This is a genomic window from Pseudomonas sp. PDM13, from assembly GCF_025685765.1.
Lineage (GTDB): Bacteria > Pseudomonadota > Gammaproteobacteria > Pseudomonadales > Pseudomonadaceae > Metapseudomonas > Metapseudomonas solani.
The window spans coordinates 1-57195 of record NZ_JAOTQU010000011.1 but is presented as its reverse complement, the minus strand read 5'-3'; the positions used below and the strand labels follow the sequence as shown (position 1 = coordinate 57195).

Here is a 57195-nt window from a genome sequence, read left to right as displayed (position 1 = left end):
GCTTCATCCCCGAGCTGGACTGGTACCTGTTCGTCGACAAGGCCGAGGACGGCGCCCTGTCGCACATCCGCAACACGCTCTACCTCAACCTGTTCATCTGCCTGGCGGTCACCGCCGTGGTGCTCACCCTGCTCAACCTGCTGGTGCGCCGCTACCAGATGCGCATCGCCGCACTGGCCACCACCGACGTGCTGACCGAGCTGCCCAACCGCCGCGGCTTCGACATCCTCGCCGGCCAGGCGCTGCAGGAGGCCCGCCGCGAACAGCGCCCGCTGACGGCGCTGCTGCTGGACCTCGACCACTTCAAGGTGCTCAACGACACCTATGGCCACCTGGCCGGCGACCATGTGCTGCATGGCTTCGCGCAGAACCTCAAGGCCGGCCTGCGCCAGTCGGACATCATCTGCCGCTGGGGTGGCGAGGAGTTCATCCTGCTGCTCAAGGACAGCGGCAGCGCCACGGCCTTCCTCCTGGCGGAGAAGATCCGCGAGCAGGTGCAGGCGCAGCACTACCCGTTCGAAGGCAAGGAATTGCAGGTGACGGTGAGCATCGGCCTGGCCGAGATGCACCCGGACGACACCCTGCACAGCCTGATCGCCCGCGCCGACCGGGCCCTCTATCGGGCCAAGCAGTCAGGGCGCAACCGTGTGTGCAGCGAGCCGGGTAACGGCGATTGAGGAAAGCGAGCGGTTAAGCGGACGCCGAGCGCAGCGGCTCAGGCCATCACGTCGATGGTGTTGCCGAGGTTCGGCGGGTTGCTGGAAACCGGCGAAGGCACCGCTTCCAGCAGCGCCAGGGCGCTTTGCGACTGGATGTCCATCGACTGCTTGAGCACGGCGATCTGCACCTTCATGGCGAGTTGGGCGGCGCTGGCGTCGGAGATGGAGGCGGCGGAAACTTCCACGCGTTTCGAATCCCTGGGGAGGTGTGTTCGGGATAGATTCTGAGGTCTATCGCCGCCCCTGAAAAGCACCGTCAGTCGCCTGGAACCCGCGCCGTTGCGCTTGCGGCAGCCCTCCAGCCTCCCCAAAGCACAGAGCCGTAGGATGGGTAGAGCCCGGCGAAATCCATCATGGGCCGCGTCGACCCGCATGGGTTTCGCTCCGCTCTACACCATCCTACGAAAGTCCGTGCGCACCACGTGGCGATGCGCTGGGCGAAGAAAGTTGGAGCAGGGTTCCGCTTCGCTCACCAACAGGGCCGCTCCGTTGCCCATGGGCGAATGAATTCGCCCCTACAACACCTGCCCCATCAGAAATCACGCTTGTAGAACAGGTCCAGGGAGCTGGCGAGGCCGCTGGCGGCTTCGAGGTAGAGGCGTTTGGTGAGTTCGTAGCGCAGGGCGACGACGCTGGTGGGTTCGAGCACGCCGAGGCCGTAGCGGATGCTGAGGCGGTCGGTGAGCACGCCGGTGGCGCCGTCGTCGCCGATCTGGAAGTCCTTGAGGCCGAGCTTCTGCGCCAGTTCGCTGGTCAGCGGCGCACTGCCGGACAGGCCCAGCGCCAACGCGGCCTGGCCCAGGGCGTTGCCGTCGCTGCCGCGCTCCAGCGGGCGACCCAGCACCAGGTAGGACAGCGCCTGTTCCTGGCTCATGGCCGGGGTGGAGAAGACCTGGGTGGTGGGTTCGTCGGCACGGCCGTTGAGGCGGATGCCGGCGGTGACGTCGCCGATCTTGCGGATCGCCTCCACGTCCAGGTAGGGCTGGTCCAGCGGCCCGGCGAAGAGCAGGCGCGCACGGCGCAGGTCGAGGCGCTGCCCATAGGCGCGGTAGCGGCCGTTCTTCAGGTTGAGTTCGCCGCGCCCGGCCAGGTTGTCACCCACCTTGAGGTGACCGGCCAGGTCGGCGGTGAGGCCGAAGCCGCTGAAGGACAGGCGCTCCTGGCCCACCTCGACGTCGATGTCCATGGCCAACTGCAGCGGCGCCTGCTCCTCCTCCCGCTCGCCCACCAGGTGCGCGTCCGGCGACACCTTGACCGCCTGGGGCGGCAGCTCGCGGATCTTGATCTGGCCACGGGGTACCAGCACCTTGCCGGTGAGCGCCAGGCGCTGGTCGGCCATGCGCACCCGCAGGTCGGGGTCCACTTCCAGGTTGGCGTAGGGCTCCACCACCACCGGCAGCGAACTGCCGCGGACCGCCAGGTCCATCTCCAGGCCCTGGCTCCAGGCCAGGGTGCCGGAGAGGTTGCCGTTGCCTTTCTCGCCGCTGCGCCAGGCACCGCTCAGCTCCAGGCTCTCGCCGGCGATGCGGGCGTCGAGGCTGAGGTCCTCGATACGGGTGGGCAGGTCGCCGCCGGCGAGCTTGCCGCCGTGCAGGCGCACCTGGCCCAGCACATTGGGCGCCAGCAGGGTGCCGCCGAGGGTGCCGGCGCCATCCAGCTGGCCTTCCAGTTCCTCGACACCGGCGACGAAGGGGCGCAGCACGGCGAGGTCCAGCCCTTCCAGGCGGAAGTCGCCGGACAGTGGCTTGCGCAGCGGGCGCGGGTCGAGCCGGGCGTCCACCTGCAAGCGGCCGAGGCGCTCGCCCTGGAACAGCAGGCGGCTGTCGATGCTCTGCGGCCGCAGGGTGCTTTCCAGGCGCATGGCCTGGTAGGGGAAGTCGACCCACTTGCCGTCCTTGCCCTCCTCGCGCAGGCGCAGCACGCCGTTGCTGGCATCCAGCTGCACGCGACCGCTGGGGCCGCGCGCGGGCAGTTCGAGCTGCACGTCGCCGTCGAGCGTGCCGTGCCAGGCGAAATCGTCCGGCAACCATTCGGCCAGGCTGTCGAGGGGGAAGTCACGCAGGCGGTAGTCGAGCTTCGGCTCGGGCAGCAGGCGCTGGTCGCCGCCACAGAGGCTGGCGGGGCCGGAGCGCCAGCAATGGGCGCCCAGCTCCAGGCGGCCGTCGGCCAGGCGCTGCAGCTTCGCAGGTTGCTCCAGGCGCCAGTCCTGGCCGCCGCTTTGCAGTTCGCCCCGGCTCAGGCGGCCGCGCCAGTCGCCCTTGTCCAGCAGGCCGTCGAGGGCCAGCTGCAGCTCGAGCAAAGGGCCTTGCAGGCGCGTTTCCAGCTGCTGCCGCTGCTTATCACCCGAGGCCTTGAGGCTGAGGTCGCCCAGGGCCTTGTCGCCGGCCTGGAGCTTGCTGGCGTCCAGCTGCAGGGTGCCGTTCTGCCGTGCATCCAGCCGCGCCTGCAGGGTCAGCTGGCGCAGGCGCTGGTCGCCCATGCCCAGGCGATCGCCCTTGAGGTCCAGCTGCCCCTGGGGTGCGTCGGCGCTGCCGGCCACCACCAGCTTGCCGGTGAGCCCGCCGAACAGGCCGGGCCAGAGCTGGCCCAGGCGGCCCAGGGCGATGTCCAGCTGGCCGTCCAGGCGCTGGTCGAGGCGGCCTTTGCCATCGATGCGGTTGTCGCCCAGGCGGACCTGCAGCTGATCCAGGTCCCAGCGCTGGCCGGCGCCTTCGGCCACGGCCTTGAGCAGCGCCGGCTGGCCGCGCAGCTGGCCCTTGAGATCGAGGTCGGCCTTGAGTTCGAGCTGCTGGCGGAAGCTGCCCTTGCTCGCCAGGGTGCCGGCCAGGCGGCCCGGCAATTCGGCCAGCCAGTAGGCCGGGTCGAGGTCGCTCAGGCTCAGTTCGCTGTCCCAGTCGACGCCGTCGGCGAAGCCCAGTTGCAGGCGGCCACGGGCCTTGCCCTGCCCGGCCGTCACCTGCAGGTCGGGCAGCTCGACGCGGGCCAGGTCGCCCTGCAACGGGCTGGCCAGGCTGAAATCGCCTTCCGGCCCTTTGAGCGCGGCGTCGAAGCGGCCCTGGTAGCGGCCCTCGCTGAAATGCACCTCGCCGTCCAGGCGTTGCAGGGCCACGGGCGGATCCTGCTCCTGGGGGTAGAGGCGCTGCCAGGGGAAGTCGCGCCAGGCGAGCTGGGCGTCGATGGCCAGGGCCTGCTGCCAGTCGATGCGCCCCTGCAGCTGCAGGCTCTGCTCGGCGGCGGCGCTGAGCAGCAGGCGCTGGACCTCGGCCCCAGCGGCGGTGACCTTGCCGGCCAGGTCGAGGGCGACATCACCGCCCTGCCCCGGCAGGTTGGCGCGGCCCTGCAAGGCGTAGCCCTGTTGCAGGTCGCCCTTGGCGTCCAGCTCGACGCGTTGCAGGGTGAGGGTGTCCGGCAGCCCGGCCTGGGCCTTGAAGGCGGCGGCGCGGATGCGCGCGCTGGCGGGCAGGTGCGGCGCCAGGGGCTGCAGCTGGCCATCGAGGGTGGCGGCCAGGTAGCCGCTGCTGGTCGCATGGGCCACCAGGGTGCCTTGCAGGTCGCCTTCGGCCTCCAGGGCCAGGGACCAGGGCTGGCCCTCGACCGCTGGCAATTGCAGGCTGCCACTGGCCTTGAGCGGCCAGCCGTCACGGGGTTGCAGGGTGCCCTGGAGTGCCAGGGCCAGGTCGCCGTGGCGCAGGCTGACTTCGTCTATATGCAGGCCATCGCCCAGCCATTGGGCGCGCAGGTGCAGGCCACTGAGCTGTTCGCTGCCGTCCAGCTCGAAGCGCTGCACGCGCACCTCGCCCAGGCGGATCGCCAGGGGCAGCTCCAGGGCCGGCAGTTGCAGGGGCTCATCGGAGGCCTCGCCGCCCGGGGCCAGGCTCAGGGCCACGTCGTCGGCCGTCAGCGTGTCGATGCACAGGGTCAGCTGCAACAGGCAGCCTGGCGACCATTCCAGCACCGGCGCGGTGATCGAAAGGCTGTCGCCCGCCTGCTGCCAGGCCAGGCGCTCGGCACTCCAGCGCCCGCCGAGCGTGCCGCTGAAGCCTTCCACGGTGAGGCCCGGCACCCGCGCCAGCAGCCAGCGCCCGCCGGCTTCGCTGAACAGCAGCGCACCGACACCCGCCAGCGCCAGGGCCAGCACGCAGGCCACCGCGAACAGGCCGAGCCGGAGCCCGCGCCTCACAGTTCGGGGCCCATGGAGAAGTGGATGCGGAAGCCGCCGGGGTCGTCCAGCGCCTTGGCCAGGTCGAGGCGGATCGGCCCCACCGGCGACACCCAGCGCACGCCGATGCCGGCGCCGGTCTTCATCGCCGCGTTGAGCGAGTCCATGGCGTTGCCGCGGTCGACGAAGGCGGCGATGCGCCAGCGCTCGGCCACCGGGTACTGGTATTCGGCGCTGCCCACTACCAGGTAGCGGCCGCCGACCTTGTTGCCCTGGCGATCCTCGGGGGACAGGGTCTGGTAGTCGTAGCCACGCACGCTCTGGTCGCCACCGGCGAAGAAGCGCAGCGACGGCGGGATGGCGCTGAAGTCGGTGGTGGCGATGCCGCCGACCTGGGCCCGGGCCAGCACCCGGTGCCCGCCGGGCAGGGTGTAGAGCCCCTTGGCCAGGGCGCTGGCGTAGGTCATGTCGGCGTCGGAGAGGATGCCCTCCTTGGCCGCGCGCAGGTCCACCTGCAGGTGGTAGCCCTGGCTGGGGTCGAGGCGGTTGTCGCTGCGGGTGACGCTGTAGCCGATGCCAGGGATGAGGAAGCTGCTGCGCCCGTCCGGGCTGCCATCGCCGAAGTCGTAGCTCTCCTGCTCCCAGCGCAGGGAGACGACCCGCTGCCAGTCATCCGGCAGCTTCGATTGCCACTGGGTGCCGAGGGTGAAGCGGCGGCTCTCGACGTCCACCAGTTGCTCGCGCTGGAAGCCGCTGGTGAAGCGCAGGCTGTCGGTCAGCGGCGGATCGAGGGGAATCTCGTACCAGGCGCCGACGTTCTGCCGTACCGCCGACACCTCGGTTTCGGCACCCAGGCGGTGGCCCTGGGGGTTGACCCAGTGGCGCGTCCAGTTGGCCCGCGCGCGCGGCCCGACGTCGGTGGAGAAACCGACGCCCAGCCCCATGGTGCGCGGCTTCACCGCGCTGAGCTGGACCTTGACCGGTATCCGCCGGCCCTCCCCCGGGTCGGGCAGGGCATCCACCCGCACCTCGTCGAAGTAGCCGCTGGCCTGGAGGTTCTGGTTGAGCTTGGCCACCAGGTCGGCGTCGTAGGGGGTGTTGACGGCGAAGGGCACGAGGCGCGCGAGCAGCGCCTCGTCGAAGGGGGTGTCGCCCTGGAAGCTGACCCGACCCAGGTCGTAGCGCGGGCCGCTGGCGTACACCAGGTCGATGTCGGCGATGCCGGCGCGGGGGTCGATGTCGAGGCGCCGGGAGAGGAACTTGCCATCGAAGAAGCCGTAGCGCAGGGCCTGGTTCTGGATGAGCTTCTTGGCGTCTTCGTAGGCGCCGTGGTTGAGCGGCTGGCCGGGCTGCAGCGCCTTGCTCTGGGGCACGCGGAATGCCTTGAGGACACCCGCTTCGCCTTCGATACGCACCTGCACGTTGCGCAGGCGCACGGGCTCGCCGGGCACGACCTCCAGCTGCAGCTTGGGGTCATTGCCGGGAAGCACACGGCTGTCGATCTCCGCCTGGTAGTAGCCGAGGGCCTGGGCAGCTTGCTGCGCCTGGTCCTCCGCGGCACGGCGGTAACGCCGCAGGGCGGTTTCATCACGGTCGCCAAGGCTGCCGATGAAGGCCTCGATATTGGCCTTCAGGGCAGCATTGGCGGGGGTCACCTTGACGTCCAGCGAGGCCTTGGCCAGCGCGGTCGAACAGAGACACGACAATCCGAGCGCGAGTAGCCCACGCAATCCTTGGCACCAATTCATTCGCGGGATGCTAGCACGTGTTGCCTACAGTCTCGTCCTACGCGTTCGCTTGCAGCGCCGTTGTCGGCGTCGGATTGGGATGGAAGAACACGTGTTCCAGCACAGGCCCCAGCGCGACCTCGCCGATCTCCTCGTAGCCCTGGCGCTTGTAGAACTCCAGGTAGCGGGCGTTGCCGGTATCCAGCACCACGCCCTGGGAGCCGGCATCCTCTGCGCACCAGTCGTGCAGGGCCTGCAGCAGCTTCTCGCCCAGGTGCTTGCCCTGGAACTCCGGGTGGATGCCCAGCAACGGCAATACGTGGTAAGGCCCCGGCGGCAGGCAGGCGAGCACCGCGTCGTGGTACTCCAGGTAGCGCTTGGTGCAGCGGAAGCCGGTGGTCATCAGCATGCGCAGGCGCCAGCCCCAGCTTTCGGTGATGTCCAGCCGGCGTTGCGGCGGCGCGATCAGGGCGATGCCCACCAGGCGGTCCTCGATGAGCAGGCCGACGGCCGGCAGGTCTTCGAGGAAATGCTGCTGCACCAGCTCGCGCACCGTGGCGCGTACGCGCTGGTCGTAGCCGGCGCGCTCGGCCTCGAAGAGGTAGGCGAAGGTGGGTTCGTGGCGATAGGCGTGGTAGAGCAGCGAACGTGCCTCGCGGGCATAGCCGCCGTCGAGCATGCGGACTTCAACCGGCGCGGTGGGGACGTATCCAGGCATTCACGGTGACCTCGTTTGTTATGTGGTTATCAGGCCCACAGGCAAGGTAGCACCGCCCCCAAGGCCTCGCCACACGGGTGGCAGGGCGTGCCGACGATGGGCTAGGATCGGCGTTTTTCCAGGATGGCTCCGTCATGAAGATCGTTTCTTTCAATATCAACGGCCTGCGTGCCCGTCCTCACCAGCTCGAAGCGCTGATCGCCAAACACCAGCCGGACGTCATCGGCCTGCAGGAAACCAAGGTCTCCGACGACCAGTTCCCCGAGGCGGATATCCGCAAGCTCGGCTACCACGTGCACTACCACGGGCAGAAGGGCCACTACGGTGTCGCACTGCTCTCGCGCCAGGAGCCGCTGTCCCTGCACAAGGGCTTCCCCAATGACGACGAGGAGTCCCAGCGCCGCTTCATCTACGGCACCTTCGCCGATGAACAGGGCAACCCGGTGACGGTGATGAACGGCTACTTCCCCCAGGGCGAGAGCCGCGACCACCCGACCAAGTTCCCGGCCAAGCAACGCTTCTACGCCGACCTGCAGGAGCTGCTGCTGGGCAACTTCAAGCCGGACCAGCCGCTGGTGGTGATGGGCGACATCAACATCTCGCCGGAAGACTGCGACATCGGCATCGGCGAGGAGAACCGCAAGCGCTGGCTGAAGACCGGCAAGTGCAGCTTCCTCCCGGAAGAGCGCGAGTGGCTGGCGACCCTGAAGAGCTGGGGCCTGGTGGACAGCTTCCGCCACCTCAACCCCGAGGTGAACGACCGCTACAGCTGGTTCGACTACCGCAGCCGCGGCTTCGAGGACGACCCCAAGCGCGGCCTGCGCATCGATGTGATCCTCGCCACCAGCCCGCTGCAGGCACGGATCAAGGACGCCGGCATCGACTACGACCTGCGCGGCATGGAGAAACCCTCCGACCACGCGCCGATCTGGCTGGAACTGAGCTGATCGCACCGGGTTTCCCGGCAATCAGGCACAAAAAAGCCCATCTCGCGATGGGCTTTTTGCTATCCGCCGGGCTTAGGCCAGCTCGACCTTGGGCGTGGTGCCGAGGGTCATGATCTTCTCGATGGCGGCATCGAGGGTCGGCTCCGAGTCATAGAGGTGGCTTTCGAGGATCACCTCGCGTCCGGCCTTGAGACGGAAGTAGTTCTTGCCACCCGTGGCCATGCGACGCTCGTAGCGCTCCTCATTGGCGCAGTGGTTGCGGAACAGCGCGATGGCACTTTCGGCGCTGTCCCGGCAGGGGTAGCGGCCGCTTTGCAGCACGACCTGCGCCTCCCGGGTCTTCAGGCGGAAGCGATATTCACCGTTGCCGTACTTCTTCAGCTCGAACCAGCCAGCCATTTCCAACTCCTTAGTCACACATGGATGCACCCCGAAAAGCGGGGCCTTGGTGCCTGGCACGGGCGGGCGAGGGACGCTTGAGCTTCCTTGCCTGCCGCCCGGCCAGACAAAGTTGCGAACCATACCGATGGCCGCGCGGGCGGTATGTCGGGGCGCCCGGGCAGCCGTCGTAGGCCCTGGGCCATGCGCGTGGCGAGAAAGGTCCCGGGGCCCATTGCAGAGCGCTTTGTAATATCTCCGTCACCTCGCTGACTTAATCTCGCGGCACTTCCCAGTCACCCCTAGCGATAAGGCCCGCCGCATGATGCGCGACCTCAGTGAACGAGATATCTGGAGCCGGACCCTCAGCATGCTGCTGCTCGGTTTCGTCTGCTACGCCCTGCCCTGGTCGGTGTTCGCCGCCCTGCCCCTGCCCGCCGACAAGAGCCCGGCATTGCGCATCCAGGGTTCCAACACCATCGGCGCCAAGCTCGGCCCAGCGTTGGTACGCGGCCTGATGGAAGAGGAAGGCCTGGGCGGCATCCGCCAGGAGCCCGGCACCCAGGAGAACGAAGTGCAGCTGGTGGGCCGCGCGCCCAACGGCCGCGAAGTGCGCATCACCGTAGCCGCCCACGGCTCGGGCACCGGCTTCGTCGCGATCAAGGACGGCAGCGCCGACCTGGCCGCCGCCTCGCGCCCGATCAAGGACGCCGAAGCCAGCGACCTCTCGGTGTTCGGCGACCTGAAGAGCCGCTATGGCGAGCATGTGATCGCCATCGACGGCCTGGCCATCATCGTCAACCCGGGCAATACCCTGGCCAGCCTCGGCACCGAGCAGCTGGCGCGCGTCTTTGCCGGCGAGGTGAAGACCTGGGAGGAGATCGGCGGCAAGGGCGGTGCCATCCACCTGTATGCCCGCGACGACAAGTCCGGCACCTTCGACACCTTCAAGGAACTGGTGCTGGCCGCCCACGGCAAGAGCCTCGCCGCCAGCGCCAAGCGCTTCGAATCCAACGACAAGCTCTCCGAAGCCGTCAGCGCCGACGCAGCCGGCATCGGTTTCGTCGGCCTCGCCTCGGTGGGCAAGTCCCGCGCCGCCTCCATCGCCGATGGCGAATCCCAGGCCATGGCGCCGTCGGTGACGCAGATCGCCACCGAGGACTACCCGCTGTCGCGCCGCCTGTTCTTCTATATGAAGCCCGGCGAGAAGAACCCCTGGGCCCAGGCCCTGGTGCGCTTCGCCCAGGGCCCGCGCGGCCAGGCCATCGTCGCCCAGACCGGCTTCGTCGCGCAGATGGTGCAGGCGGTGAAGGTCGCCGCCCAGCCCGACATGCCCAAGGACTACCAGCAACTGGCCCGCGACGCCCAGCGCCTGTCGGTGAACTTCCGCTTCCAGGAAGGCAGCGCCAACCTCGACAACAAGGCCCTGCGCGACGTGGAACGCGTGCTGGACTACCTCAAGGAGAGCGGCAAGCTGTCCAACCAGGTGACCCTGGTGGGCTTCGGCGATCCCAAGGCCGACCCGGGCCGTGCCGCCCTCCTCTCCAAGCTGCGCGCCATGGCCGTGCGCCGCGAACTGGCCAAGGCCGGCGTGTCCTTCCGCGAGATCACCGGCCTCGGTGACGAGCTGCCGGTGGCCGCCAACAGCGAGGAAGGCCGCATCAAGAACCGCCGCGTGGAAGTCTGGGTCTACTGACCGATCCGACCTCCCGCGCCCTCGTCGCCCCTGTCCGGTTCGCTCCGGACGGGGGCGATTTCTTTTGGCTCAAGGATGGCGGCGCTGCGCTCCGCTTGGCGACTGAAGTCGCCCCTACAATCGCATGCCCCCAACCCATCCCGGAAAGCACGGCTGAACATTCCCTTCGCACTCCCCGCCCCCTCCGCAGTCGATAACCTTGACCGCGCGCAATGAAATGAAACGTTGCCGGTTTTACCGGCGACGCCGCTGCGCTAGCCTTCCCTTATGTGACGCCGGGCCCCTCTGACGGTTTGCACCCGCCATGTCGGAGTCACTGTTGAGCATTCAACACGACAAGCAAGGAGGGGCTCATGTCAGCTCTGCACACGTTCCTGTTCGCCGACTTCCTCGGCACCGCCACCTGGCTGTGGCTGGTGTTCCTGGCCATCGTCTTCGGCCTGCTGGTGTTCGACCTCGGCGTCCTGCACCGCGACCAGCATGAAATCGAGATGCGCGAGAGCCTGCTGCTCTACAGCGGCTACTTCTGCGTGGGCGTCGCCTTCGGCGGCTGGGTCTGGTACGAGCTGGGTTCCCAGGCCGCGCTGGAGTTCTACACCGGCTTCCTGGTGGAGCAGTCGCTGTCCATGGACAACGTCTTCGTCATGGCGATGATCTTCGGCTTCTTCGCCATCCCCCGCCGCTACCAGCACCGGGTGCTGTTCTGGGGCATCCTCGGGGTGATCGTGCTGCGCGCGCTGATGATCGGCCTCGGCACCGCGCTGGTGAAGGAGTTCGACTGGATCCTCTACATCTTCGGCGCCTTCCTGCTGTTCACCGGGGTGAAGATGCTGTTCGCCCGCGAGGACGCCGAGCGCGACCTCTCGCAGAACCCCGTGCTGAAGTTCGTGCGCAAGCACATGCGGGTCACCGATGAACTGCACGGCGCGCACTTCTTCGTGCGCCTGCAGAACGCCTCCGGGCACCACCTGCTCTGGGCCACCCCGCTGTTCCTCGCCCTGGTGCTGATCGAACTGGCCGACCTGGTGTTCGCCGTGGACAGCGTGCCGGCGATCTTCTCCATCACCCAGGACCCCTTCATCGTCTACACCTCGAACATCTTCGCCATCCTCGGCCTGCGCTCGCTGTACTTCGCCCTGGCCGCGCTGATGCACCGCTTCGTCTACCTCAAGTACGCCCTGGCGCTGGTGCTGATCTTCATCGGCGGCAAGATCTTCCTGCACGGTTTCATCGGCAAGATTCCCGCGCTGCTCTCTCTTGGCGTAACCTTTGGCCTGCTTGCCGGTGGCGTGCTGCTGTCGCTGTTCAAGACCCGCGACCGCCCCCAGGCTTCATCAGCCGGAGACTGAGAATCGATGCGAGACGTGCAGATCGTAGTGCTCGAACAACGGGGTCGAGTGATCTGGCAGGTAAAGATGGGACAACGCGGTGTGAGCTTCCACGAGGAGCTCGCCGCGCGCACCTTCGCCGCCCAGCTGCACATGCGCCTGGAGTGGCTGCGCCAGCAGCGCGACGCCGCGCCGCCCCTTTCTCACGAACCCTCCCTGCCTCACCAGGATTGAATCAGGATTGATTCCAGCCCTCGCTTGACCCTCACGCAACGTCAGGCCCGAGGATGCCGCCAGGCACGCGAGGAGACACAAGGACATGTCATTGAAAGTCGGTGAACTGGCCAAGCGCTGCGGGCTGACCGTCCGCACCCTGCACCACTACGACCAGATCGGCCTGCTCCGCCCTTCCGCGCGCTCGGGTTCCGGTTATCGCCTCTATGGCCGCTCGGACATCGCCCGTCTCCACCAGATCCAGGTCCTGCGCAAGCTGGGCCTGTCCCTGGCGGAGATCGGCGGGTGGCTGGACGAGGCATCGCTCTCCCCCCTCATCGAGCAGCAGATCCACCAGCTCGACCGGGAGATCGCCCACCGGCAGCTTCTGCGCGAACGCCTGGCCACCCTCGGTGGCCAGCTGAAGAGCGGCCAGGAGCCGGAACTCTCCGAATGGCTCACCACTCTGGAGTTGATGAATATGTACGACAGCTATTTCTCCCCGGAAGAACTGAAGCAACTGCGCCTGTATGCGGACGAGGCGCGGCGGCGCGAATGGGCCGGGCTGGTGGCCCGGGTCCAGGTACTGATCGCCCAGGGCGTACCACCCCAGGCCGAGGAGGCGCAGGCGTTGTCGCGTACCTGGATGACCATGCTGGAGGCGGACACCGGCGGCAACCCGGTGCTGTTCGCCAAGCTCAATGCCATGCACGAGGCGGAACCGGCGCTGCGCGAGGAAACGGGCATCACCCCGCAGACCATGGCCTATGTGGTCCAGGCCTTCAGCGAAACCAAGATGGCGATCTACCAGCGCCACCTGACGCCCGAGGAGTTCGCCTACCTCAAGGCCAACTACGGCAAGCGCATGCACGAATGGCCACCGCTGATCGCCGAGGTGCAGCAGCAGATGGAATCCGGCGCACCAGCCGATGCCCCGGCGACCCTGGCCCTCGCCCGGCGCTGGCTGGAGCTGTTCCGCTCCTACGCCGGTGACGACCCACGCACCCAGCAGAAGATCCGCCAGGCGCTGGTGAGCGAGCCGGAACTGCGCCACGGCTCCTGGGCCAGCGATGCACTGCTGGACTACCTGCGCCAGGCCATGGGCCACCTGATGGCCGCACGCGGCTGAGGCCTTCCACCACCTGAAACGAAAGAGGCCCGCACGGTTTCCCGTGCGGGCCTCTTCATTACTGCTCGGCGATCAGTGACCGCTGCGCAGCATCTCTTTCGGTACGTACTTGCCGATCTCGAACTTGCCGATGGCCGCTCGGTGCACTTCGTCCGGGCCGTCGGCCAGGCGCAGGGTGCGCTGCATGGCGTACATGTAGGCCAGCGGGAAATCGTTGGAGACACCGGCACCGCCGTGGATCTGGATGGCGCGGTCGATCACCCGCAGGGCGACGTTGGGCGCCACGACCTTGATCTGGGCGATCTCGCTCTTGGCCACCTTGTTGCCCACGGTGTCCATCATGTAGGCCGCCTTCAGGGTCAGCAGGCGCGCCATGTCGATCTCCATCCGCGAGTCGGCGATCTTGTCGATGTTGCCGCCCAGGCGGGCCAGCGGCTTGCCGAAGGCGGTGCGGCTGACGGCACGCTTGCACATCAGTTCCAGTGCGCGCTCGGCCATGCCGATGGAGCGCATGCAGTGGTGGATGCGGCCTGGGCCGAGGCGGCCCTGGGCGATCTCGAAACCACGGCCTTCGCCGAGCAGCACGTTCTCGTAGGGCACACGCACGTCTTCGAACAGCACTTCGGCGTGGCCGTGGGGTGCGTCGTCGTAACCGAACACCGGCAGCGGGCGGAGGATCTTCACCCCGGGGGTGTCCACCGGTACCAGGATCATCGAGTGCTGCTGGTGGCGCGGCGCGTCCGGGTTGGACAGGCCCATGAACACGAGGATCTTGCAGCGCGGGTCGCAGGCGCCGGAGGTCCACCACTTGCGGCCGTTGATCACCCACTCGTCACCCTGGCGCACGGCGCGGGCTTCCATGTTGGTGGCGTCGGAGGAAGCCACGCCCGGCTCGGTCATGGCGAAGGCGGAGCGGATCTCGCCGCGCAGCAGCGGTTCCAGCCATTGCTTCTTCTGTTCTTCGTTGGCGTAGCGCACCAGCACTTCCATGTTGCCGGTATCCGGCGCGGAGCAGTTGAACGGCTCCGGGCCCAGCAGCGAGCGGCCCATGATCTCGGCCAGCGGTGCGTATTCCATGTTGGTCAGGCCGGCACCGAGTTCGGACTCGGGCAGGAACAGGTTCCACAGGCCTTCGGCCTTGGCCTTGGCCTTGAGCTCTTCCATGATCGCGGTGGGCTGCCAGCGATCACCCTCTGCGACCTGTTGCTCGAATACCGGCTCGGCCGGGTAGACGTAGGTGTCCATGAACGCCGTTACGCGTTCACGCAGTTCCTGGACCTTGGGGGAGTAGGCGAAATCCATGCGGAGCTACCTTCTGACGGATGTTTTCTGGGTACGGGTGAGGTGTGGAAATGATGCTAGAACAGCGATTAAGATTTATCTAACCTATTTTCACCGTGTATAAACATTCATCACCGATATATGATCCGCCCATAAAAACAGCCTACGGAGTGCACTCGGACATGAATCTGAACAAGGTCGACCTCAACCTCTTCATCGTCTTCGATGCCATCTATACCGAGGCCAACCTGACCCGCGCCGGGCAGATCGTAGGCATTACCCAGCCCGCCGTTTCCAACGCCCTGGCCCGCCTGCGCGAGACCTTCAACGACCCGCTTTTCGTGCGTACCGCCCAGGGCATGGTGCCCACGCCCATGGCGCAGAACATCATCGGCCCGGTGCGCAACGCCCTGCAGCAGCTGCGCATCTCGGTGCAGGAGAGCCGCACCTTCAACCCGAGCCAGGCCAACAAGACCTACCGCATCAGCATGACCGACCTCACCGAGACGGTGATCCTGCCGCCGCTGTTCCAGCGCCTGCGCCGGCTCGCCCCCAACGTGCAGATCGAGAGCTTCCTGGCCAAGCGCCGCGAAACCACCAAGGAGCTGGCCGCCGGGCGCCTGGACTTCGCCGTCGACGCGCCGCTGAACACCGACCCGCAGGTGCGCCACGTCAAGCTGATGGAAGACCGCTACGTCTGCGCCATGCGCCGTGGCCACCCGCTGGCGAAGGAGAAGATCAGCCTCGACGAATACCTGTCGCTGACCCACATCCATATCTCCAGCCGCCGCAGCGGCCTCGGCTACATCGACCTGTCCCTCGGCAAGATGGGCATCCAGCGCAAGATCGCCCTGCGCTCCCAGCACTACCTGATGGCCTCCACCGTGATGCAGAACACCGACATGGCGATGACCGTGCCCGAGCGCTTCGCCCGCCGCCACGAGCTGCACTACGTCGAGCTGCCGGTGAACGACGTGCCCTCCCTGGAAACCCACCTCTACTGGCACGAAAGCACCGACCAGGACCCGGCCAACCGCTGGATGCGCGAGCAGATGATCGAGATCTGCCAGCAGGTCACCGCCCAGGAACAACGCGCGGAAAAAGCCGAGAAAGCCTGACCCGCCACGCAAGGACGCCCCATGCCGACCTACCGTTCTGCCTGGGCGCTGTCCCTGGCGCTCACACCGCTGGCCCAGGCCGAAACGCTGCAGGTCGAACCGCTGGTGATCACCGGCAGCCGCTACCCGGCCAGCGGCTTCGAGCTGCCCTTCTCCGTCGACCGCATCGAGCGCGAACAGGCCAGTTCCGGCCAGCCCGGGGTCAACCTCTCCGAAGCGCTCAACGCCGTGCCCGGCCTGGTGGTGCAGAACCGCCAGAACCAGGCCCAGGACCTGCAAGTGTCCTCACGGGGCTTCGGCGCCCGCTCGGCCTTCGGCATCCGCGGTATCAAGCTGATCGCCGACGGCATCCCCGCGTCCAACCCGGATGGCCAGGGCCAGGCGGCCACCTTCGACCTCGACACCCTCGACCATATCGAGGTGCTGCGCGGCCCCTTCGCCAGCATCTATGGCAGCAACGCCGGCGGGGTGATCCAGGTGTTCTCCCGCGACGGCCAGGGCGCGCCCAAGGTCTCCAGCGAAACCTCCCAGGGCGCCTGGGGCACCTCCCGCACCCGCATCACCGCCGAAGGCGGCAACGACAAGGGCGGCTTCCTGGTCAACCAGTCCCATTACGAAAGCGACGGCTACCGCAAGCACAGCGCCGCGACCCTGGACAAGAGCTTCGCCAAGCTCACCCTGTACCCGGACGACGACAGCAAGCTGGCGCTGACCTTCAGCCAGCTGAACCAGAACGGCACCCAGGACCCGCTCGGCCTCACCTGGGCCGGCTACCAGGCCGACCCGCGCGGCGTCGCCGATGCGGCGCTGAACTACGACACGCGCAAGACCATCGACCACCGCCAGGCCGGCCTCAACTACGAGCGCGCCTTCGCCGCCGGCACCTGGCAGGCCACCCTCTATGGCGGCACGCGGCGGGTGATCCAGTACCAGGCGATCCCCGCTTCCGCCCAGGCCAGCCCGCGCAGCGCCGGCGGCGTGATCGATTTCGAGCGCAGCTTCCAGGGCGCCAGCACCCGCTGGCTGCAGGACTTCGACCCCGGCCTGGGCAACCTCACCCTCACCACCGGGGTGGACTACGACCAGTCCAGCGACGTCCGCCAGGGCTACGAGAACTTCGTCGGCAGCCAGCTGGGCGTGCGCGGCAACCTGCGCCGGGACGAGCGCGACGAAGTCAGCAGCATCGCCCCCTACCTGCAACTCGGCTGGCGCCTGGGGGATTTCAACCTGCAGGGCGGCCTGCGCTACAACGAAGTGGCGTTCGACGTGGACGACCACTACATCCGCCCCGGCAACGGCGACGACAGCGGCTCGGTCACCTACCGCGACCTGACCCCGACCCTGGGCGCCAGCTACGCGCTGACCCCGGAACTGAACCTCTACGCCAGCTGGGGCAAGGGCTTCGAGACGCCGACGCTCAACGAGCTGTCCTACTCCGGGCCCGGCGACAGCTTCGGCTTCGACCTGGGCGCGGCCACCAGCCGGCAATACGAAGTGGGCCTCAAGAGCCTGATCGGCGAAGCCACCCGCCTCAACCTGGCGCTGTTCCGCATCGACACCGAGGACGAGCTGGTGGTGGATGCCGCCAGCGGTGGCCGCACCCGTTACCAGAACGCCGCCCGCACCCGGCGCCAGGGGCTGGAGCTGTCCGTGGACAGCGCGCTCAGCGAAACCCTGCACACCCGCCTCGCCTACACCCGCCTCAGCGCCACCTACGACCAGGGCTTCACCAGTGGCGGCCGTAACATTCCCGCCGGGCGCCACCTGCCCGGCGTCCCCGCCACCAGCCTCTGGGGCGAACTGGAATGGCGCCCGCGCGCAGGCATCAGCACCGCGCTGGAAGGCCTCTACCGCAGCAAGCTCTATGTGGAAGACAGCAACAGCGCCCGCCCGGCCCCCGGCTACGCCCTGCTCAACTGGCGCGCCCGCTTCGAGCAGAAGCTCGAGCGCCTGACCTTCAGCCAGACCCTGCGCCTGGACAACTTGCTGGACCGCCGCTACATCGGCTCGGTCATCGTCGGCGACGGCAACCAGCGCTACTACGAGCCCGGCCCGGGGCGCGCCTGGTATGTCGCGGCGGGCGTGGAATACGCGTTCGATTGAAGGGTCCGCAATCCGTCGGGTTGCACCCGACCTACGGTCCGAGGGAGTCCAGCTGTAGGAGCGAGCTCTGCTCGCGAACACCGTGCCCCGTAGCACGGGCTTCAGCCCGGGGCGCTCCCCCTCGGCTACGGCTCAGGGCATAAGCGCGTGCTGATCCCGACTCCGCCTGGTGGAGGTAAAAAGCGATCTACACCCTACGCCCCTTGATAGTCGGTGCCACGGCAAGAGCGGGCGAATGAATTCGCCCCAACAAGCCAGCGAGGCATCACGCCAGCGCCGCCTCCTCCAGGCGCATCGGCCGCCATTGGCGCAGCTTGCGGTACAGGGTCGGCACCACGAACAGGGTGAAGAAGGTGCCCACCAGCAGGCCGCCGACGATCACCATGCCGATCTGCTGGCGGCTTTCCGCGCCGGCGCCGGTGGCGATGGCCAGGGGCAGCGAGCCGAGGACCATGGCGCCGGTGGTCATGAGGATCGGCCGCAGGCGTTGCACCGAGGCCTCCATCACCGCCTCGTCCAGGCTGCGGCCCTCGCGCAGCAGCTGGTTGGCGAATTCGACGATGAGGATGCCGTGCTTGGTGATCAGGCCGATGAGCGTGACCATGCCCACCTGGGAATAGATGTTCAGGGTGCCGCCGAACAGCTCCAGGGCGAGCAAGGCGCCGGCGATGGAGAGCGGCACGCTGAAGAGGATGATCAGCGGGTCGACGAAGCTTTCGAACTGCGCCGCCAGCACCAGGTAGATGAACACCAGGGCCAGGGCGAAGGTCAGCGCCACCCCGGCGCTGGATTCCTTGAAGTCGCGGGAGGTGCCGGTGTAGTCGAACTGGGTCTCCGGCGGCATCACCTCGCGGGCCACGCGCTCCAGGTGGGTCAGCGCCTCGCCCAGGGTATAGCCGCTGCCGACGTTGGCGCTGAGGGTCACCGCGCGCAGCTGGTTGAAGTGGTTAAGCTCGCGCGGCGACACCGTCTCCTTCACCTCGATCAGGTTGGAGAGCTGCACCATGCTGTCGTCGCGGCCGCGCACGTACACGCGGTTGAGGTCGTCGGGGTTGCTGCGGTCGACGTTGGCCAGTTGCACCAGCACGTCGTACTGCTCGCCGTTCTGCTTGAAGCGGGTCACCTGGCGGCTGCCGAACAGGCTCTCCAGGCTGCGGCCGATGGTGGCGACGTCGGTGCCCACGGCGGTGGCCTGCTCGCGGTTGACCGTGACCTTGAGCTGCGGGGTGTTGAGCTTGAGGTCGGTGTCGATGCTCTCCAGCCCCGGGTAGTCGCGGATGCGCTCCAGCAGTGTGTCCACGTACTGCTGCAGCTCGGCGTATTCCAGGGACGAGCGGATGACGAAGTTCACCGGCTGGTTGCGCGCGCTCTGTCCCAGCGGCGGGCGGTTGACCGGGAAGGCGCGCACGCCGGGGATGTCCTGCAGCTTGGGCAGGAGCTCGTCGCGGATCTCGAATTGGCTGCGGCTGCGCTTGTCCCAGTCCTCCAGCTTCATGAACGACAGGCCCTGGGCCACGGTGGGGAAGCCCACCACCACCATGTAGCGGTTGGTCTCGGGGATGGACTTGTAGGCGTCCTCGAGCATCTTCGCGTAGCGGCTGGTGTACTGCAGGGTGGCGCCGTCCGGGCCGTTGAGGGTGCCGACTATGGTGCCGGTGTCCTCGGTGGGCGCCAGCTCGCTGCGCAGGCCGGTGAACATCCAGGCGCACAGCAGCAACACGCCGACCAGGAAGATGGCGATCAGCACCCAGGCCCGCAACACCCGTTCCAGCAGGTGGCGGTAGCTGTAGGTAAGGCCGTTGAGGAAGCCCTCGATCAGGTTGTAGACGCGGCCGTGGCGATGATCGGGCCGGTGCGGCTTGAGCAGCTGGCCGCACATCATCGGCGACAGGGTCAGGGCGACGAAGCCAGAGACCAATACGGCGCCGGCCAGGGTCCAGGAGAACTCGGTGAACAGCTTGCCCGAAGTGCCCTGCATGAAGCCGATGGGCGCGTAGACGGCGGCCAGGGTCAGGGTCATGGCGATCACCGCGAAGGCGATCTCGCGGCTGCCCTTGAAGGCCGCCTGCACCGGCGACAAGCCCGCCTCGATGTGCCGGTGGATGTTCTCCAGCACCACGATGGCATCGTCCACCACCAGGCCGATGGCCAGGACCATCGCCAGCAGCGTGAGGGTGTTGACCGTGAAGCCCATCAACGCCATCAGCGCGCAGGCGCCGATCAGCGACACCGGGATGGTCACCAGCGGGATCAGCGTCGCCCGCAGCGAGCGCAGGAACAGGAAGATGATCAGCACCACCAGCACCACCGCTTCCCAGATGGTGGCGTAGACGTTGGAGATGGACTCGCGGATGAACAGCGAGTTGTCGTTGGCGATGGCCATCTGCATGCCCTCGGGCAGCAGCTCGCGCACATCCGGCAACGCGGCGTTGAGGCCGTCGGAAATCTCCAGCGGGTTGGCCGTGGCCTGGCGCACCAGGCCGAGGGACACCGCCGGGCGGCCGTTGAAGCGCACCAGGGAGCGCTCGTCGGCGGCGCCGATCTCGGCATGGCCCACATCGGACAGGCGCAGCAGGTAGCCGCGACGGTCGTCGATGATCAGGTCGTTGAATTCCTCGGGGGTCTTCAGGTCGGTTTCCGAGAGCACGCTGAACTCGCGCTGCACCGACTCGATGCGCCCGGCGGGGATCTCCACGTTCTGCCGGCGCAGGGCGTCTTCCACGTCCTGTACGGTGAGGTCGTGGGCGGCAAGCTTCTCCGGGTCCAGCCAGATGCGCATGGCGTAGGTGCGCGCGCCGCGGATCTGCACCTCGGAGACGCCGGGGATGGTCTGCAGGCGGTCCTGCACCACCCGCTCCAGCACGTCGGTGATCTCCATCGCCGAGTGCTGCTCGCTGTAGAAGGCGATCCACACCACCGGCTGGGCGTCGGCCTCGACCTTCTGCACCACCGGTTCGTCGATCTCGGTGGGCAACAGGCCACGCACCCGGCCAAGGCGGTCGCGCACGTCGTTGGCCGCTTCATCGGCGTCGGTGCCGAGGCGGAACTGCGCGGTGATCTGGGTGTTCTCGGAGCGGCTGATGGAGGAGACGAAGTCCAGCCCCTCGATACCCGAGAGCACGTCCTCGATGGGCTGCGCCACCTGGGACTCCATGATCTCCGGGCTGGCACCGGGGTAGATGACGTTGACCGTGACGATGGGCACGTCGATGTTCGGGTACTCGCGCACCGTCAGGCGCTGGTAGGCCATCAGCCCCAGCAGCACCACCACCAGGGAAAGGACGGTGGCGAATACCGGGCGGCGGATGCACAGGTCGGAAAGGGTCATAGCTCACCCCGCGCCACGCTGCGCACCTCCTGCCCGGGCCCGGCTTTCTGCCAGCCCGCGGTGATCACCTGCTCGTTGCCCTGCAGGCCTTCGCGCACCTCGGCCTTGCCACGCTGGCGCTGGCCGATGCGGATCTGCCGGCGCTCCACCTTGCCGTCGACGACGATGGCGACGAACAGCTGCTGGCCCACGGGGATCACCGCTTCCTCGGGAATCAGCAGCGCGTCGGGGCGCTCTTCGAGGATCACCGAAACCTTGACGAACTGGCCGGGCTTGAGGCGATGGTCGGCGTTGCCGATCTGCGCGCGGATGGCCTGGCTGCGACCGACTTCGTCCAGGCGCGGGTTGAGGGCGATGATGCGGCCACGGAAGCGTTCGCCCAGGTAGGCATCGACGCTGATCTCCACGGTCTGGCCGACATGCACTTGGGCCACAGCCTTCTGCGGCACGCGGAAATCCACCTTGAGCGGGTCGAGCACCTCCAGGTTGACGATGTCCTGGCCGGGGCTGAGGTAGTCGCCGGTGCTCACCTGGCGCAGGCCGAGGAAGCCGTCGTAGGGCGCGCGAATCTGGGTCTTGTCGAGGCGCGCCTGGGCCAGGGCCAGGCTGGCACGGGCGGCCTGCTGCTGGGACTGCGCCTCGTCCTGGGCCTGGGCGTTGCTGGCGCCGCGCTTGAACAGCATCTGTGCGCGCTGGTAGCTCTTCTCCGCCAGCTCCAGGTTGGCCCGGGCCTGGTCCAGCTCGGCGCGGGCGATGGCGTCGTCGAGGCTGACCAGCAGATCACCGCCCTTCACCGGCTGCCCTTCCTTGAAGTGCAGGCGGGCCAGGCGCCCTTCGATCTCCGGGCGGATGGTCACCGACTCGTCGGAGCGCAACGAGCCGAAGGTCACCAGCTCATCCCGCACCAGCGCCCGCTGGGGCTCGGCCACCTCCACCAGGGGCGGATTGGCGGCGAAGGCCGGACAGGCGAGCAATCCACACAGCAGCAACGGCCAGGCGCGGCGACGAGCGGTCATCAACAGCCTCTTTTCGAGTCGTTCTTGTCGGAAATGAAAAAGTCTACCGGGAGTATCGGCAGACTTTTGTCAGGGGCACGTAAAGATAGAGGCAGTCTGTGACGCTTTGTATCGGGGTTGATGCATTTCGGGCGAGCCCTTACACACAACGCGCAGCCCCCTTGTAGGTCGGGTGCAACCCGACATGGCCAGGCGCCGGGTTCGTGGAGCGCCGCCGAACCCGCAAGTGCGTGCAGGGAAATGGTGGGCTGAAGCGGAGCGCCGCCCGGCCCACCCTACAAAAATATCGCGCGGGGATGGCATCGGGGTGGTCGGGGCCCACCCCGGAGGGGTTACTGGCGCATGCCGCGGCCGCTCACCAGCAGGCGGATGCAGGCGATGTAGAGGATCACCGTGGTCAGCGTCATCAGGCCGATGGCAATGCCGATGTTGATGTCGGAGACACCGAGGATGCCGTAACGGAAGGCGTTGACCATGTGCAGGATGGGGTTGGCCAGGGACACCGTCTGCCAGAACGGCGGCAGCAGGCTGATGGAGTAGAACACCCCGCCCAGGTAGGTCAGCGGCGTCAGCACGAAGGTCGGGACGATGGAGATGTCGTCGAAGTTGCGCGCATACACCGCGTTGATGAAGCCGCCCAGGGAGAAGGTGGTGGCGGTCAGCACCACCACCAGCACGGTCACGCCCAGGTGGTGCACCTGCAGCTTGGTGAAGAACAGCGACAGCAGGGTCACGATCACCCCCACCGCCAGGCCGCGCAGCACGCCGCCGATGGTGTAGCCGAGGAGGATGGTGTGCGGCGAGACCGGCGACACCAGCAGCTCTTCCACCGAACGCTGGAACTTGCTGCCGAAGAAACTGGAGACCACGTTGCTGTACGAGTTGGTGATCACCGACATCATGATCAGCCCCGGCACGATGTACTCCATGTAGCTGAAGCCACCCATGTCGCCGATCTGCCGGCCGATCAGGTTGCCGAAGATCACGAAGTACAGGGCCATGGTGATGCCCGGGGGCAGCAGGGTCTGCGGCCAGATGCGGGTGAAGCGGCGGACTTCGCGGTAGACGATGGTGTTGAGGGCGACCAGGTTGGCGCGCAGTTCGGAACTCATACGGCCACCTTCGACAGGTTCTTCTCGACCAGGGACACGAACAGCTCCTCCAGGCGGTTGGTCTTGTTGCGCAGGCTGATCACATCGATGTTCAGCGCCGAGAGCTGGCGGAACAGCTCGGTGATGCCCTGGCTCTTGTCCACCTGCACCTCCAGGGTGTGGTGGTCCACCAGGCGCGCCGGGTAGCCGGCGAGCTGCGGCAGGCTGGTCAGGGAATCCTTGAGGTCGAGCAGGAAGGTCTCCACGTGGAGCTTCTTCAGCAGCGACTTCATGCTGGTGTTCTCGACGATGGTGCCGTGGTCGATGATGCCGATGTTGCGGCACAGCTGCTCGGCTTCCTCGAGGTAGTGGGTGGTGAGGATGATGGTGATGCCTTGGGCGTTGAGCCCGGTGAGGAAACTCCACATGGAACGGCGCAGCTCGATGTCGACGCCGGCGGTGGGCTCGTCGAGGATCAGCAGGCGCGGCTCGTGGACCAGCGCACGGGCGATCATCAGGCGCCGCTTCATGCCGCCGGACAGCTCGCGGGAAGCCGCGTCACGCTTGTCCCACAGGCCCAGCTGGGTGAGGTACTGCTCGGCGCGCTCCTTGGCGATCTTCGCCGGGATGCCGTAGTAGCCGGCCTGGGTCACGACTATGTCGAAGACCTTCTCGAACTGGTTGAAGTTGAACTCCTGGGGCACCACGCCGAGGCAGCGCTTGAGCGCGTAGGGTGAGGTGTCGAGGTCGTTGCCGAAGACATTGACCGTGCCGCTGGTCTTGTTCACCAGGGTGGAGAGGATGCCGATGGTGGTGGATTTGCCGGCGCCGTTGGGGCCCAGCAATGCGAAGAAATCGCCTTCGGCCACTTCCAGGTCGATGCCCTTGAGGGCCTGGAAGCCGTTGCCGTAGGTCTTGGTCAGCTGCCGGATGGACAGAGCAGATGTCATGACGTGCCTTTGTGCAAATAGATGGAAATTCGTCTTGATGGCTGCAAACGCAACCATCAAGCCGCTTGATGGGTTGAGCCTAGCATCAGGTCAGGGCGGTCATCACCGCCTTGCGGTAGGCCGGGCGCTCCTTGAGGCGGCCGTACCAGGCCTCCAGGGCCGGCAGCTCGGGGCGCTGGATGGGCATCTCGAACCAGGCATAGATGAAGCTGCCCAGGGGGATGTCACCCATGGCGAAATGCTCGCCGGAGAGGAATGGCTGCTCGGCCAGGGCCCGCTCGGGCATCGCCAGCAGCTCGCTGCAACGGGCCAGGGCGGCGGCGATCTTGGCCGGGTCGCGCTCCGCCGGCGGCGTACGCAGGGTGCCCCAGAACAGGTCGCGGAACACCGGGGCGAAGGCCGAGGTGGTCCAGTCCATCCACTTGTCGCCCCGGGCACGCAGCACCGGGTCTTCGGGGTAGAGACGGCCCGCGGCATAACGCGCGGCCAGGTAGCGGACGATGGCGTTGGACTCCCAGAGCACCAGCTCGCCATCCTCGATCAGCGGCACCAGGCCGTTGGGGTTCCTGGCCCGATACTCGGGATCGTTGACCAGGCCGAAGGCGCCTCCGGCATCGATCGCCTCGAAGGCGATGCCGGCCTCTTCGGCGGCCCAGAGCGCCTTTCTCACATTGGACGAATTCTTGCGGCCCCAGATCTTCAGCATCTGTGATTGTCCTGACTTTTCATGAGGCGTCGATTCTAGAGGCAAATCCCCCCACCCTGGCCAAGGATTTGCGTTGATAACGCATATCGACCGGAGCGGGGTGGCGGATGGGCGAATGCGTGCTTGGGCCCAACATGGCGGAGTCGGACCAGGCTCCGTTGGGCCTCGCTGCGCTCGGCACCCACCTATGGCGCTTTTACGGCGGCAGCCTCGGCGTGGAGGTCACCGCTCATGAAGGCCGCATCGGCCTCGAACAGGTGCGGATAGACCTGTTCCAGGTGGCCGAAGAACAACGCCTCCGGCAGGTCGTCGAACTGGCCGTGGTCGGCGAGGTATTCCATGTAGCGCTCGCCCTGGCGGTTGAAGGGGTGGAAGACGCTGTCGGTCGCCCCATCGAACTCCAGCGGCGCGACATCGAAAAGCCGGCACAGCTCCAGGTTGAAGGCCGGCGTCGCCTTGACCCAGCGCCCATCGAGGTACAGCTCGGTGTAGCCGTGCATGGCGAACACCTCGCTCTTCAGCAACTGCAGCAGCCGCGGGGTGGCGAGGTGGTTGCGCACATCCGCCAGGCCGATGCGCGCCGGGATGCCGCAATGCCGCGCACAGGCCGCGAGGAGGATGGCCTTGGGCACGCAGTACGACTCGCCCACCTCCAGGGCGGTGCTGGCCCTGAGCGACTCGGGGTCGCGGCTGAAGGCATAGGGGTTGTAGCGGATGGAGTCGCGCACGGCGTAGTACAGACTGACCGCCCGGTCACGCGGCTGCGCGCTCCCGCCGCAGTTTCGCGAGGCGAACTCAACCACCAGGGGGTGGTCACTATCAACGAAGCGACCGGATCGCAGGTAAGGCTGCATGGCATTTCTCCTCGGTGAACCGTTCCCAGTCTAGGGGCGGCCCCGACGCCCGCCTAACGACGATCCGGCCAAGCTCACTGCCCATGTCGCCACGTTCCATGGCGACGACTACGCTCGTGACGGTCGCGCCCTTACCGCACCGTCATCAAGGAGGATCACACATGGTGTTCGTCTGGTTGCTCGTTCTGGTCCTGGGGGTCGCCTGGCTGGCGCACCGCCGTACCGCCCCCCTGCCCGCCCTCGGCGCGGTGGCCCTGTACCTCCTGGCCATGGGGGTATTCAGCCACTCGCCGGGCTGGTTGCTGGCGATCCTCTGGGCCCTGTGGCTGGCGGTCGCCCTGCCCCTGGCCCTGCCGGAGATGCGCCGCAAGCTGATCACCGCCCCGCTGTTCTCCTGGTTCCAGCGCGTGCTGCCACCCATGTCGGAGACCGAGCGCGACGCCATCGAGGCCGGCACCGTGTGGTGGGACGGCGAACTGTTCAGCGGTCGCCCCGACTGGAACAAGCTGCTCGACTACCCGCGCCCGGCGCTCACCGCCGAAGAGCAGGCCTTCATCGACGGCCCCACCGAAGAACTCTGCGCCATGGTCAGCGACTGGGACATCGGCCAGCGCATGGACCTGCCCCAGGAAGCCTGGGAACACATCAAGGCCAACGGCTTCTTCGCCCTGATCATTCCCAAGGAATACGGCGGCAAGGGCTTCTCCGCCTACGCCCACTCCCAGGTGGCCATGAAGCTGGCCACCCGCAGCGGCGACCTCGCCTCCACCGTGATGGTGCCCAACTCCCTCGGCCCGGCCGAACTGCTGCTGCACTACGGCACCGACGAGCAGCGCCAGCACTACCTGCCGCGCCTGGCCCGTGGTGAAGACATCCCCTGCTTCGCCCTCACCGGCCCGCTGGCCGGCTCCGACGCCGGCGCCATGCCCGACGTCGGCATCATCTGCAAGGGCCAGTGGCAGGGTGAGGAAGTCATCGGCCTGCGCCTGACCTGGGAGAAGCGCTACATCACCCTGGGCCCGGTGGCCACCCTGCTCGGCCTGGCTTTCAAGGCCTACGACCCCGAGCACCTGCTGGGTGACGAGGAAGACCTCGGCATCAGCCTGGCACTGGTCCCCACCGACACCCCCGGCGTGGAAATCGGCCGCCGCCACCTGCCCCTGGGCGCCGCCTTCATGAACGGCCCCAACTCCGGCAAGGACGTGTTCGTGCCGCTGGACTACCTGATCGGCGGCCAGCCCATGCTCGGCAAGGGCTGGATGATGCTGATGAACTGCCTCTCCGTCGGCCGCTCCATCTCCCTGCCGGCGGTGGGCACCGGCGCCGCCAAGTACACCAGCCTCGTCACCGGCCAGTACACCCGCGTGCGCGAGCAGTTCAACGTGCCGCTGTCGGCCTTCGAAGGCATCCAGGAAGCCATGGCGCGCATCGGCGGCAACGCCTGGATGATGGATGCCGCGCGCATGCTCACCGCCAACGCGGTGGACCTGGGCGAAAAGCCCTCGGTGCTCTCGGCCATCCTCAAGTACCACCTCACCGAGCGCGGCCGCGAGTGCATCGGCCACGCCATGGACGTGCACGGAGGCAAGGGCATCATCATGGGCCCGAACAACTACCTGGGCCGCTCCTGGCAGGGCGCGCCGATCTTCATCACCGTGGAAGGCGCCAACATCCTCTCGCGCAACCTGATGATCTTCGGCCAGGGCGCCATCCGCTGCCATCCGTTCGTGCTCAAGGAAATGGCCCTCGCCGGCCGCGAGGACCACGACCGCGCCCTGGAAGAGTTCGACGACCTGCTGATGCAGCACATCGGCTTCGCCGTCAGCAACGCCGCCAGCACCCTGCTGCTGGGCCTGACCTTCGGCCAGCTCGGCAGCGCCCCCGGTGATCGCCTGGCCCAGGGCTACTTCCGCAGCCTCAACCGCCTGGCCGCCGCCTTCGCCCTGCTCGCCGACTTCAGCATGATGCTGCTGGGCGGCGAGCTGAAGCGCCGCGAACGCCTCTCGGCGCGCCTGGGCGATGTGCTCAGCCACCTCTACCTGGGTTCCGCCGCGCTCAAGCGCTACCACGACCTGGACAGCCCCGAGCACCTGCGCCCGCTGCTGCGCTGGGCCCTGGAGGAAAGCCTGGGCAAGGCCGAGGACGCCCTCGCCGGCCTGCTGGCCAACTTCCCCAACCGCCTCTTCGGCTGCCTGCTCGGCGTGCTGGTGTTCCCCTTCGGCCGTCGCCACAAGGGGCCGTCGGATGAGCTGGACGCGGAGATCGCCGCCATCATCGGCCGCGACCGTGGCGACCCAGCGCTGGAAAACCTGCTCGCCGGCTGCTTCCGCCCGCAGGCCGAAAACGACCCGGTCGGCGCGCTGCAGCACGCCGTCGACGCCCTGGCCGCCGTGCAGCCGCTGCAGAAGAAGCTGCACAAGGCAGTCAAGGAAGGCCAGGTGAAACCCGCCGCCGGCGAGAACCTGATCGACGCCGCCCTGGCCGCCGGCGTGATAGACGCCAGCGAAGCCCAGCGCCTGCGCGCCGCCGAAGTGGCACGGCGCAAGGTGATCGACGTCGACGACTACGCCAAGGAAGAGCTGCTGCTCAACGAAGGCCAGGTCCGCTAGGGCCACCACCCGGCCCGGCGGGCGGGACAGCGGGCGCAGAGCGACTTATACTCCGCGCCCGTTTTCATTCCGCTCCAGGACCCACGCCATGGCCAACTCCTACCTCGACCACCACCTCGCCCTGCTCGCCCACCTGCGCGGCATCCTGGTCGCCCTGGGCGAAGCCGAGCAGGTTCCCGAAGAGAACCACGCCCTCTTCGTCGAACGCTTCGAAGAGCTGATGAGCGAACTGCCGCGCGACCCCGAGGCCAGCCTCTACCTGGGCCAGGACCTGATCAGCCAGGTGTTCCACCGCTACCCGCAGATCGCCCACCTGGTCCCCCGCGACCTGCTGTGGTTCTTCGGCGGCGACTGCCTGCACTTCATGCCCGACGAAGAAATCGCCCTCTTCCAGCGCCTCGACGAGCGCCGCTTCGAAGCCGAAGAGAACGACGAGCCCTTCGACTGGAACCAGGAAAAGCAATTCCTCGCCCTGCCCGACGAAAGCGGCAAGCACTGAGCCCCCTCTGCCCGGGCCGGTTCAACCGGCCCGGTGCGCCCCCCGCAACGCCACGATCTCCTCGACCATCGACTTCATGATCGCCGCGCGGCCATAGCGCTGCGTCGAGCGCCCCCTTAGGGCCGCAACTTTCCCGATGCTATGCTGCCGAAAGCCAGGGCCATACCCGCCCATGCCCTCTCGTCGACAGCCTTGCCGCCCTGGATCCAGCCCCGATGACCGATGAAGCGCCCCGCTCGCCAACCGGCACGCCGAGCCCGCAATTCCTGCCCAGCAGCGGTGAGCTGGGCCGGCTGATCAACGCCCATGACTGGGCGGCGACGCCCCTTGGGCCCATCGAAGCCTGGCCGCAAAGCCTGAAGACCGTCACCGGCCTGCTGTTGCTCTCGCCGGTGCCCATCGTGCTGCTGTGGGGCGAGGCCGGCACCATGATCTACAACGACGCCTATTCGGTGTTCGCCGGCGGGCGCCACCCGCAGCTGCTGGGCTCCGAGGTGCGCAAGGGCTGGCCCGAGGTCGCCGACTTCAACGACAACGTGATGAAGGTCGGCCTGGCCGGCGGCACCCTCGCCTACAAGGACCAGGAGCTCACCCTGCACCGCCGGGGCGGACCCGAGCAGGTGTGGATGAACCTCGACTACTCGCCAGTGCTGGACGAGAGCGGTCGCCCGGCGGGGGTCATCGCCATCGTCGTCGAGACCACCGAGCGAGTGCGCGCCGAGCGCCACATGCAGGCCGAGCGCAGCCGCTTGCAAAGCATGTTCGAGCAGGCGCCGGGGCTGATGGCCCTGCTCAGCGGGCCCGACTACGTATTCGAGCTGGCCAACCCCGTGTACCGGCGCCTGGTGGGCGAGCGCGAACTGATCGGCCGCCCCCTGCGCGAAGCCCTGCCCGAGGTGGAGCGCCAGGGCTTCATCGAGCTGCTGGACCAGGTTCGCACCAGCGGCAAGGCCTATGTCGGCACCGGCGTGCGCGTGCTCCTGCAACGCGAGGCCAACGGCCCGGAGGAAGAACGGGTGCTCGACTTCGTCTACCAGCCGGTGGTGGATGGCCAGGGGCAGATCAGCGCCATCTTCGTCGAGGGCCAGGATGTCACCGAACGCGCCGAGGCCGAGGACCGGGTGCGCAACAGCGAGGAGCGCTTCCGCGCCCTGGTCAACGCCTCCTCCGACATGCTCTACCGCATGGACCCGGACTGGACCGAGATGCGCCGCCTCGACGGCAAGGGGGTGATCGCCGACACCCACAGCCCCACCGCCAACTGGCAGCAGGACTACATCCACCCCGATGACCAGCCCCTGGTACGCGAGGCCATTGCCCATGCGGTGCGGACCCGCAGCCCCTTCCAGCTGGAACACCGGGTGCACCTGCTCGATGGCAGCATCGGCTGGACCCAGTCCCGCGCCGTGCCGCTGCTGGACGCCAAGGGCGAACTCTGCGAGTGGTTCGGTGCCGCCAGCGATGTCACCGGCCGCCACCTGGCCGAGGACGCCCTGCGCGAGAACGAGGCGCGCCTGGTGTTTCTCGACGCCCTGGCCAAGGAAACCGCGCGCAGTGCCAACGCCGACCTGATCCTCGCCACCACCACCCAGATGCTCGGCCAGTACCTGGGCGTTTCGGTCTGCGCCTATGCCGACATGGATGCCGATGGCGACGGTTTCACCATCCGTGGCGACTGGGCCGCCCCCGGCCAGCAGAGCATCATCGGCCACTACCGGCTCTCCGATTTCGGCCAGCTGGCAGTGCAGCGCCTCGGCGCCGGGCTGCCCCTGGTGCTGGACGACAACCGTGGCCAGCTGCCGCCCGAGGAGGCCGCCACCTTCCTCGCCATCGGCCTGGCGGCGACCATCTGCCTGCCCCTGGTCAAGGGTGGCCGGCTCACCGCGCTGATGGCCATCCACGACAGCCGCCCGCGCAACTGGACGCACAAGGAGCTGGCCCTGCTCACCGAGGTGACCGAGCGCTCCTGGGCCCACATCGAGCGGGTGCGTTCGGAGGCCGAGGCCCGCGAGGGCGAACGCCGCTTCCGCGAGGAGCTGGAAGCCAAGGTGGCCGAGCGCACCGCCGCCCTGGCCCAGAGCGAAGCCAGCATCCGCGCCATCTTCGAAACCTCGCACCTCTACCAGGGGCTGATCGCCGCCAGCGGCGAGGTGCTGCACTTCAATGCGACCGCCCTGGCGGGTATCGACGCCAGCCTGGAGCAGGTGGCCGGCAAGCCCTTCTGGGAAACCCCCTGGTTCACCAGCACGCCCGGCATGCCCGAGGTGATCCGCGCGGCGGTGCAACGGGTCGCCGCCGGCGCCACCGAGAACCTCGGCATGGCCCTGGACCTGCCCGGCGGCACCCGGCTGTTCGACTTCTCCCTGCGGCCGGTGCTCAGCGAGGCCGGCGAGGTGGTCGCCATGGTGCCCGAAGCGGTGGAGAAGACCGCCCGGGTAAAGGCCGAGCAGGCCCTGCAGCAGGTGCAGAAGATGGAGGCCATCGGCAGCCTCACCGGCGGCATCGCCCACGACTTCAACAACCTGCTGATGGCGGTGCTCGGCAGCCTCGAACTGCTGCGCCGGCGCATGCCCCAGGAGGCGCCGCTGCTGCGTCTGGTGGACAACGCCCGCACCGCCGCCGAACGCGGTGCCTCGCTGACCACGCGCATGCTCGCCTTCGCCCGGCGCCAGGACCTGCGCCGCGAACTCATCGACCTGCGCCAACTGGTGGAGGACATGACCGAGCTGCTGCAGAGCGCCCTGGGTTCCACCATCGCCGTCGAGACCCTGTTCCCGCTGCAGCTGCCGGCGGTGGAGACCGACCCCAACCAGCTGGAATCCGCCCTGCTCAACCTCGCCGTCAACGCCCGCGACGCCATGGGCGGCGAAGGCCGCATCGTCATCGCCGCCCGCGAGGAGGCGGTGCCCCTGGGCGACAGCGGGCTGCGGCCGGGGCGCTACGTGTGCCTGGCGGTCACCGACATGGGCGAAGGCATGGATGAAGCCACGCTCAAGCGCGCCACCGAGCCCTTCTTCACCACCAAGGGCATCGGCAAGGGCACCGGGCTTGGCCTGTCCATGGTCCACGGCTTCGCCGAGCAGTCCGACGGCGTGCTGCGCCTGCACAGCACGCCACGGCGCGGCACCACCGCGGAGATCTGGCTGCCCGCGCAGGAGGCCCTGCACGGCGAACCCCCGGTGCGGCAGGTCACGATGCTGGCACCGGCCGGTGCCTCGACAGCGCCGGGCCTGGCGATTCTCGCGGTGGACGATGACGACCTGGTGCTGACCAATACCGCCGAGATGCTGGAGGACCTCGGCCACCACGTGGCCGTCGCCCACTCCGCCAAGGAAGCCCTGGATCTGCTCGAGCGTGAGCGCTACGACCTGCTGGTGACCGACCATGCGATGCCCTACATGACGGGCGCGCAGCTGGCGCTGGAGGTTCGTGCACGCCACCCCGGGCTGCCGGTGCTGATGGTATCCGGCTACGCCGAGCTGCCCACCGGCGTGCGCCTGGACCTGCCGCGCCTGTCCAAGCCCTTCACCCAGCGCCAGTTGGCCGAAGCGGTGGACGGTATCGCCGGGCTCTCCGCCAGGCGCGGTTGAGGGACGACGCTTCGTCCGGGCGCCGGACGGCGCTACCACCCAGCGAAGCGGCGCCTTACCATGGCGCCCCCGCCCGGCACCGGATGCCGGGCCCGATCGACCTGCCAGGACCCAAGATGCTGTTCGTCGTGATGCTCGGAGGCAAGCACCCCCGGGCCAAGATCGAAGTCCATGACGTGGTGTTCGCCTTCGCCGACACCATCGAAGACACCCACCCGCAATTGCGCCACGAATGGTTCGGCAGCCCCGCCGGCCTGCACATAGACTCGTGGATGGCCATCGAAGGCGTCGACGGCTACCGCGTCAGCCTCGGCAATGCCGCCCCCGCTGCCGGTGCGCCCCGCCTGTTCTTCCTCAACCTCGGCGGCTACGAGCCGGGCGCCTTCGGCGAAGCCCATCGCTACCTGCTGGTGGTGGCGCGGGACAAGGCCGAGGCCAAGGAAAAGGGCAAGCGGCGCATGCTCGCCGGCTGGGACAAGCCCCACACCGACGCCCTGCTGGACGTCGACGACTGCGTTCCCATCGACCAGGTGGACGGCCGCTACGTGCAACTGGTGGAAGGCGAGCACCGCGGCATCACCCAGCGCAGCGACTACGTGATCCTCTCCTGAGCATGCCCGCAGGCGGCCGGCCCTTGCGCCGCCTGCGAAGCAACTATGCTGAACCCCGTGAAACCGGACCACTCAAAGGAAACGAGGGCGGATCGCGGCATCTACCGGCGCCGACGCAACCCCGCGCATCCTGACGACCGGGCACGGGCGGCCGAACGGATGACAGGGCTGCTCTGAGGAAGGCAAACCGTTAGACTGCCATCACTTAGCCAGCACCTGGGCCATGGAATGACCGCAGCACCTGCCTACATCACGCCGGACCAGCTTTGCGTCGGCCTCTTCATCCAGCTCGAACTGGGTTGGTGGGAGCACGACTTCACCTTCAGCAACTTCAAGATCAAGGACGAGGCGCAGATCAAGGCGCTGCGCGACCTCGGCCTCAAACGCCTGCGTTATGACCCGGCGCGCAGCGATTGCGAACCCCTTGAGCTGGAGCCCGACGCGCCGCCCCCGCCGGAACCCGAGGAAGCACCGCCGCCCAGCCCCGAAGACATCGCCCGCCAGGAGCGGGTGGTCAAGCTGAGCAAGCTGCGCAAGCGCCTGGCGGAGGTGGACCGCAAGTTCATCCACGCCAGCCAGCAGGTGAAGCAACTCAACCAGACCCTGCGCAGCCAGCCCGAGGAAGCCCTCAAGCAGGCCGGCCAGGTGGTCGGCGACCTGGTGGCCTCGGTGCTCGGCGAAGACGGCGCCGCCCTGCACAGCATCAACGGCAAGGCCGGCGACGATGCCTACTTCCACTCGCTGAACGTCACCGTGCTCTCGGTCATGCTCGGCCGCCAGCTCGGCTACGACAGCGAGGCCTGCCACAGCCTCGGCCTCGGTGCCCTGCTCCACGACATCGGCAAGATGGACGTGCCCAGCAAGGTGCTGCTCAAGCCCGAACCCCTGACCCGCCCCGAGCAGCAGTTGCTGCAGATGCACACCGAGTTCGGCCTGCGCCGCAGCCAGCAGTTGATGCTCGATGACGAGGTGCAGCGGATCATCCACGAGCACCACGAGTACTGCGACGGCAGCGGCTACCCCAAGCAGCTGCACGAGGCCAGCATCGCCCGCCTGAGCCGGGTGGTGTGCATCACCAACCACTTCGACAACCTGTGCAACCCGCTCAACCCGCGCGACGGCCTCAGCCCCCACGAGGCCCTGTCGCGCATGTACGGGCAGTACCGCCAGCGCTTCGACGAGGTGATGCTCAAGGCCTTCATCCGCTGCATGGGCGTGTACCCGCCGGGCAGCCTGGTGCAGCTGCAGGACGACCGCTACGGCCTGGTGCTGGGCATGCACCCGACCCTGCCGCTGAAGCCGACGCTGATCCTCTTCGACCCCAAGGTGCCGAAGGAAGAAGCGCTGATCGTCAACCTCGAGCACGAGCCCTCGATCGCCATCGCCCGCAGCGTGCGTCCCGGGCAGGTGCCGCCGGACGCGCTGGAGTACCTCGACCCGCGACAGCAGGTGACCTACTACGTGGACCCGCGCACCCGGGGCTGAAAAATTCCTGCGCTCGGTGATGCTGCGTTGAAAACAGCCTCGGAATGCTCATTTACAAACGTAAACTCCGCTTCTTTGCCTGTTTCTGCCTTGCCTGACCTTCGCTCGGAGATTTTTCGTGCAGCGCCCCAGGGGGCGCTCGGTCACAACCAACCGGGCGAAATTCCGCCTAGATCACCCCAAGCACACCGCTGTAATGGCGGACTCCCGCCACTACAAGCACCACGCTCGATGGCATGACCCGCACAGCGCCTGGCCTGAAGCCGCCAGGCACGCTCCTTGCTCTATTGGCCGCCCACGGTGGCGAACAGCCACCGCATGCAGGGCGCCGAGGCGCCTGACCGGGGCGCCGCACACGCCCCGGCCACGAGAATGCATGGCCGCCAGCCCAGGAAGACGAACCACCCGAGCGCCACCGAGCCAGCGGGGTTCGTCGCTCCGCGTGCCCCCGGGGCGGCAGGCCATGCTCGAAATCTGGACGGTTGGTAAATGAAGAAACTACTGCTGGCGCTCCTGTGCCTGAGCGTCATGGGCTGCTCCCAGCCCGATTCCTCCGAGAAACCCCTGGACGTGCTGCTGATCGGCGGCGGCATCATGAGCGCCAGCCTCGGCACCTACCTGCACGAGCTCGAACCCGAGTGGACCATCGAGACCTTCGAGCGCCTGGACCAGGTCGCCGAGGAGAGCTCCAACGCCCTGAACAACGCCGGCACCGGCCACTCCGCCTTCTGCGAGCTGAACTACACCCCCGAAACCGCCGACGGCGGCATCGACATCAGCAAGGCCGTGGCGATCAACGAATCCTTCGAGATCTCCAAGCAGTTCTGGGCCTACCAGATCGACCAGGGCGTGCTGAAGAACCCGCACGCCTTCATCAACACCGTGCCGCACATGAGCTTCGTCTGGGGTGACGACAACGTCGCCTACCTGAAGAAACGCCACGCGGCCCTGCAGCACAGCCCGCTGTTCCGCGGCATGGAGTACAGCGAGGACCACGCGCAGATCGCCCAGTGGGTACCGCTGGTGATGGAGAACCGCGCCCAGGACCAGAAGATCGCCGCCACCCGCATGCCCATCGGCACGGACGTGAACTTCGGCGAGATCACCCGGCAGCTGTTCGGCTCGCTGTCCGAGTCGCCCAACTTCAAGCTCAACCTCAGCCATGAAGTGCGCGACATCGTGCGCAACGAAGACGGCACCTGGAAAGTCGTGGTCGCCGACCTGGCCAAGGGCGGCGAAGAGCGCGCGGTCAACGCCCGCTTCGTGTTCATCGGCGCCGGCGGCGGCGCCCTCAAGCTGCTGCAGAAATCCGCCATCCCCGAAGCGGACGGCTACGCCGGCTTCCCGGTGGGCGGCTCGTTCCTGATGACCCGCAACCAGGACATCGTCGCGCGCCACCACGCCAAGCTCTACGGCAAGGCTTCGGTCGGCTCGCCGCCCATGTCCGTGCCGCACCTGGACACCCGCGTGGTCGATGGCCAGGAGGTGCTGCTGTTCGGCCCCTTCGCCACCTTCTCCACCAAGTTCCTCAAGAACGGCTCGCACATGGACATGTTCAGCGCTATCACCACCGGCAACATCGGCCCGATGACCAATGCCGGCATCGACAACATGGACCTCAGCCAGTACCTGATCGGCCAGCTGATGCTCAGCCAGGATGACCGCATGGCCGCCCTGCGCGAGTACTTCCCCGATGCCCAGGACGCCGACTGGGAACTGATCCAGGCCGGCCAGCGCGTGCAGGTGATCAAGAAGGACGCCGAGAAAGGCGGCGTGCTGCAGTTCGGCACCGAAGTGGTCAGTGCAGCCGACGGCTCCATCGCCGCGCTGCTGGGCGCCTCCCCGGGTGCCTCCACCGCCGCGCCGATCATGCTCAGCGTGCTGGAGAAGACCTTCCCCGAGAAGATGAAGAGCGAGGCCTGGCAGGCCCGCCTGAAGGCGATCATCCCCTCCTACGGCCGCAAGCTGAACGATGACGTCGAGCTGACCAACGCCACCCGCGCCTGGAGCCACGGCCGCCTGCAGCTGGACTTCATTCCCGTCCAGCCGGAAAGCACCCCGGCCGCCACCGCCGAGTGATGCAACCGCCCCGCCCGCCCGGGCGGGGCGTCTCCCCTTGCGGGAGCGAATTCATTGGCGAATGGATTACCCGGCCATGCGCACCCGAGTGCCTGCGGAAGGTCTTTCGCGGTTGAAACCGCTCCCACACCTAACGGGAAGCCCTCACCCCTTGAGCGGCAACTCCTTCCCGCCAACGCCCTCGCCTATCACCAGGTAATGCCCGCCCGCCACATGGTGCAGGGTGCGCAGGTCGTCATGCCCCTCGAAGGTCCAGCGGCCCTCGCTGAACACCCGCGCATCGGCCCAGGCGGCCACCACTTCGCCGAGGAACAGGTCATAGCGCTCCTGGATGTGCGGCTCGGGCAGCAGGCGGCATTCCAGCCAGGCCACGCAGCCCTCCACCAGCGGCGCCTCGACCTGCTCGCCGGAAAAGGTGGCGATACCGTAGGCGTCGAACTTGTCGTGCCCCGCCTCGTCCAGGGTCTGCCCGGAGCTGGAGCCGACCGTCTGCACCAGGTCGACCTGGTGGCGCGCCGGCACGTTGAGCACGAAGGTGCCGGAGGCTTCCAGCAGGCGGCGGGTCCAGGTGGACTTGTCGAGCACCACCGAGACCTTGGGCGGCTCGAAATCCAGGGCCATGGCCCAGGCCGCCGCCATGACATTGCGCTTGCCACCATGGGCCGCGCTGACCAGCACGGTGGGGCCGTGGTTGATCAGACGATAGGCCTTGGCCAGGGGAACGGGACGGCGATGATCGGCGGACATGGCAAGGCTCCGTAAGGCTGCGAAACGGGACGGCGCAGCCTGCACCAGGGGCCGGCAAACGGCAAGGGTAATGCCGGGGTCAGGGGTGGCAGCAGTCCACCGCCACCGCCGCCCCGCTATCGAAGGGTGAACGCAGGCCACCGAGCAATTGCTGGCGCAACTCGGGCTCCTGGGTGCGCGGGTCCAGCCAGATGCCGAAGAAGGTCCGGGCGAACAGCGGGTCGCGCACCTCATAGGGGGCCCGCCCTTCCACGTACAGGCGCCCGCCGACACCGGGCAGGTAGACGCCGGTGATGCGCTGGCCGGGCTCGACGTCGACGAAAGCGCGCTCCATCTCCGCCTGCCAGGCCGCCAGCCGGGCTGCATCCACCGCTTCGCCGCCCAGGCGCTGCAGGTCGTCGAGGCTGGCTTCCACCAGGGTGTCGCGGCTGATGGTGCGCTGGTAGACCAGCTCCAGGGCGAAGGGCCGGTCTTCCCCCAGCACCGCGCCGGGCGCCCACAGCCTGGCATCGTAGATATGGAAGCCATAGGCGCTGAACTCGCCACTGCCCACAACCTGTGCATCCGGCACGGCCTCGCGCCAGCCGTCTGCCAGGGCCTGTTGCAGGCCCAGCAGGCCGATGAAGGTCGCGACCAGCAGGTGGCGCGGCGAGAAGGATCGGATGGTCACGGGGTGGCGCCTCCTGAAAGTGGATGGACCCAGTGTCCCGCAGCCAGATTGCAGTATTCCGTACGCGCCCGATCAGTGCGCCAACAGCTCGAGCACCGCCGCCACCGTCTCCCCCGGTGCCTCCTGGGGGATGTTGTGGCCGACGCCGGGCAACAGCTGGCGCCGGTAGGGGCCGGTGAAGTGCGCGGCGCTGTCGTCCACCTCGGGCGGTGGGCCGACGCCATCGTCCAGGCCGCTCAGGGACAGGGTGGGCACGCCGATGGCCGGTTGCGCCGCCAGCTGCCGCTCGATGGCCTCCAGCGCCGGGTCCCCCGGTGCGTAGCCGTAGCGATGGCGGTAGGAATGGATCACCACCTCGACGAAGTCCGGGTTGTCGAAGGCCTCGGCGCTGGCGGCATAGGTGGCCTCGTCGAAACGCCAGGTCGGTGACCACAGCTGCCAGAGCAGGCGGCACAGCGCCCCCCGGTTCGCCTCCAGCCCCAGGTGCCCACGCGGCGTGTGGAAGTAGAACTGGTACCAGTAGCGGAACTCCTGCTCGGGCGCGGCCGGTGTGCCGGAGACAGCGATGTTCTGGATGTTGTAGCCATCCCCCGTCACCAGCGCCCGCACCCGCTCCGGCCACAGCGCCGCGACGATGCAGGCGGCGCGCCCGCCCCAGTCATAGCCCACCAGGGTCGCCCGGGGGATCGCCAGGGCGTCCATGAAGTCCAGCAGGTCCTGGCCCAGGGCCGCCTGCTGGCCGGAGCGCAGGGTGTCTCCGGCCAGAAAGCGCGTGGAGCCGTAGCCACGCAGGTGCGGCACCAGCACCCGCAGCCCCTGGGCCGCCAGGGCCGGCGCCACGGCATCGTAGGCACGCGGCGAATAGGGGAAGCCGTGGAGCAGGATCACCACCTCATCCCCCGCGCCATGCTCTTCATAGGCCAGCGCCAGACTGGGTGTACAGACCGTATGGATCGTCCTTGTCGCCATGAAACCCGCTCCTTGCCCCGATGATGGGGGACAGCTTAGCCAGCCGCCGCTGAATTGCCGCCGGAACCAACCCGAGGACTGCCTGACCTAACGATTATCGACAGGCTCGCGCCGAGGTCACCCACCATGCCCAGCCCAGCACACCTGGTATTCGCCCTGGCGTTCGCCCTTCTCTCCTGTGGCGCCCTGGCAGCAGAGGATGAAGCCCCCGATGCCGGCGCCCTCGCCGCCCTGGTGAAGATGGGCGAACACCTGCGCGGCCTGCAGCAGTACGCCATCGATGCGGAAAGCGACAGCGACCAGTTGCTGGAAAACGGCCAGGCGCTGGTGGTGCATGCCCGCACCCAACTGCTGGTGAGCGCGCCGGACAAGCTGCGCGTGCAGGTGACGAGCACCGATTATCAGCGCAGCCTGTTCTACGACGGCCAGCAGTTCACCCTCTACGACAGCCGCCAGGGCTACTTCGGCCGGGAGGTGGCGCCCACCAGCCAGGAAGAGCTGCTGGCCCTGCTCGGCGAACGCTACGGCATCCAACTACCGTTGGCCGACCTCATCCACTGGGGCCCAGACACCGCCCAGCGGGTGGGCATTGGCAGCGCGCTCCACGTCGGTACTGAACAGGTCGGCGACCAGAGCTGCGAGCACTACGCCTACCGCCAGCCAGGGCTGGACTGGCAGCTGTGGCTACGCCAGGGCGACGAGCCCCTGCCCTGCAAGATGGTGCTGACCCGCCTCGACCAACCCGAACGCCCGCGCCACAGCGTGACCTACCAGTGGGACACCCTGCCCATGGTCGGCCCCACCGACTTCGTCTTCACCCCGCCCGAAGGGGCGAAGCCGGTGCCGTTGCTGGAGTTGCAGGCGGGGGTGGGTGGAGAACGCAAGCCCTGAGCGACCTGTCACTCGTTGCGTTGGAAACGGAAATCAGCCGGTAGCCGGCCACGGAAGGTAGGCAACCGCTCCAGCCGCTGCGCGACGCCACAGGGACAGCGTATGCCAGGGAGGCGTACCCATAACGCCGTGGACAGCCCACCGGAGAGGCGCTAATTTCTGCCGCCTCGGCGCCCCTGATGGCCGCCACGACAAGGAACGTCCCCATGAAGTACCTGCTCACCCTGCTGCTGGCCATCACCCTCGCGGGTTGCCAGAACAGCCCGTTCCAGCCCCAGGACATGCCCGCCGCCGGCCCCTACCGGCATGACGACACGGGCATCATCTTCCCGACCACCGCCGGCATCTTCCTCCGCACCCAGATCATGCGCTTCGACGAGCGGGCCCGGCATATCATGGTCGGCTACAACTCCGAGCTGATCGCCCAGCCCGTCGTCTTCACCGCCTATGTCTACCCGGTGCCGCAGGTCAGTTCGATCGGCTCGCCGGCGGATGTCATCGCGGCGGCCCGGCACCAACTGGTGCTCAACCACCAGCAACAGCAGAAGCAGGAAATCCTCACCTTCCACAAGACCGGCAAGCTGGTCGGCGAGCAGCCGGTAACCCTGGACTACCGGGGCCAGGCCATCACCGGCCTGCGCGCAGACTTCGAATTCGTCGAGCCCTTCGCCGGCGAAGTGCAGCCGATCCGCTCCTCGCTCTACCTGTTCGAACTGGGCGACAGCATGCTCAAGTTCCGCGTTTCCGCGCCCGTATCGGTGGACAGCGAAGCGGCGGTCAAGGCGATGATCGAGGGGATTGCCGGTTCGGCGGGCCGCTAGTCGCTTTGAGCCCATCGAAACGCACTCTCGATCTGCACATTGCTACGTTGGGCTTCGCACCTCAGCCCAACCTACGGGGCGTAGCCCGGGCTTCAGCCCGGGAGCCTCAACGCATCAGCGCCAGGTAGACGCCGCAGGCCAGGGCCAGCAGCCCGGCGGGGATGGCCAGCAGGGAGATGCGATCGATCTGCCGGGAGAGGCGGATCACGTTGCCGAGGTCATCGGCTTCGGCGGCGCTGCGGCGGCGCAGCACGGGGACCAGGCAGAGGGCGTTGCCGGCCACGGCCACCAGGCCCGCGACCACTTTCAAGGCATAGAGGCCGTCGAAGCGCGCCGGCTCGATCAGCAGCAGCCCGGTGACCAGCGCCAGGCTGAAGGCCGGCATCTCGAAGAACAGGTCGATGCGCCGATGCATCCGCGCCACGGTGAAGCCCCGGGGCGCGGCTGGTGGCGCGCCCCTGTTCCAGCAGGAATTCGACCGCGACGACACCGAGCCAGAAGGCCACGGCGAACAGGTGGAGCTGCAGCAGCAGGGGCATGGCCATATCCTCAGCAGGGAGTGGGTTCGGGGTGCCAGGCACGGCGTAGCGGTGCGTGGGCCAGCAGCCATTTCAGGATGTCGTCCCAGAGCGGTTCGGAACCCGCGCGGAAGTAGCCCATATGGCCGATGGGCTCGCCGCCCTGTGGGGGATGCAGGTCGCGCCGGGTCAGCGGGGCGTTGCTGTAGCCCTTGACGAAGGCGTCCCGCGAGCGCGGTGGTGCCCAGGGATCGTCCACCGAGGTGGCGAACACGCAGGGCGTGCGGACCCTGGCGTAGAGCCCGGCGACATGGGCCATGCCGGGATCGTCGAAGTAGTAGTGCGGGTGGCGGCACCAGCGCTTCCAGTCGCGGTACACACCCAGGGGCAGGTCGTCGCCCATGCCCAGCAGGCTCCAGGCCATGTAGCCCTTCCAGGCGACGATGGGTGGCAGCACCAGGCTCCACAGCAGGCGGGTCTTCAGGGCCTCGCCGCGGGGCATCCAGCCGCTCCAGCCGGCGCCGCTGCCGAGGCTGTAGCACGCGGCGAGGCGATCATGGTTGGGCAGCAGGCCGATGGCGTGCCCGCCGAAGGAATGCCCCACCCAATACAGCGGCAGCGCATCGGCGCCGAGCAGGTCCACTGCGGCGGCCAGGTCCTGATAGGCCCAGTCGAGGTAGGCCATGTGGAAGCCCTTGAGCGTCGCCGGGGCGGATTCGCCGACGCCGCGGTAATCCATGGTCAGTACGTTGAGCCCCTGCCGCGCCGCATGCTCGGCAAAGCGCCGGTAGAAGCGCTGCTGCACACCCGTGGCACCGGCCAGGAGCAGGTTGCCCCGGGCCTCGCCCGGTGCGTGGTAGCGGGTGGCGACCAGAGGGTAGCCGTCGCGTGCGGGCAGGCTGACTTTCTCCACGCGGATGCCCTGTTCGGGAAGGTGCTTGGTCATCGTCTCGTTCATGTTCCAGCTATTCACCTATCCAGGTCGGGCCGGCGCCCGGGTGGCCGCCGACCGCTCAACCACGTTTCAGCGGCCTGTGAAGACCGGTTCACGCTTCTGCATCATCGCCATCACCCCTTCGCGCACGTCTTCGCTGCGGATCAGGCCGAACAGCAGTTCGTTGAGCTGCGAGAGTGCCGCATCATCGCCTTCGTCCCGCGCCTGGAAGGCGGACTGCAGCGTGGCGCGGATGGCCAGGGGCGCGGCCTTGGCGATGCGCTCGGCATATTCGATGGCCCGCGTCAGCGCATGGCCCGGCTCGACCACCTCGGTGAGCAGGCGCATGCGCAGCGCCTCGGCGGCGTCGAAGGTTTCGCCGGTGAGCATGTAGCGCATGGCGTCGGTCCAGCCGGCGGCCTGGGTGAAGCGCACGGTGGAGCCGCCGGACGGCGGGATGCCGCGCAACACCTCCAGATGAGCGAAGCGTGCGTCGCGGGCGGCGATGGCAATATCGGCGTTGAGCACCAGCTCGATCCCCGCCGTCCAGCAGGTGCCTTCCACCGCGACCACCACCGGCTTGGTGCGGCGCGGCTTGGATACGCCCCAGGGGTCGATGCCCTCGCTGGGGTACTGGAAGCCGCCGGAGGCGAGCTTGGGCGTCAGCTCCAGCAGGTCGAGGCCGGCGGTGAAGTGCTCGCCATGGGCGAAGAGCACGGCGCAGCGCATGGCCTCGTCACGCTCGTATTCGCCGATGGCGAGGGACAGGTCGGCAAGCATGGCGCTGTCGAAGGCATTGCGCTTGCCGGCCCGGTCCAGGCCGATCAGAAACAGCTGGTCCCGCCGTTCCCGCGTGACGCGTCCCGCCCCGCTGTTGGCTTCGCTCATGAATAGTCTCCTGGGTATCGATGGCTGTCTGGCGAAGGCTTCGCCAGTTACTTACCGTTTGTTCGGCCAGGAGAAACTAAACAAACATTCGGTAACCGTCAAATTGAGGTGGCGAGGCTTATGCCCTAGAATCAGCGGCCTTGATCGAGAGCAGGAAATCCACCGTGCGACCGCCAAAAATCTCCCGCGACGAACTCCTCCAGCACTGCGCCAACACCTTCAAGCGGCTGGGCTACCATGGCACCACCATGGATGCGCTGGCGGCGGCGTGCGGGCTGACCAAGGCCTCGTTCTACCACCACTACCCGAACAAGGAGTCGCTGCTGCGCGACGTGCTGGCCTGGACCCACGAGCGCATCGGCAAGGCGCTGTTCGCCATCGCCTTCGATGAAGAACTGGCGCCCCACGAGCGCCTGGCGAAGATCGGCCACAAGGCCGGCAAGCTGTTCCAGGACGATGCCATCGGCTGCCTGATGGCGGTGGTCGCGGTGGATGCGACCTACGGCAAGAGCGAGTTGATGGAGCCGATCCGCAGCTTCCTCGACGACTGGGCCGCCGCCTTCGCCAATCTCTACCGCCCGGACTTCGGCGAGGCGCAGGCCGGTGAGCTGGGCCGTCAGCTGGTGGCCGATTACGAAGGCGCCATCCTCCTCGCGCGTATCTACAACGCCCCCGCCTATATCGACGCCGTCACCCGCCGCGCACTGCAACAGCTCCAGGCGCAGGGCTGACGCGCACGCGTCAGAGCGTGGTCGCCCTGCCCTGGCGGTCCAGCTCGAACACCTTGGTGCCCATCAACCGCTCGCGCAGCCAGCGTTGTGCCTGGCCCCGGCCATGTCGGCGCTGCCAGAGCAGGTCGACCCCCACCAGCCAGTCGGTGTGGGGGTAGGCGGCGAGCTGCAGCTCCACCAGTTCACCGGCGGCCAGCTCGCGCTGCACCAGCTGGCGCGGCAGGGTCGCCCAGCCGAGGCCGGCCCGCACCATCTCCACCAGCGCAATGTAGCTCTCGGCCTGCCACAGGCGCGTAGCGCGCAGGTATTCGCTGCTGGGCAGCTTGCTGGCGTGGGCGCTGAAGGCCAGCCGGCGATGGGCGTGCAGGTCGTCGAAGCTGACCTCCTCGCGCTGTGCCAGCGGGTGCCGGGGGTGGGTGACGTGGACCATGATCAGCTTGCCCAGCTGCTGGAATTCCAGCTCGCGCGGGTATTCCGGCTGGGAGAAGGCGATGCCCAGCTCCACCTCGCCGCGCTGCAGCATGCCGGCGACATCACCGTGGTGCGGGTGGCGGATGATCAGGTCGACATGGGGGAAGGCCTGCTCGAAGTCCCGCAGCACCGGCATCACCGTCGCGTAGGGCACCTCGATGGCCAGGGTCAGGCTGGGCTCGGTCTCCTCCGCCAGGCTGTCGGCATGCCCCTGCAGGGCCAGGCAGCGCGCCAGCACCGCCTCGGCCTCCAGCTGCAGCTTGTGGCCACCGGCGGTGAGGGTGGGGATGCGCGTGGAGCGGTCGAACAGCTCCACCCCCAGGTCGGTCTCCAGGTTGGCAATGGCCGCGCTGACGGTGGACTGGGTGCGCCCCAGGCGCCGGGCGGCGGCGGAGAAGGAGCCGGCCTGCACCACGGCGACGAATACCTGTAGCTGATCAAGGGAAAAACGCATCGCCGTACCCACCGCAACCATCGGAATAAGCGATGGTTATTCATTTGTTCCATCGCCTTCAAGCCCCTGAAGATGCCCGCAAGCCAGCACTGCCTCCTCGAAACGCTGGGTAACCCGCCCCCCAATAACAAAAACAGCTGCACCTCCAGGAGATACCCATGAGCCCCACCTCCATCCATCCGGTCGACCAGCGACTCCCCCTCCGGCAACTTCTGACCTTCGGCCTGCAACACGTCCTGGTGCTGTACGCCGGCGCCGTGGCCGTGCCACTCATCCTCGGCAGCGCCCTGGGCCTGAGCAACACGCAGATCGTCCTGCTGATCAACGCTAACCTGCTCACCTCGGGCATCGCCACGCTGATCCAGACCCTGGGCTTCTGGAAGTTCGGCGCGCGCCTGCCGCTGGTGCAGGCCTGCTCGTTCATCGCCCTGGCGCCGATGATCATGATCGGCAAGGAATACGGCCTGGCCCAGGTATTCGGCGCGGTGATCGCCGCCGGGGTCATCACCATCGCCCTGGCGCCGGTGTTCAGCCGCCTGCTGCGCTTCTTCCCGCCGGTGGTGATCGGCAGCCTGATCACCATCATCGGCATCTCGCTGATGCCCGCAGCGGCCATCTGGCTCGGCGGCGGCAACCCGGATGCCGCGGACTTCGGCGCGCCGGCCAACCTGCTGCTGGGGCTGGCCACCGCCGCCATCATCCTTGCGGTCTATGCGCGCTTCTCCGGCTTCATCGGCAACCTCAGCGTGCTCATCGGCCTGCTGCTGGGCAGCCTGCTGGCGGCGGCCTGCGGCATGACCGACTTCAGCCGCGTCGGCGAGGCGGCCTGGTTCGAGCTCTCCGCCCCCATGGCCTTCGGCGTGCCGCAGTTCTCGCTGACGCCGATCCTGATCATGACCCTGGCGATGCTGGTGATCATGGCCGAGACCACCGGCAACTGCCTGGCCATCGGCCAACTCACCGGCCGCTCCGTGGATGCGCGCACCCTGGGCAACGCCTTCCGCGCCGACGGCCTGTCCACCGTGATCGGCGGCCTGTTCAACAGCTTCCCCTACAACGCCTTCACCCAGAACACCGGGTTGATCGCCCTGTCCCAGGTGAAGAGCCGCTTCGTGGTGGCCGCCGCCGGCGGGATCATGATCCTCATGGGCCTGTTCCCCAAGCTCGGCGCCCTGATCGCCGCCGTGCCGACGCCCGTGCTCGGCGGCGGCGCCATCGTGATGTTCGGCATGACCACGGTGGCGGGCATCCAGGAGCTCTCGCGAGTGCGCTTCGAAGGCACGCGCAATGCACTGGTGGTCGCCGTCTCGGTGAGCGTCGGCGTGCTGCCGATGTCCTTCCCCGCGCTCTTCGCCCATGCCCACGGCGCCCTGAAGCTGGTGCTGGAGAGCGGCATCTTCCTCGGCGCCATCACCGCCATCGTCCTCAACCTGCTGCTCAACGGCCGCGAGCCCGCCGAGCACACCGCGAGCGGCACCGCCGACCTCGCCGACTGACCTTTCTCTCGCGCCCTGCGCACCCACTGCCCAAGGAGTCACCCATGACCTTCACCCACCTGGTACCCGCCGGGATCAGCGACCTCGACCTGGAATTGCTGCGCGAATCCATCCGCCTCTCGCAGGCGTCGCGCCAGCGCGGCCGCCACCCCTTCGCCGCCCTGGTGGCGGACCGCAACGGCAAGGTGATCGCCAGCGCCGGCAACAACTCGATGCCGCCGGAAGGCGATCCGACTCAGCACGCCGAACTGGTGGCGGTGGCCAAGGCCGCACGCCTGCTGAGCCCCGAGGCCCTGGCCGAATGCACCCTCTACACCAGCGCCGAACCCTGCTGCATGTGCGCCGGCGCGGTGTACTGGACCGGTGTCGGCCGGGTGGTCTATGCGCTGTCCGAGCATGCGCTGCTGGAACTGACCGGCGCCCACCCGGAGAACCCCACCTTCTCCCTGCCCTGCCGCGAGGTGTTTGCCCGCGGCCAGCGCCAGGTGACGGTGCTGGGGCCGATGCTGGAGCAGGAGGCGGCGGCGCCCCACGAAGGGTTCTGGACGTGAAGGGCATTTCCATCCATGTCGTCGACGTCGCCAGCGGCTGCGTCGCCGAGGGGCTGGCGCTGCAACTGGAGCGCCTGGACGGCGAGCGCCGCGAGCTGATCCACGCCGGGCGCATCGGCACGGACGGGCTGTTCGCCGGGCTCGCGGGCGAAGCCGGCCGCTGCGTGCCGGGGGTCTACGAGGTCAGCTTGCAGGTGGCGGACTTCTACCGCGCCCGGGGCATGGCGCTGCCCGAGCCGGCCTTCCTCGATGTACTGATCTATCGCTTCGGCCTGGCCGACAGCGATCAGCACTACCACCTGCCGTTCAAGCTCACCGCCTGGGGCGTCTCCTGCTTCCGTGGCGGCGCCTGAGCCCTCTCCGCCGCCGGGCCCACCCGGCGGCGGAACATCCATCCCCTCGGAAGACTCGAACGAGAACGCAGGTGCAGGCGGATTATTCCCATGTCGGGCTTGCCGTGGCGCCTAAAATTACGCAGAGTGTAAATAGATTATGAAAACAATAGCGTCAGCGGTGAGCCTGCCGACCGGCGCCCTGCCCTGCGAGTGCCCGCCATGGACCTCTACACCTATTACCGCTCCACCTCGTCCTATCGCGTACGCATCGCGCTAGCGCTGAAGGGCCTGGAGGTCCAGCACCTGCCGGTCAACCTGATCCGCGACGGCGGCGAACACCGCCAGCCCGAGTACCGCGCGATCAACCCCCAGGGCCGCGTCCCCGCCCTGCGCACCGACTCCGGCGAGGTGCTGATCCAGTCCCCCGCCATCATCGAATACCTCGAAGAGACCCACCCACAACCGGCCCTGCTGCCCGGCGATGCACTGCAACGCGCACGCCAGCGCCAGGTCGCCGCGCTGATCGGCTGCGACATCCACCCGCTGCACAACGTCGCCGTGCTCAACCGCCTGCGCCAGCTGGGCACCGACGAGAATGGCGTGAACGCCTGGATCGGCCACTGGATCAGCGAAGGCCTGGCTGCCGTCGAAGCACTGATCGGCGACGATGGTTTCTGCTTCGGCACCGAGCCCGGGCTGGCGGACGTCTACCTGCTGCCCCAGCTCTACGCCGCCCGACGCTTTGCCGTGGACCTGGCGCCCTACCCGCGTATCCTCAGGGTTGAGCGCCTGGCCCTGGAACACCCGGCCTTCCGCAAGGCCCACCCGGACGCCCAGGCCGACAAGCCGGCCTGAGGAGCACACATGCAGACCCTCGGTTTCAAAGTGACCATCGGCGATTTCCTCGCCCGTAGCGTGCGTGGCGTTCCCTGCGCGCCACCGCCCCTTGCCTGAATCGACGCCCCACCGACTTTCATCCGATTCAGGCGCCGCCGCGCGCCACTGCAAGGAGCCAGAACATGGCCGACATCTTTGAAAACCCCATGGGCCTGATGGGCTTCGAATTCATCGAACTGGCATCGCCGGTGCCCAACCTGCTGGAACCCATCTTCGCCAGCATGGGCTTCACCAAGGTGGCCACCCACCGCTCCAAGGACGTGCACCTGTATCGCCAGGGCGAGATCAACCTGATCCTCAACAACGAGCCGAAGAGCGCCGCCTCCTATTTCGCCGCCGAGCACGGCCCCTCCGTGTGCGGCATGGCCTTCCGCGTGAAGAACGCGCACAAGGCCTATGCCCGCGCCCTGGAGCTGGGCGCCCAGCCGATCGAGATCCCCACCGGCCCGATGGAGCTGCGTCTGCCGGCGATCAAGGGCATCGGCGGCGCGCCGCTGTATCTGATCGACCGCTTCGGCGAGGGCTCGTCCATCTACGACATCGACTTCGAGTTCATCGAAGGCGTGGAGCGCAACCCCAGGGGCGCCGGGCTGAAGATCATCGACCACCTCACCCACAACGTGTATCGCGGGCGCATGGCCTACTGGGCGGACTTCTACGAGAAGCTGTTCAACTTCCGCGAGATCCGCTACTTCGACATCAAGGGCGAGTACACCGGCCTGACCTCCAAGGCCATGACCGCGCCGGACGGCATGATCCGCATCCCGCTCAACGAGGAATCCTCCAAGGGCGCCGGGCAGATCGAGGAGTTCCTCATGCAGTTCAACGGCGAGGGCATCCAGCACGTGGCCTTCCTCACCGACGACCTGGTGAAGACCTGGGACGAGCTCAAGGCCCTGGGCATGCGCTTCATGACCGCACCGCCGGCCACCTACTACGAGATGCTCGAAGGCCGCATCCCCAACCATGGCGAGAAGGTGGAGCGGCTGCAGAGCCGTGGCATCCTGCTGGACGGCTCCACCGAGGCGAACGACCGTCGCCTGCTGCTGCAGATCTTCTCGGAGACCCTGATGGGCCCGGTGTTCTTCGAGTTCATCCAGCGCAAGGGCGACGACGGCTTTGGCGAGGGCAACTTCAAGGCCCTGTTCGAATCCATCGAACGCGACCAGATCCGCCGGGGCGTGCTCACCACCGAGTGAGTCACCGCCGCAACGAAAAAGCCCGCATCAGCGGGCTTTTTTCATGGGGTGGCAGGTCTGCCTGTGGGAGCGGCTTAAACCGAAGAGCATCGCGAATGAATTCGCTCCCACGACTGCACGATGCCAACGTAGGAGCGAGCTCTGCTCGCGAATGTGAAGCCTACCGGGACGCCCGACGCTCAAACGGGACGGACACCCGCCATGCGCGCGGTGATGGATTCCGCCGCCTGCTTCAGCAACTGCGCTGCGCGGCCGCTGGTTTCAGCCTGGAAGCCGCTGGCGGCGCCGACCACGGTGATCACCCCGGCAATCTGCTCGCCCACGGCGAACACCGGTGCGGAGAGCGCATTCACCCCCGGCATCAGCAGGCCGTGCACGTGGTGCAGGCCGCTGGCGCGGATCTCGGCGATCTGCTTGCGCAGCGCCTTGGCATCGGGCACGCCGGGCAGGTTCGCCTCCTCCTCGCGCAACGGCGCCGTCTCGGCGTCGGGCAGGTAGCTGGCGAACACCAGGCCGGTGGAGGACCCCAGCAGCGGCAGCACCGAGCCCACGCGGGTGACCAGGGTCACCGCCCGCAGCGGCTGCTCGACGTGCACCACGGTGGGCCCCTTGTTGCCCCAGACGGCGAGGAAGCAGGTCTCGTTGAGCGCATCGCGCAGCTCCGACAGCTGCGCCGTGGCGGCACGCACCACATCCAGCCGGCCGATGGCGGCGAGGCCGACGAACAGCGCCTCCGGCCCCAGGCCGTAGTGGTTGGTGGCCACGTCCTGCTCGGCGAAGCCGCTGGCGATCAGCGCCTGCAGGTAGCGGTGTACCTTGGCCGCCGGCATGCCGACGTGCTCGGCCAGGCGAGACAGGGAGGTGGCCGGCGCCAGGTCGGCGAGCCCCTTGAGAATCTCGGTGCCGACTTCGGCCGCCTGTACTTTCTGCCGCTTGGGCGCCTCGGCGTCGTCCCGTTGGATGGCCATCTACTACCTCGGTTGGCAATGGAGGCGCTGTTATAGCTTGACCCTCTCAGGCTTTCAAATTACGTTATCCGTAATTCAATTACAAAAAACACAGAGGTTCTCATGAGCTCCTCGCTGCCCCACACCGCCCTCGCCTATCAATCCGGCTTCAACAACCAGTTCGCCAGCGAAGCCCTGCCGGGCGCCCTGCCCGTCGGGCAGAACTCGCCGCAGTGCGCGCCCTATGGCCTCTATGCCGAGCAGTTCTCCGGCACCGCCTTCACCGTCTCCCGCGCCGAGGCCCGCCGCACCTGGCTGTACCGCATCCGCCCGTCCGCCGCGCACCCACGCTTCCAGCGCCTGGAGCGGCAGATCCCCGGCCGCCACCTGGGCCCGATCGACCCCAACCGCCTGCGCTGGGATGCCCATGACATCCCCGCCGAACGCACCGACTTCATCGATGGCCTGCTGACCATCGCCGCCACCGCCGATGCCGAGCAGGCCTCCGGCGTCAGCGTGCACGTCTACCGCGCCAACGCCTCGATGCAGCGGGCCTTCCTCAATGCCGACGGCGAATGGTTGATCGTCCCCGAACAGGGCCGCCTGCGCCTGGTCACCGAGCTGGGGCTGCTGGATGTGGAGCCCCTGGAAATCGCGGTGATCCCCCGTGGCATGAAGTTCCGCGTCGAACTGCTGGACGACAGCGCCCGTGGCTACATCTGCGAGAACCACGGCGCTGCGCTGCGCATCCCGGACCTGGGCCCCATCGGCAGCAACGGCCTGGCCAACCCGCGCGACTTCCTCGCCCCGGTGGCCCACTATGAGGACAGCGACGCCCCCGTGACCCTGGTGCAGAAGTTCCTCGGCGAGCTCTGGGCCGCCGAACTGGACCACTCGCCCCTGGACGTGGTCGCCTGGCACGGCAACAACGTGCCCTACAAGTACGACCTGCGCCTGTTCAACACCATCGGCACGGTCAGCTACGACCACCCGGACCCGTCGATCTTCACCGTGCTGACCTCGCCCAGCGACACCCCCGGCATGGCCAACGTCGACTTCGTGATCTTCCCGCCGCGCTGGATGGTGGCCGAGAAGACCTTCCGCCCGCCGTGGTTCCACCGCAACCTGATGAACGAGTTCATGGGCCTGATCCAGGGCGCCTACGACGCCAAGGCCGGCGGCTTCACCCCCGGCGGCGCCTCGCTGCACAACTGCATGAGCGCCCACGGCCCGGACAACGCCAGCACCACCGCCGCCATCGCCGCGGAACTCAAGCCGCACAAGCTCGATCACACCATGGCGTTCATGTTCGAAACCGGCCGCGTGCTGCGCCCCACCCGCTACGCCCTGGAATGCCCGCAGCTGCAGAACGACTACGATGCCTGCTGGAACGGCATGGCCAAGACCTTCAACGGCAGGAACTGACCGATGACCCAGAATGACAACCGCCGCAGCTGGATAGCCTCGGCCAACGAACACCCCGACTTCCCCCTGCAGAACCTGCCCCTGGGCATCTTCAGCCCGGTAGGCGGCACCCCGCGCGGTGGCGTCGCCATCGGCGAGCAGGTCTTCGACCTCAAGGTCGCCACCACCACCGGCCTGTTCGAAGGTGAAGCGGCCGACGCCGCGCGCATCGCCGCCGGGGAAGACCTCAACGCCTTCTTCGCCCTTGGCGCCAACGCCCGCCGCGCCCTGCGCCGCCAGCTGCAGGACCTGCTCGCCGAAGGCAGCCCCGCCCAGGCCCGCCTGGAAGCCCTGGGCGCCGAGCTGCTGCCGGCCGCTGCCGACTGCCAGCTGCACCTGCCGGCGCGCATCGGCGACTACACCGACTTCTACGTGGGCATCCACCACGCCAACAACGTCGGCCGCCTGTTCCGCCCGGACAACCCGCTGCTGCCCAACTACAAGTACGTGCCCATCGGCTACCACGGCCGCGCGTCCACGGTGTGCGTGTCCGGCACCCCGGTGCACCGCCCCAACGGCCAGACCCTGCCGCCGGGCGCCGAGGTGCCGAACTTCGGCCCCAGCAAGCGCCTGGACTACGAACTGGAGCTGGGCATCTGGATCGGCCAGGGCAACGCCATGGGCGATGCCATCGCCATTGGCGAGGCGGAGCAGCACATCGCCGGCTACTGCCTGCTCAACGACTGGTCCGCGCGTGACCTGCAGGCCTGGGAATACCAGCCGCTGGGCCCCTTCCTGGCGAAGAACTTCGCCACCAGCGTGTCGCCCTGGGTGGTGACAGCCGAGGCCCTGGAGCCCTTCCGCACCGCCCAGCCGGCGCGCCCGGAAGGCGACCCGCAGCCGCTGCCCTACCTGCTGGACGCCAACGACCAGGCCCGTGGTGCCTTCGACATCCAGCTGGAAGTGCTGCTGCAGACCGCCGCGATGCGCGAGCGCGGCCAGCAGCCGCAACGCCTGGCCCTGAGCAACACCCAGCACATGTACTGGACCGTGGCGCAGCTGGTGGCGCACCACGCGGTGGGCGGCTGCAAGCTGCAACCGGGCGACCTGTTCGGCTCCGGCACCCTGTCCGGCCCGGAAGCCGACGCCTTCGGCAGCCTGCTGGAGAGCACCTTCGGCGGCAAGCAGCCGCTGTCCCTGGCCAGCGGCGAGCAGCGCACCTTCCTGGAAAGCGGCGACGAGGTGATCCTGCGCGCCTGGTGCGAGGGCGAAGGTCGGGTGCGCATCGGCTTCGGCGAGTGCCGCGGCCGGGTACTCTGAGTTTCAACGCGGGCCCTCCCGGGCCCGCGCCTGTTCAGGCCAGCCCGCGCAGGGCCAGGGCCGCCATCCCCAGCAGCAACACCCCGCACAGCCCGTGGCTGACCCGATGCCAGGTCGGCGAGCTGTTGCGCCGCAGCCAGTCCACCAGCGCCGCACAGAGGAAGCAGCAGGCCAGCGAGGCGGTCATGAAGCCGGCGAAGAACACGCTGGTCTGGGCCAGGTCCGGCGCACCGCCGACGATGCCCGCCATGGCGGTACCCAGGGCGCCCCAGTAGACGATGTTCTTCGGGTTGGTCAGCGAGATCGCCGCGCCGGTGAGCAGCGCACCACGATCCTCATGCTCGGTCGCCTCGCCCTCCTCCGGCAGTTGCCAGGCATCGCGCAGGCTGCGCAGCCCGAGCCAGGCCAGGTAGGCCGCGCAGGCCAGGGTCAGCGGCAGGCGCACCTGGTCCTGCCCCAGCAGCAGGGTCAGCCCCGCCAGGCCAAGCACCGCCCAGACCGCGTCGCCCACCAGGGAACCGAATTGCACCAGCAGCGCCGGGCGGAAGCCATGCAGCAACCCACGGCGCAGGGTTTCGGCGAGTACAGCGCCGGGGGACAGGCAGAAGACCACGCCGAAGACGAAGGCCGAGCAGAACAGCAGGAGCATGCAAACCTCGAACGATGCAGGGGAGCGGATGGGCGCATTCTGCCCAGCCCCGCGCCCATGGACTTGAACAGGATTGCACTCAGGCGTTGAGCAGGCGCTTCATCTCGCCGGGGGTGATGCCGTAGGCGGCACGGAAGTGGCGATTGAGGTGGCTCTGGTCGGCGAACCCCAGGGAATGGGCCGTGTCGGTAGCCGACCAGCCCGCGCGCAGCAGGCCACGGGCGCGGCGGGTGCGCAGTTGCATGGCCCATTGCCGGGGGCTGAGGCCGGTGTGTTTCTGGAAGGCACGCAACAGGTGGAACTTGCACAGGCCCAGCTCGGTGGCCAGTTCGTCGAGGCTCGGGCTGTCCTGCAGCCGCTCGGCCAGCAGTTCCTGCACCCGCGCCATCGGCCCCACGCCTACCGCCGCCGCATCTGGCAGGGGCCCGGCGGTACGCTGCACCAGGTGCCCGAGCCACAGCAGCAGGCGCTCCTCCGCGCGTTCGCGCACCAGGGCGTCGCCACCCAGCGCCCGCTCCACCGCATCGGCCAGGCTGGCGGCGAGGTCGGGCTGGTGGCTGCAGGCCTGCTGGAACTCCACCCGCGCCAGGCCCAGGTCATCGGCCAGTTGCTCGGCGGTGACGTAGAGGCCGACATAGCGCCAGGGCTCGCCCTCCTTCACCCCGCCGCCCTGGATCTGCCCCGGGTTGTAGAGGGTGATGTCACCCGCGCCGGCGCGGAAGCTGCGCCGGTCCAGCCATACCTGCTCCTCGCCCACCAGGTTCACGCCGATGACGCATTCGTCGTGGCTGTGCTTGGCGAAGGCGTGGCCGCTGCCGCTGTTGCTGGCGATTTCCAGGCGGCCGAGGAAGGCCTGTCGGCTGTGGAGCATGGTGGGAACTCGGGATCGGGAGGCGCCGAGCATAACGCCCCGGCGATTCAGCCGGCCAGGGCCATCGCCCCGCGCAGCAGCGAATGCGCCCCCAGGCCCAGCAGCCCGAGGAAGAACAGCCGGCGGAACATGGCCTCGCTCAGGCGCCGGCGGATGCGTTGGCCGATCTCCAGGCCCAGCAGTGCCGGCAGCAGCATCAGCCAGGTGAGGCCGAGGTCCAGGCTCTGGCTGCCACCGTGGATGAACAGGCCCAGGCCCAGCGCCAGGGTGGAGACGGTGAAGGACAGGCCCAGGGCCTGGATCAGCACCTCCCGCGGCAACCCCAGGGCCTGGAGGTAGGGCACCGCCGGGATCACGAAGACCCCGGTAAGCCCCGTCACCAGACCGGTGAGCAGCCCCACCAGCGCAGACCAGGCGCCCTCTCGGCTCTTCGGGGCCGGCGGGCGGATGGAGAGCAGCCCGAGCGCGCCGTAGGCCAGCAAGCAGGCCCCGAGCGCGACGGGAATCCAGGGGCTGGTGGACTCCACCAGCCAGCGTGTGGTCACCAGGGTGCCCAGGGTCAGCGTCAGCAGCAGCGGCCACAGGCGACGCAGCAACGGCAACAGGGCCGGGCCGGCGAACAGCTGCCAGAGGTTGGTCAGAAGCGAAGGCACGAGCAGCAACGCGGAAGCCTCGCCCGGCGTCATCGCCACCGCCAGCAGGCCCATCGCGACGGTGGGCAGGCCCATGCCGAGCACGCCCTTGACCAGGCCGGCGAGCAGAAAAACCAGGAAGGAGAAGAACAGCAGCATGGCGGATACCGAAGAAGAGGATGACGCCAGCTTGCGCGATGCCGCGCCAGGGCTGAATCTGTGATTCCCGAGCCCAGGCTACGCCCTGGACGAAGCCTGGAAGCCCGCGATGCGCTATGACCTGATCGACCTCAAGCTGTTTCTCGACATCCTCGACGCCGGCAGCATCACCCACGGCGCCGAGCGCAGCCACCTGGCCCTGGCCTCGGCCAGCGCGCGCCTCAAGGGGCTGGAGGAAAGCCTCGGTACGCCGCTGTTCGAGCGCCAGCGTCATGGCGTACGCCCTACCCCGGCAGGCCGCACCCTGGCCCATCACGCCCGCGCGGTGACGCACCAGCTGGAACTGATGGCCGATGAGCTGGGCGACTTCGCCACGGGCCTGCGCGCCCGGGTGCGCCTGCTGGGCAATACCGCAGCCCTGGCCGAGCACCTGCCCGGCGTGCTGGGCGACTTCCTGCTGATGCACCCGCAGATCGACCTGGATATCGAGGAAAAGCCCAGCCACGCCATAGTCGAGGCGCTGACCCGGGGCCAGGCGGACCTGGGCGTGCTGGCCGACAGCACCGACATGACAGGCCTGGAGGCGCGCCCCTTCCGCGTCGACCGCCTGCTGCTGGTGACGCGCCTGGATGACGGCAGCCTCGACGGCGACGGGCCGCTGCACTTCGAGCAGTTGTTCGGCCGCGCCTTCGTTGGCCTGGGCCGTGACAACCCGCTGCAACAGCACATCGCCGGCAAGGCGCTCAACGCCGGTCGCCACCTGGAGCTGCGCCTGCGGGTCAGCGATTTCGATACGGTCTGCAGCCTGGTGGCCCGTGGCGTGGGCATCGCCCTGGTGCCCGAGGCGGCGCTGCAGCGCGCCAGGGACCGTCACGCGCTGCGCGCCGTGCCCCTGGCCGATGCCTGGACCACCCGCCACCTGCACCTCTGCGCCATGCGCTTCGACGCCCTGACACCCCCTGCCGCGCGCCTGGCGCAGGCGCTGCTCGCCGGATAACGGGCAAAGAAAAGGCCGCCCGGAGGCGGCCGCAAATGAATCAGGAGCACGATGTGTAGCGCCGAGACTAGGGCGCGATGGCTACCGAATCATGTCGGCGCCATGACCATTGCGTGACAGGCGCCAAGCAGGCGCTCCCGGTCAGGGCGGTCTAACCTTCGTCCCCGTACCCGCAACCGTGGAGAACCCCATGCGATCGATCAAGCACCTGCTGGGCGGCGCCCTGCTCGCCGCCACCCTGTTGAGCCAGGGCGCAACGGCGGACCAGCGCGAGCCGATCCATTTCGGCGACCTGACCTGGGAAAGCGGCAGCCTGATCACCGAGATCCTCCGGCTGGTGGTCGAGAAGGGCTACGGCTACCCGACGGACACCCTGCCCGGCAGCACCGTCAGCCTGGAAGCCGCGTTGGCCCAGGACGACATCCAGGTCATCGCCGAGGAATGGCCGGGGCGCAGCCCGGTGTGGATCAAGGCGGAGCAGGAGGGCAAGGTGTTCGCCCTCGGCGATATCGTCAAGAACGCCGACGAAGGCTGGTGGGTGCCGGCCTATGTGGTGGAAGGCGACGCCGAGCGCGGGATCAAGGCGGTGGCGCCGGAGCTGCGCTCGGTGCAGGACCTGGCGCGCTACAAGGCGGTGTTCCGCGACCCGGAGTCGCCGAACAAGGGCCGCTTCCTCAACAGCCCCACCGGCTGGACCTCCGAAGGCGTCAACAGCCAGAAGCTCAAGGCCTATGGGCTCGACGGCAGCTACAGTAACTTCCGCACCGGCTCCGGAGCGGCCCTGGACGCGGAGATCACCTCGGCCATCCGCCGCGGCCAGCCGGTGCTGTTCTACTACTGGTCGCCAACGCCCCTGCTGGGCCGCTACAAGCTGATCAAGCTGGAAGAGCCGCCCTTCGATGCCGACGCCTGGAAGACCCTGGCCGACGCCAGCCACCCCAACCCACGCGGCACCCGCTCGCTGCCCGCACGCCTGGCCATAGGCGTTTCCGCCCCCTTTCGCCAGCGCTACCCGCAACTGGCGGAGATGTTCGCCAAGGTGGACCTGCCCATCGACGGCCTGAACCAGGCACTGGCAACCATGAGCGAGAAACGCCAGCCACCCCGCGACGCTGCGCGTGACTACCTGCGCGCCCATCCCGATGCCTGGAAGAACTGGCTGCCCGAAGAGGCCCGCGCCAAGGTGGCCGCCGGGCTCTGAGAGGCAAAAGACGCACAAACGAAAACGCCGCTCGAATGAGCGGCGTTTTCGTTTAACTGGAGCGGGAAACGAGACTCGAACTCGCGACCCCGACCTTGGCAAGGTCGTG

Annotated in this window: 49 protein-coding genes (1 of these 49 only partly in view); 26 read left to right on the top strand and 23 right to left on the bottom strand. The window is 68.0% G+C overall.

Annotation, left to right across the window (positions count from 1 at the left end; genetic code table 11):
* On the top strand, window positions 1–677 hold the 3' portion of the coding sequence (locus tag OEJ36_RS13445) for a sensor domain-containing diguanylate cyclase (RefSeq protein WP_263401911.1). The gene continues 808 nt to the left of window position 1, outside the view; the window shows 677 of its 1485 coding nt (coding positions 809–1485); its start codon lies beyond the left edge, outside the window; the stop codon is at window positions 675–677.
* 38 nt (window positions 678–715) lie between these two features.
* On the opposite strand, the gene OEJ36_RS13440 is transcribed toward OEJ36_RS13445, so the two are convergent.
* From OEJ36_RS13440 to OEJ36_RS13425, 4 genes are all read right to left on the bottom strand, one after another.
* A complete protein-coding gene (locus OEJ36_RS13440) occupies window positions 716–904 on the bottom strand; it encodes a YjfB family protein (protein ID WP_263401910.1) in 189 nt (62 codons plus the stop codon).
* 347 nt (window positions 905–1251) lie between these two features.
* Window positions 1252–4899, bottom strand: a complete 3648-nt coding sequence (locus OEJ36_RS13435; RefSeq protein ID WP_263401909.1) for a translocation/assembly module TamB domain-containing protein — start codon at window positions 4897–4899, stop codon at window positions 1252–1254.
* Window positions 4896–6626, bottom strand: coding sequence for an autotransporter assembly complex protein TamA (locus OEJ36_RS13430; protein WP_263401908.1), 1731 nt, complete (start codon window positions 6624–6626; stop codon window positions 4896–4898). Before OEJ36_RS13430 ends, OEJ36_RS13435 begins: the two co-directional genes overlap by 4 nt.
* Before the next feature lie 37 nt (window positions 6627–6663).
* Window positions 6664–7323 carry a GNAT family N-acetyltransferase gene (locus OEJ36_RS13425; RefSeq protein WP_263401907.1) on the bottom strand — a complete coding sequence of 220 codons (660 nt, stop codon included), beginning with the start codon at window positions 7321–7323 and terminating at the stop codon, window positions 6664–6666.
* A 134-nt stretch (window positions 7324–7457) separates the two neighbouring features.
* Here OEJ36_RS13425 and xthA point away from each other — a divergent pair, with 134 nt between their 5' ends.
* Window positions 7458–8270, top strand: a complete 813-nt coding sequence (gene xthA / locus OEJ36_RS13420; protein WP_263401906.1) for an exodeoxyribonuclease III — start codon at window positions 7458–7460, stop codon at window positions 8268–8270.
* 72 nt (window positions 8271–8342) lie between these two features.
* Here the strand turns inward: xthA and OEJ36_RS13415 are convergent, their stop codons facing one another.
* Window positions 8343–8669, bottom strand: a complete 327-nt coding sequence (locus OEJ36_RS13415; RefSeq protein WP_263401905.1) for a YegP family protein — start codon at window positions 8667–8669, stop codon at window positions 8343–8345.
* Window positions 8670–8973: 304 nt separating this feature from the next.
* On the opposite strand from OEJ36_RS13415, the gene OEJ36_RS13410 reads away from it, so the two are divergent.
* The 4 genes from OEJ36_RS13410 (at window position 8974) to OEJ36_RS13395 (ending at window position 13014) form a co-directional block, all read left to right on the top strand.
* Window positions 8974–10344, top strand: coding sequence for a substrate-binding domain-containing protein (locus tag OEJ36_RS13410; RefSeq protein ID WP_411861003.1), 1371 nt, complete (start codon window positions 8974–8976; stop codon window positions 10342–10344).
* 353 nt (window positions 10345–10697) lie between these two features.
* Window positions 10698–11693, top strand: coding sequence for a TerC family protein (locus OEJ36_RS13405; protein WP_263401903.1), 996 nt, complete (start codon window positions 10698–10700; stop codon window positions 11691–11693).
* 6 nt (window positions 11694–11699) lie between these two features.
* Window positions 11700–11906, top strand: a complete 207-nt coding sequence (locus OEJ36_RS13400; RefSeq protein WP_021221225.1) for a hypothetical protein — start codon at window positions 11700–11702, stop codon at window positions 11904–11906.
* A gap of 85 nt (window positions 11907–11991) precedes the next feature.
* Window positions 11992–13014 carry a MerR family transcriptional regulator gene (locus OEJ36_RS13395; RefSeq protein ID WP_263401902.1) on the top strand — a complete coding sequence of 341 codons (1023 nt, stop codon included), beginning with the start codon at window positions 11992–11994 and terminating at the stop codon, window positions 13012–13014.
* 72 nt (window positions 13015–13086) lie between these two features.
* Here OEJ36_RS13395 and OEJ36_RS13390 read toward each other — a convergent pair whose 3' ends face one another.
* Window positions 13087–14316, bottom strand: a complete 1230-nt coding sequence (locus OEJ36_RS13390; protein WP_021221223.1) for an acyl-CoA dehydrogenase — start codon at window positions 14314–14316, stop codon at window positions 13087–13089.
* A 161-nt stretch (window positions 14317–14477) separates the two neighbouring features.
* Between OEJ36_RS13390 and OEJ36_RS13385 the strand changes: the two genes are divergently transcribed.
* Window positions 14478–15413: a LysR family transcriptional regulator gene (locus tag OEJ36_RS13385; protein ID WP_043244817.1), complete on the top strand. Its 936-nt coding sequence runs from the start codon at window positions 14478–14480 to the stop codon at window positions 15411–15413.
* A 21-nt stretch (window positions 15414–15434) separates the two neighbouring features.
* Window positions 15435–17516, top strand: coding sequence for a TonB-dependent receptor family protein (locus OEJ36_RS13380; RefSeq protein ID WP_263401901.1), 2082 nt, complete (start codon window positions 15435–15437; stop codon window positions 17514–17516).
* Between the two features lie 265 nt (window positions 17517–17781).
* On the opposite strand, the gene OEJ36_RS13375 is transcribed toward OEJ36_RS13380, so the two are convergent.
* The 6 genes from OEJ36_RS13375 to OEJ36_RS13350 form a co-directional block, all read right to left on the bottom strand.
* Window positions 17782–20844 (bottom strand): efflux RND transporter permease subunit, encoded by a 3063-nt coding sequence (locus OEJ36_RS13375; RefSeq protein WP_263401900.1) that lies wholly within the window; start codon window positions 20842–20844, stop codon window positions 17782–17784.
* Window positions 20841–21860, bottom strand: coding sequence for an efflux RND transporter periplasmic adaptor subunit (locus OEJ36_RS13370; RefSeq protein WP_263401899.1), 1020 nt, complete (start codon window positions 21858–21860; stop codon window positions 20841–20843). The genes OEJ36_RS13375 and OEJ36_RS13370 overlap by 4 nt, the downstream gene beginning before the upstream one ends.
* Window positions 21861–22192: 332 nt before the next feature.
* Window positions 22193–22972, bottom strand: a complete 780-nt coding sequence (locus OEJ36_RS13365; RefSeq protein ID WP_263401898.1) for an ABC transporter permease — start codon at window positions 22970–22972, stop codon at window positions 22193–22195.
* Window positions 22969–23901: an ABC transporter ATP-binding protein gene (locus OEJ36_RS13360; RefSeq protein WP_263401897.1), complete on the bottom strand. Its 933-nt coding sequence runs from the start codon at window positions 23899–23901 to the stop codon at window positions 22969–22971. Before OEJ36_RS13360 ends, OEJ36_RS13365 begins: the two co-directional genes overlap by 4 nt.
* A gap of 85 nt (window positions 23902–23986) precedes the next feature.
* On the bottom strand, window positions 23987–24607 hold the full coding sequence (locus OEJ36_RS13355) for a glutathione S-transferase family protein (RefSeq protein WP_021217961.1): 621 nt from the start codon (window positions 24605–24607) through the stop codon (window positions 23987–23989).
* Between the two features lie 185 nt (window positions 24608–24792).
* Window positions 24793–25461 carry a transglutaminase-like domain-containing protein gene (locus OEJ36_RS13350; RefSeq protein ID WP_263401896.1) on the bottom strand — a complete coding sequence of 223 codons (669 nt, stop codon included), beginning with the start codon at window positions 25459–25461 and terminating at the stop codon, window positions 24793–24795.
* Window positions 25462–25622: 161 nt separating this feature from the next.
* Between OEJ36_RS13350 and OEJ36_RS13345 the strand changes: the two genes are divergently transcribed.
* The 6 genes from OEJ36_RS13345 (at window position 25623) to OEJ36_RS13320 (ending at window position 36334) form a co-directional block, all read left to right on the top strand.
* Window positions 25623–28070 carry an acyl-CoA dehydrogenase gene (locus OEJ36_RS13345; protein WP_263401895.1) on the top strand — a complete coding sequence of 816 codons (2448 nt, stop codon included), beginning with the start codon at window positions 25623–25625 and terminating at the stop codon, window positions 28068–28070.
* An 88-nt stretch (window positions 28071–28158) separates the two neighbouring features.
* Window positions 28159–28569, top strand: coding sequence for a PA2817 family protein (locus OEJ36_RS13340; RefSeq protein WP_021217964.1), 411 nt, complete (start codon window positions 28159–28161; stop codon window positions 28567–28569).
* A gap of 215 nt (window positions 28570–28784) precedes the next feature.
* Entirely contained in the window at window positions 28785–32159 is a 3375-nt protein-coding gene (locus tag OEJ36_RS13335; protein WP_263401894.1) for a PAS domain-containing protein, read from the top strand.
* 116 nt (window positions 32160–32275) lie between these two features.
* Entirely contained in the window at window positions 32276–32770 is a 495-nt protein-coding gene (locus tag OEJ36_RS13330) for a DUF1543 domain-containing protein (protein ID WP_021217967.1), read from the top strand.
* A gap of 228 nt (window positions 32771–32998) precedes the next feature.
* Window positions 32999–34255 (top strand): HD-GYP domain-containing protein, encoded by a 1257-nt coding sequence (locus OEJ36_RS13325; protein ID WP_263401893.1) that lies wholly within the window; start codon window positions 32999–33001, stop codon window positions 34253–34255.
* A gap of 489 nt (window positions 34256–34744) precedes the next feature.
* A complete protein-coding gene (locus tag OEJ36_RS13320; RefSeq protein WP_263401892.1) occupies window positions 34745–36334 on the top strand; it encodes a malate:quinone oxidoreductase in 1590 nt (529 codons plus the stop codon).
* A gap of 144 nt (window positions 36335–36478) precedes the next feature.
* On the opposite strand, the gene OEJ36_RS13315 is transcribed toward OEJ36_RS13320, so the two are convergent.
* From OEJ36_RS13315 to OEJ36_RS13305, 3 genes are all read right to left on the bottom strand, one after another.
* A complete protein-coding gene (locus OEJ36_RS13315) occupies window positions 36479–37081 on the bottom strand; it encodes a flavin reductase family protein (RefSeq protein WP_263401891.1) in 603 nt (200 codons plus the stop codon).
* Between the two features lie 79 nt (window positions 37082–37160).
* Window positions 37161–37751, bottom strand: a complete 591-nt coding sequence (locus OEJ36_RS13310) for a chalcone isomerase family protein (RefSeq protein WP_263401890.1) — start codon at window positions 37749–37751, stop codon at window positions 37161–37163.
* A 72-nt stretch (window positions 37752–37823) separates the two neighbouring features.
* Window positions 37824–38720 carry an alpha/beta fold hydrolase gene (locus OEJ36_RS13305; RefSeq protein ID WP_263401889.1) on the bottom strand — a complete coding sequence of 299 codons (897 nt, stop codon included), beginning with the start codon at window positions 38718–38720 and terminating at the stop codon, window positions 37824–37826.
* 126 nt (window positions 38721–38846) lie between these two features.
* Here OEJ36_RS13305 and OEJ36_RS13300 point away from each other — a divergent pair, with 126 nt between their 5' ends.
* Window positions 38847–39611 carry a DUF2092 domain-containing protein gene (locus OEJ36_RS13300; RefSeq protein ID WP_263401888.1) on the top strand — a complete coding sequence of 255 codons (765 nt, stop codon included), beginning with the start codon at window positions 38847–38849 and terminating at the stop codon, window positions 39609–39611.
* A 206-nt stretch (window positions 39612–39817) separates the two neighbouring features.
* On the top strand, window positions 39818–40432 hold the full coding sequence (locus OEJ36_RS13295) for a hypothetical protein (RefSeq protein WP_263401887.1): 615 nt from the start codon (window positions 39818–39820) through the stop codon (window positions 40430–40432).
* A gap of 106 nt (window positions 40433–40538) precedes the next feature.
* Here the strand turns inward: OEJ36_RS13295 and OEJ36_RS13290 are convergent, their stop codons facing one another.
* The 3 genes from OEJ36_RS13290 to OEJ36_RS13280 form a co-directional block, all read right to left on the bottom strand.
* Window positions 40539–40847, bottom strand: a complete 309-nt coding sequence (locus OEJ36_RS13290; protein WP_263401886.1) for a hypothetical protein — start codon at window positions 40845–40847, stop codon at window positions 40539–40541.
* 134 nt (window positions 40848–40981) lie between these two features.
* Window positions 40982–41896 carry an alpha/beta fold hydrolase gene (locus tag OEJ36_RS13285; RefSeq protein WP_411861002.1) on the bottom strand — a complete coding sequence of 305 codons (915 nt, stop codon included), beginning with the start codon at window positions 41894–41896 and terminating at the stop codon, window positions 40982–40984.
* Between the two features lie 78 nt (window positions 41897–41974).
* Complete coding sequence (locus OEJ36_RS13280; protein ID WP_263401884.1) at window positions 41975–42772, bottom strand: crotonase/enoyl-CoA hydratase family protein; 798 nt, start codon at window positions 42770–42772, stop codon at window positions 41975–41977.
* Window positions 42773–42936: 164 nt separating this feature from the next.
* Between OEJ36_RS13280 and OEJ36_RS13275 the strand changes: the two genes are divergently transcribed.
* On the top strand, window positions 42937–43503 hold the full coding sequence (locus OEJ36_RS13275; protein WP_263401883.1) for a TetR/AcrR family transcriptional regulator: 567 nt from the start codon (window positions 42937–42939) through the stop codon (window positions 43501–43503).
* A gap of 10 nt (window positions 43504–43513) precedes the next feature.
* Here the strand turns inward: OEJ36_RS13275 and OEJ36_RS13270 are convergent, their stop codons facing one another.
* On the bottom strand, window positions 43514–44428 hold the full coding sequence (locus OEJ36_RS13270) for a LysR family transcriptional regulator (RefSeq protein WP_263401882.1): 915 nt from the start codon (window positions 44426–44428) through the stop codon (window positions 43514–43516).
* A gap of 158 nt (window positions 44429–44586) precedes the next feature.
* On the opposite strand from OEJ36_RS13270, the gene OEJ36_RS13265 reads away from it, so the two are divergent.
* The 5 genes from OEJ36_RS13265 to hppD all read left to right on the top strand — a co-directional run bounded on the left by OEJ36_RS13265 (window position 44587) and on the right by hppD (window position 48906).
* Complete coding sequence (locus OEJ36_RS13265; RefSeq protein WP_263401881.1) at window positions 44587–45924, top strand: nucleobase:cation symporter-2 family protein; 1338 nt, start codon at window positions 44587–44589, stop codon at window positions 45922–45924.
* Between the two features lie 44 nt (window positions 45925–45968).
* A complete protein-coding gene (locus OEJ36_RS13260; protein WP_263401880.1) occupies window positions 45969–46475 on the top strand; it encodes a nucleoside deaminase in 507 nt (168 codons plus the stop codon).
* Window positions 46472–46828, top strand: a complete 357-nt coding sequence (locus OEJ36_RS13255; protein WP_263401879.1) for a hydroxyisourate hydrolase — start codon at window positions 46472–46474, stop codon at window positions 46826–46828. The genes OEJ36_RS13260 and OEJ36_RS13255 overlap by 4 nt, the downstream gene beginning before the upstream one ends.
* A gap of 201 nt (window positions 46829–47029) precedes the next feature.
* A complete protein-coding gene (maiA, locus tag OEJ36_RS13250; RefSeq protein ID WP_263401878.1) occupies window positions 47030–47665 on the top strand; it encodes a maleylacetoacetate isomerase in 636 nt (211 codons plus the stop codon).
* A 164-nt stretch (window positions 47666–47829) separates the two neighbouring features.
* Window positions 47830–48906 (top strand): 4-hydroxyphenylpyruvate dioxygenase, encoded by a 1077-nt coding sequence (gene hppD / locus OEJ36_RS13245; protein WP_021217994.1) that lies wholly within the window; start codon window positions 47830–47832, stop codon window positions 48904–48906.
* 179 nt (window positions 48907–49085) lie between these two features.
* Here the strand turns inward: hppD and OEJ36_RS13240 are convergent, their stop codons facing one another.
* Window positions 49086–49874 (bottom strand): IclR family transcriptional regulator, encoded by a 789-nt coding sequence (locus OEJ36_RS13240; protein WP_263401877.1) that lies wholly within the window; start codon window positions 49872–49874, stop codon window positions 49086–49088.
* A gap of 102 nt (window positions 49875–49976) precedes the next feature.
* On the opposite strand from OEJ36_RS13240, the gene hmgA reads away from it, so the two are divergent.
* Entirely contained in the window at window positions 49977–51278 is a 1302-nt protein-coding gene (gene hmgA / locus OEJ36_RS13235; protein WP_263401876.1) for a homogentisate 1,2-dioxygenase, read from the top strand.
* Between the two features lie 3 nt (window positions 51279–51281).
* The gene (gene fahA / locus OEJ36_RS13230) at window positions 51282–52577 is read left to right on the top strand and encodes a fumarylacetoacetase (protein WP_263401875.1); all 1296 of its coding nucleotides are present in this window, start codon (window positions 51282–51284) and stop codon (window positions 52575–52577) included.
* A 34-nt stretch (window positions 52578–52611) separates the two neighbouring features.
* Here fahA and OEJ36_RS13225 read toward each other — a convergent pair whose 3' ends face one another.
* From OEJ36_RS13225 to OEJ36_RS13215, 3 genes are all read right to left on the bottom strand, one after another.
* A complete protein-coding gene (locus OEJ36_RS13225; protein WP_263401874.1) occupies window positions 52612–53226 on the bottom strand; it encodes a LysE family translocator in 615 nt (204 codons plus the stop codon).
* Window positions 53227–53305: 79 nt separating this feature from the next.
* The gene (locus tag OEJ36_RS13220; RefSeq protein ID WP_263401873.1) at window positions 53306–54097 is read right to left on the bottom strand and encodes an AraC family transcriptional regulator; all 792 of its coding nucleotides are present in this window, start codon (window positions 54095–54097) and stop codon (window positions 53306–53308) included.
* A 47-nt stretch (window positions 54098–54144) separates the two neighbouring features.
* Window positions 54145–54888, bottom strand: coding sequence for a sulfite exporter TauE/SafE family protein (locus OEJ36_RS13215; protein ID WP_263401872.1), 744 nt, complete (start codon window positions 54886–54888; stop codon window positions 54145–54147).
* A 109-nt stretch (window positions 54889–54997) separates the two neighbouring features.
* Between OEJ36_RS13215 and OEJ36_RS13210 the strand changes: the two genes are divergently transcribed.
* Both OEJ36_RS13210 and OEJ36_RS13205 read left to right on the top strand, forming a co-directional pair.
* Window positions 54998–55885, top strand: coding sequence for a LysR substrate-binding domain-containing protein (locus OEJ36_RS13210; RefSeq protein WP_263401871.1), 888 nt, complete (start codon window positions 54998–55000; stop codon window positions 55883–55885).
* A 190-nt stretch (window positions 55886–56075) separates the two neighbouring features.
* Window positions 56076–57086, top strand: coding sequence for an ABC transporter substrate-binding protein (locus tag OEJ36_RS13205; RefSeq protein ID WP_263401870.1), 1011 nt, complete (start codon window positions 56076–56078; stop codon window positions 57084–57086).
* The last annotated feature ends 109 nt before the right edge of the window (window positions 57087–57195 follow it).

Coding starts and splice junctions, on each gene's coding strand:
- OEJ36_RS13305 (WP_263401889.1), bottom strand. CDS start 38,720: ATGGCGACAAGGACGATCCATACGGTCTGTACACCCAGTCTGGCGCTG.
- OEJ36_RS13295 (WP_263401887.1), top strand. CDS start 39,818: ATGAAGTACCTGCTCACCCTGCTGCTGGCCATCACCCTCGCGGGTTGC.
- OEJ36_RS13300 (WP_263401888.1), top strand. CDS start 38,847: ATGCCCAGCCCAGCACACCTGGTATTCGCCCTGGCGTTCGCCCTTCTC.
- OEJ36_RS13395 (WP_263401902.1), top strand. CDS start 11,992: ATGTCATTGAAAGTCGGTGAACTGGCCAAGCGCTGCGGGCTGACCGTC.
- OEJ36_RS13330 (WP_021217967.1), top strand. CDS start 32,276: ATGCTGTTCGTCGTGATGCTCGGAGGCAAGCACCCCCGGGCCAAGATC.
- OEJ36_RS13280 (WP_263401884.1), bottom strand. CDS start 42,772: ATGAGCGAAGCCAACAGCGGGGCGGGACGCGTCACGCGGGAACGGCGG.
- OEJ36_RS13390 (WP_021221223.1), bottom strand. CDS start 14,316: ATGGATTTCGCCTACTCCCCCAAGGTCCAGGAACTGCGTGAACGCGTA.
- OEJ36_RS13385 (WP_043244817.1), top strand. CDS start 14,478: ATGAATCTGAACAAGGTCGACCTCAACCTCTTCATCGTCTTCGATGCC.
- OEJ36_RS13405 (WP_263401903.1), top strand. CDS start 10,698: ATGTCAGCTCTGCACACGTTCCTGTTCGCCGACTTCCTCGGCACCGCC.
- OEJ36_RS13335 (WP_263401894.1), top strand. CDS start 28,785: ATGACCGATGAAGCGCCCCGCTCGCCAACCGGCACGCCGAGCCCGCAA.
- OEJ36_RS13380 (WP_263401901.1), top strand. CDS start 15,435: ATGCCGACCTACCGTTCTGCCTGGGCGCTGTCCCTGGCGCTCACACCG.
- hmgA (WP_263401876.1), top strand. CDS start 49,977: ATGAGCTCCTCGCTGCCCCACACCGCCCTCGCCTATCAATCCGGCTTC.
- OEJ36_RS13340 (WP_021217964.1), top strand. CDS start 28,159: ATGGCCAACTCCTACCTCGACCACCACCTCGCCCTGCTCGCCCACCTG.
- OEJ36_RS13430 (WP_263401908.1), bottom strand. CDS start 6,626: ATGAATTGGTGCCAAGGATTGCGTGGGCTACTCGCGCTCGGATTGTCG.
- OEJ36_RS13360 (WP_263401897.1), bottom strand. CDS start 23,901: ATGACATCTGCTCTGTCCATCCGGCAGCTGACCAAGACCTACGGCAAC.
- OEJ36_RS13315 (WP_263401891.1), bottom strand. CDS start 37,081: ATGTCCGCCGATCATCGCCGTCCCGTTCCCCTGGCCAAGGCCTATCGT.
- OEJ36_RS13355 (WP_021217961.1), bottom strand. CDS start 24,607: ATGCTGAAGATCTGGGGCCGCAAGAATTCGTCCAATGTGAGAAAGGCG.
- OEJ36_RS13285 (WP_411861002.1), bottom strand. CDS start 41,896: ATGACCAAGCACCTTCCCGAACAGGGCATCCGCGTGGAGAAAGTCAGC.
- OEJ36_RS13375 (WP_263401900.1), bottom strand. CDS start 20,844: ATGACCCTTTCCGACCTGTGCATCCGCCGCCCGGTATTCGCCACCGTC.
- OEJ36_RS13225 (WP_263401874.1), bottom strand. CDS start 53,226: ATGCTCCTGCTGTTCTGCTCGGCCTTCGTCTTCGGCGTGGTCTTCTGC.
- OEJ36_RS13240 (WP_263401877.1), bottom strand. CDS start 49,874: ATGGCCATCCAACGGGACGACGCCGAGGCGCCCAAGCGGCAGAAAGTA.
- OEJ36_RS13320 (WP_263401892.1), top strand. CDS start 34,745: ATGAAGAAACTACTGCTGGCGCTCCTGTGCCTGAGCGTCATGGGCTGC.
- OEJ36_RS13415 (WP_263401905.1), bottom strand. CDS start 8,669: ATGGCTGGCTGGTTCGAGCTGAAGAAGTACGGCAACGGTGAATATCGC.
- OEJ36_RS13270 (WP_263401882.1), bottom strand. CDS start 44,428: ATGCGTTTTTCCCTTGATCAGCTACAGGTATTCGTCGCCGTGGTGCAG.
- OEJ36_RS13410 (WP_411861003.1), top strand. CDS start 8,974: ATGCGCGACCTCAGTGAACGAGATATCTGGAGCCGGACCCTCAGCATG.
- OEJ36_RS13425 (WP_263401907.1), bottom strand. CDS start 7,323: ATGCCTGGATACGTCCCCACCGCGCCGGTTGAAGTCCGCATGCTCGAC.
- maiA (WP_263401878.1), top strand. CDS start 47,030: ATGGACCTCTACACCTATTACCGCTCCACCTCGTCCTATCGCGTACGC.
- OEJ36_RS13260 (WP_263401880.1), top strand. CDS start 45,969: ATGACCTTCACCCACCTGGTACCCGCCGGGATCAGCGACCTCGACCTG.
- OEJ36_RS13290 (WP_263401886.1), bottom strand. CDS start 40,847: ATGCATCGGCGCATCGACCTGTTCTTCGAGATGCCGGCCTTCAGCCTG.
- OEJ36_RS13365 (WP_263401898.1), bottom strand. CDS start 22,972: ATGAGTTCCGAACTGCGCGCCAACCTGGTCGCCCTCAACACCATCGTC.
- OEJ36_RS13215 (WP_263401872.1), bottom strand. CDS start 54,888: ATGCTGCTGTTCTTCTCCTTCCTGGTTTTTCTGCTCGCCGGCCTGGTC.
- OEJ36_RS13205 (WP_263401870.1), top strand. CDS start 56,076: ATGCGATCGATCAAGCACCTGCTGGGCGGCGCCCTGCTCGCCGCCACC.
- OEJ36_RS13345 (WP_263401895.1), top strand. CDS start 25,623: ATGGTGTTCGTCTGGTTGCTCGTTCTGGTCCTGGGGGTCGCCTGGCTG.
- OEJ36_RS13265 (WP_263401881.1), top strand. CDS start 44,587: ATGAGCCCCACCTCCATCCATCCGGTCGACCAGCGACTCCCCCTCCGG.
- xthA (WP_263401906.1), top strand. CDS start 7,458: ATGAAGATCGTTTCTTTCAATATCAACGGCCTGCGTGCCCGTCCTCAC.
- OEJ36_RS13220 (WP_263401873.1), bottom strand. CDS start 54,097: ATGCTCCACAGCCGACAGGCCTTCCTCGGCCGCCTGGAAATCGCCAGC.
- OEJ36_RS13400 (WP_021221225.1), top strand. CDS start 11,700: ATGCGAGACGTGCAGATCGTAGTGCTCGAACAACGGGGTCGAGTGATC.
- OEJ36_RS13210 (WP_263401871.1), top strand. CDS start 54,998: ATGCGCTATGACCTGATCGACCTCAAGCTGTTTCTCGACATCCTCGAC.
- OEJ36_RS13325 (WP_263401893.1), top strand. CDS start 32,999: ATGACCGCAGCACCTGCCTACATCACGCCGGACCAGCTTTGCGTCGGC.
- OEJ36_RS13370 (WP_263401899.1), bottom strand. CDS start 21,860: ATGACCGCTCGTCGCCGCGCCTGGCCGTTGCTGCTGTGTGGATTGCTC.
- OEJ36_RS13350 (WP_263401896.1), bottom strand. CDS start 25,461: ATGCAGCCTTACCTGCGATCCGGTCGCTTCGTTGATAGTGACCACCCC.
- hppD (WP_021217994.1), top strand. CDS start 47,830: ATGGCCGACATCTTTGAAAACCCCATGGGCCTGATGGGCTTCGAATTC.
- fahA (WP_263401875.1), top strand. CDS start 51,282: ATGACCCAGAATGACAACCGCCGCAGCTGGATAGCCTCGGCCAACGAA.